The sequence below is a fragment of the Paenibacillus sp. J2TS4 genome (assembly GCF_018403245.1).
Classification (GTDB): domain Bacteria; phylum Bacillota; class Bacilli; order Paenibacillales; family NBRC-103111; genus Paenibacillus_L.
Genome location: NZ_BOSH01000023.1, coordinates 1 through 54,621, shown reverse-complemented (window position 1 = coordinate 54,621; position 54,621 = coordinate 1). Strand labels below are relative to the sequence as shown.

Annotated in this window: 49 protein-coding genes and 1 pseudogene; 18 read left to right on the top strand and 32 right to left on the bottom strand. The window is 47.4% G+C overall.

From position 1 onward, the window contains the following. Window positions 1–325 precede the first annotated feature (325 nt). Together KJS69_RS28110 and KJS69_RS28105 are read left to right on the top strand one after the other, a co-directional pair. Entirely contained in the window at window positions 326–958 is a 633-nt protein-coding gene (locus KJS69_RS28110; protein WP_213587378.1) for a DnaJ family domain-containing protein, read from the top strand. Window positions 959–1,304: 346 nt separating this feature from the next. Further along, window positions 1,305–1,880 carry a histidine phosphatase family protein gene (locus KJS69_RS28105; protein ID WP_213587376.1) on the top strand — a complete coding sequence of 192 codons (576 nt, stop codon included), beginning with the start codon at window positions 1,305–1,307 and terminating at the stop codon, window positions 1,878–1,880. On the opposite strand, the gene KJS69_RS28100 is transcribed toward KJS69_RS28105, so the two are convergent. Next, the gene (locus KJS69_RS28100) at window positions 1,848–2,339 is read right to left on the bottom strand and encodes an SRPBCC family protein (protein ID WP_213587374.1); all 492 of its coding nucleotides are present in this window, start codon (window positions 2,337–2,339) and stop codon (window positions 1,848–1,850) included. The two genes, KJS69_RS28105 and KJS69_RS28100, sit on opposite strands and share 33 nt — an antisense overlap. Before the next feature lie 678 nt (window positions 2,340–3,017). Here KJS69_RS28100 and KJS69_RS28095 point away from each other — a divergent pair. Continuing rightward, on the top strand, window positions 3,018–3,770 hold the full coding sequence (locus tag KJS69_RS28095) for an SDR family NAD(P)-dependent oxidoreductase (protein ID WP_213587372.1): 753 nt from the start codon (window positions 3,018–3,020) through the stop codon (window positions 3,768–3,770). Between the two features lie 169 nt (window positions 3,771–3,939). Beyond that, entirely contained in the window at window positions 3,940–5,400 is a 1,461-nt protein-coding gene (locus KJS69_RS28090) for a serine hydrolase domain-containing protein (protein ID WP_213587370.1), read from the top strand. 63 nt (window positions 5,401–5,463) lie between these two features. Here KJS69_RS28090 and KJS69_RS28085 read toward each other — a convergent pair whose 3' ends face one another. From KJS69_RS28085 to KJS69_RS28070, 4 genes are all read right to left on the bottom strand, one after another. After that, window positions 5,464–6,168, bottom strand: a complete 705-nt coding sequence (locus tag KJS69_RS28085; protein ID WP_213587368.1) for a class I SAM-dependent methyltransferase — start codon at window positions 6,166–6,168, stop codon at window positions 5,464–5,466. A 484-nt stretch (window positions 6,169–6,652) separates the two neighbouring features. Continuing rightward, window positions 6,653–7,321 (bottom strand): GNAT family N-acetyltransferase, encoded by a 669-nt coding sequence (locus KJS69_RS28080; RefSeq protein WP_213587390.1) that lies wholly within the window; start codon window positions 7,319–7,321, stop codon window positions 6,653–6,655. Between the two features lie 28 nt (window positions 7,322–7,349). Then, entirely contained in the window at window positions 7,350–8,024 is a 675-nt protein-coding gene (locus tag KJS69_RS28075; protein ID WP_213587366.1) for a GNAT family N-acetyltransferase, read from the bottom strand. A 79-nt stretch (window positions 8,025–8,103) separates the two neighbouring features. Further along, complete coding sequence (locus tag KJS69_RS28070; RefSeq protein WP_213587364.1) at window positions 8,104–8,964, bottom strand: carbon-nitrogen hydrolase family protein; 861 nt, start codon at window positions 8,962–8,964, stop codon at window positions 8,104–8,106. Window positions 8,965–9,262: 298 nt separating this feature from the next. Here KJS69_RS28070 and KJS69_RS28065 point away from each other — a divergent pair, with 298 nt between their 5' ends. Next, a complete protein-coding gene (locus KJS69_RS28065) occupies window positions 9,263–9,529 on the top strand; it encodes a YqkE family protein (protein WP_213587362.1) in 267 nt (88 codons plus the stop codon). 227 nt (window positions 9,530–9,756) lie between these two features. Here the strand turns inward: KJS69_RS28065 and KJS69_RS28060 are convergent, their stop codons facing one another. The 10 genes from KJS69_RS28060 to KJS69_RS28015 all read right to left on the bottom strand — a co-directional run bounded on the left by KJS69_RS28060 (window position 9,757) and on the right by KJS69_RS28015 (window position 21,710). Beyond that, a complete protein-coding gene (locus KJS69_RS28060) occupies window positions 9,757–10,989 on the bottom strand; it encodes an MFS transporter (protein ID WP_213587360.1) in 1,233 nt (410 codons plus the stop codon). After that, window positions 10,982–12,097: a response regulator transcription factor gene (locus KJS69_RS28055; protein ID WP_213587358.1), complete on the bottom strand. Its 1,116-nt coding sequence runs from the start codon at window positions 12,095–12,097 to the stop codon at window positions 10,982–10,984. Before KJS69_RS28055 ends, KJS69_RS28060 begins: the two co-directional genes overlap by 8 nt. 17 nt (window positions 12,098–12,114) lie before the next feature. After that, on the bottom strand, window positions 12,115–13,899 hold the full coding sequence (locus KJS69_RS28050; protein ID WP_213587357.1) for a cache domain-containing sensor histidine kinase: 1,785 nt from the start codon (window positions 13,897–13,899) through the stop codon (window positions 12,115–12,117). Window positions 13,900–13,966: 67 nt separating this feature from the next. Beyond that, window positions 13,967–15,274 (bottom strand): Gfo/Idh/MocA family oxidoreductase, encoded by a 1,308-nt coding sequence (locus KJS69_RS28045; protein ID WP_213587355.1) that lies wholly within the window; start codon window positions 15,272–15,274, stop codon window positions 13,967–13,969. 43 nt (window positions 15,275–15,317) lie between these two features. After that, complete coding sequence (locus tag KJS69_RS28040; RefSeq protein ID WP_213587388.1) at window positions 15,318–16,211, bottom strand: carbohydrate ABC transporter permease; 894 nt, start codon at window positions 16,209–16,211, stop codon at window positions 15,318–15,320. A 23-nt stretch (window positions 16,212–16,234) separates the two neighbouring features. After that, entirely contained in the window at window positions 16,235–17,149 is a 915-nt protein-coding gene (locus KJS69_RS28035) for an ABC transporter permease (protein ID WP_213587353.1), read from the bottom strand. A 17-nt stretch (window positions 17,150–17,166) separates the two neighbouring features. Next, complete coding sequence (locus KJS69_RS28030) at window positions 17,167–18,828, bottom strand: extracellular solute-binding protein (protein WP_213587351.1); 1,662 nt, start codon at window positions 18,826–18,828, stop codon at window positions 17,167–17,169. Window positions 18,829–19,159: 331 nt separating this feature from the next. Further along, entirely contained in the window at window positions 19,160–19,843 is a 684-nt protein-coding gene (locus tag KJS69_RS28025; protein WP_213587349.1) for a class I SAM-dependent methyltransferase, read from the bottom strand. 465 nt (window positions 19,844–20,308) lie between these two features. Continuing rightward, window positions 20,309–20,746 carry a hypothetical protein gene (locus KJS69_RS28020; protein WP_213587347.1) on the bottom strand — a complete coding sequence of 146 codons (438 nt, stop codon included), beginning with the start codon at window positions 20,744–20,746 and terminating at the stop codon, window positions 20,309–20,311. Between the two features lie 88 nt (window positions 20,747–20,834). Further along, a complete protein-coding gene (locus KJS69_RS28015; RefSeq protein ID WP_213587345.1) occupies window positions 20,835–21,710 on the bottom strand; it encodes a hypothetical protein in 876 nt (291 codons plus the stop codon). A gap of 514 nt (window positions 21,711–22,224) precedes the next feature. On the opposite strand from KJS69_RS28015, the gene KJS69_RS28010 reads away from it, so the two are divergent. From KJS69_RS28010 to KJS69_RS28000, 3 genes are all read left to right on the top strand, one after another. Next, window positions 22,225–23,073, top strand: a complete 849-nt coding sequence (locus KJS69_RS28010) for an HNH endonuclease signature motif containing protein (RefSeq protein WP_213587343.1) — start codon at window positions 22,225–22,227, stop codon at window positions 23,071–23,073. Between the two features lie 12 nt (window positions 23,074–23,085). Beyond that, a complete protein-coding gene (locus tag KJS69_RS28005; RefSeq protein WP_213587341.1) occupies window positions 23,086–23,601 on the top strand; it encodes an SMI1/KNR4 family protein in 516 nt (171 codons plus the stop codon). Between the two features lie 257 nt (window positions 23,602–23,858). After that, the gene (locus KJS69_RS28000) at window positions 23,859–24,119 is read left to right on the top strand and encodes a hypothetical protein (RefSeq protein WP_213587339.1); all 261 of its coding nucleotides are present in this window, start codon (window positions 23,859–23,861) and stop codon (window positions 24,117–24,119) included. Here the strand turns inward: KJS69_RS28000 and KJS69_RS27995 are convergent. Further along, window positions 24,099–25,049: a DNA-3-methyladenine glycosylase family protein gene (locus KJS69_RS27995; RefSeq protein WP_213587337.1), complete on the bottom strand. Its 951-nt coding sequence runs from the start codon at window positions 25,047–25,049 to the stop codon at window positions 24,099–24,101. The two genes, KJS69_RS28000 and KJS69_RS27995, sit on opposite strands and share 21 nt — an antisense overlap. A 605-nt stretch (window positions 25,050–25,654) precedes the next feature. Here KJS69_RS27995 and KJS69_RS27990 point away from each other — a divergent pair. The 5 genes from KJS69_RS27990 to KJS69_RS27970 all read left to right on the top strand — a co-directional run bounded on the left by KJS69_RS27990 (window position 25,655) and on the right by KJS69_RS27970 (window position 29,157). Continuing rightward, window positions 25,655–26,245, top strand: a complete 591-nt coding sequence (locus KJS69_RS27990; RefSeq protein ID WP_213587386.1) for a bifunctional transcriptional activator/DNA repair enzyme AdaA — start codon at window positions 25,655–25,657, stop codon at window positions 26,243–26,245. After that, the gene (locus tag KJS69_RS27985) at window positions 26,235–26,768 is read left to right on the top strand and encodes a methylated-DNA--[protein]-cysteine S-methyltransferase (RefSeq protein WP_213587335.1); all 534 of its coding nucleotides are present in this window, start codon (window positions 26,235–26,237) and stop codon (window positions 26,766–26,768) included. The genes KJS69_RS27990 and KJS69_RS27985 overlap by 11 nt, the downstream gene beginning before the upstream one ends. Before the next feature lie 331 nt (window positions 26,769–27,099). Then, on the top strand, window positions 27,100–27,555 hold the full coding sequence (locus KJS69_RS27980) for a DUF1641 domain-containing protein (RefSeq protein WP_213587333.1): 456 nt from the start codon (window positions 27,100–27,102) through the stop codon (window positions 27,553–27,555). 16 nt (window positions 27,556–27,571) lie between these two features. Then, a complete protein-coding gene (locus tag KJS69_RS27975; protein WP_213587331.1) occupies window positions 27,572–28,750 on the top strand; it encodes an NAD(P)/FAD-dependent oxidoreductase in 1,179 nt (392 codons plus the stop codon). 146 nt (window positions 28,751–28,896) lie between these two features. After that, the gene (locus KJS69_RS27970; protein WP_213587329.1) at window positions 28,897–29,157 is read left to right on the top strand and encodes a hypothetical protein; all 261 of its coding nucleotides are present in this window, start codon (window positions 28,897–28,899) and stop codon (window positions 29,155–29,157) included. A gap of 70 nt (window positions 29,158–29,227) precedes the next feature. On the opposite strand, the gene fumC is transcribed toward KJS69_RS27970, so the two are convergent. The 6 genes from fumC to KJS69_RS27940 form a co-directional block, all read right to left on the bottom strand. Next, window positions 29,228–30,622: a class II fumarate hydratase gene (gene fumC / locus KJS69_RS27965; protein WP_213587327.1), complete on the bottom strand. Its 1,395-nt coding sequence runs from the start codon at window positions 30,620–30,622 to the stop codon at window positions 29,228–29,230. Window positions 30,623–30,895: 273 nt separating this feature from the next. Then, the gene (gene mntR, locus KJS69_RS27960; RefSeq protein WP_213587325.1) at window positions 30,896–31,306 is read right to left on the bottom strand and encodes a transcriptional regulator MntR; all 411 of its coding nucleotides are present in this window, start codon (window positions 31,304–31,306) and stop codon (window positions 30,896–30,898) included. A 65-nt stretch (window positions 31,307–31,371) separates the two neighbouring features. Next, window positions 31,372–32,301, bottom strand: a complete 930-nt coding sequence (locus tag KJS69_RS27955; RefSeq protein WP_213587323.1) for a metal ABC transporter solute-binding protein, Zn/Mn family — start codon at window positions 32,299–32,301, stop codon at window positions 31,372–31,374. 25 nt (window positions 32,302–32,326) lie between these two features. Next, complete coding sequence (locus KJS69_RS27950) at window positions 32,327–33,190, bottom strand: metal ABC transporter permease (RefSeq protein ID WP_213587321.1); 864 nt, start codon at window positions 33,188–33,190, stop codon at window positions 32,327–32,329. Next, the gene (locus KJS69_RS27945; protein WP_213587319.1) at window positions 33,190–33,933 is read right to left on the bottom strand and encodes a metal ABC transporter ATP-binding protein; all 744 of its coding nucleotides are present in this window, start codon (window positions 33,931–33,933) and stop codon (window positions 33,190–33,192) included. The genes KJS69_RS27950 and KJS69_RS27945 overlap by 1 nt, the downstream gene beginning before the upstream one ends. Before the next feature lie 256 nt (window positions 33,934–34,189). Next, window positions 34,190–35,383: a coenzyme F420-0:L-glutamate ligase gene (locus KJS69_RS27940; RefSeq protein ID WP_213587317.1), complete on the bottom strand. Its 1,194-nt coding sequence runs from the start codon at window positions 35,381–35,383 to the stop codon at window positions 34,190–34,192. Window positions 35,384–36,107: 724 nt separating this feature from the next. Between KJS69_RS27940 and KJS69_RS27935 the strand changes: the two genes are divergently transcribed. Next, window positions 36,108–36,530, top strand: coding sequence for a hypothetical protein (locus tag KJS69_RS27935; protein WP_213587315.1), 423 nt, complete (start codon window positions 36,108–36,110; stop codon window positions 36,528–36,530). Between the two features lie 430 nt (window positions 36,531–36,960). On the opposite strand, the gene KJS69_RS27930 is transcribed toward KJS69_RS27935, so the two are convergent. From KJS69_RS27930 to KJS69_RS27885, 10 genes and pseudogenes are all read right to left on the bottom strand, one after another. Further along, window positions 36,961–37,380: a DUF3842 family protein gene (locus KJS69_RS27930; RefSeq protein WP_249730739.1), complete on the bottom strand. Its 420-nt coding sequence runs from the start codon at window positions 37,378–37,380 to the stop codon at window positions 36,961–36,963. A 284-nt stretch (window positions 37,381–37,664) separates the two neighbouring features. Then, window positions 37,665–38,504, bottom strand: coding sequence for an ABC transporter ATP-binding protein (locus KJS69_RS27925; protein ID WP_213587313.1), 840 nt, complete (start codon window positions 38,502–38,504; stop codon window positions 37,665–37,667). After that, on the bottom strand, window positions 38,464–39,297 hold the full coding sequence (locus KJS69_RS27920) for an ABC transporter ATP-binding protein (RefSeq protein WP_213587311.1): 834 nt from the start codon (window positions 39,295–39,297) through the stop codon (window positions 38,464–38,466). The genes KJS69_RS27925 and KJS69_RS27920 overlap by 41 nt, the downstream gene beginning before the upstream one ends. Window positions 39,298–39,332: 35 nt before the next feature. After that, window positions 39,333–40,145, bottom strand: coding sequence for an ABC transporter permease (locus KJS69_RS27915; RefSeq protein WP_249730738.1), 813 nt, complete (start codon window positions 40,143–40,145; stop codon window positions 39,333–39,335). Then, window positions 40,132–41,109, bottom strand: a complete 978-nt coding sequence (locus KJS69_RS27910; protein WP_213587309.1) for an ABC transporter permease — start codon at window positions 41,107–41,109, stop codon at window positions 40,132–40,134. The genes KJS69_RS27915 and KJS69_RS27910 overlap by 14 nt, the downstream gene beginning before the upstream one ends. Continuing rightward, complete coding sequence (locus KJS69_RS27905; protein WP_213587307.1) at window positions 41,102–42,688, bottom strand: ABC transporter substrate-binding protein; 1,587 nt, start codon at window positions 42,686–42,688, stop codon at window positions 41,102–41,104. The genes KJS69_RS27910 and KJS69_RS27905 overlap by 8 nt, the downstream gene beginning before the upstream one ends. A 227-nt stretch (window positions 42,689–42,915) precedes the next feature. Further along, on the bottom strand, window positions 42,916–43,407 hold the full coding sequence (locus tag KJS69_RS27900) for a hypothetical protein (RefSeq protein ID WP_213587305.1): 492 nt from the start codon (window positions 43,405–43,407) through the stop codon (window positions 42,916–42,918). Between the two features lie 149 nt (window positions 43,408–43,556). Beyond that, a complete protein-coding gene (locus tag KJS69_RS27895; protein ID WP_213587303.1) occupies window positions 43,557–44,165 on the bottom strand; it encodes a DUF4309 domain-containing protein in 609 nt (202 codons plus the stop codon). A 1,049-nt stretch (window positions 44,166–45,214) separates the two neighbouring features. Beyond that, window positions 45,215–46,102, bottom strand: a complete 888-nt coding sequence (locus KJS69_RS27890; RefSeq protein WP_213587301.1) for an ABC transporter ATP-binding protein — start codon at window positions 46,100–46,102, stop codon at window positions 45,215–45,217. Between the two features lie 511 nt (window positions 46,103–46,613). After that, window positions 46,614–47,767 (bottom strand): annotated as a pseudogene (locus tag KJS69_RS27885) (IS3 family transposase). Window positions 47,768–48,655: 888 nt separating this feature from the next. On the opposite strand from KJS69_RS27885, the gene KJS69_RS27875 reads away from it, so the two are divergent. The 4 genes from KJS69_RS27875 (at window position 48,656) to KJS69_RS27860 (ending at window position 54,282) form a co-directional block, all read left to right on the top strand. After that, on the top strand, window positions 48,656–49,144 hold the full coding sequence (locus KJS69_RS27875; RefSeq protein ID WP_213587297.1) for a MarR family winged helix-turn-helix transcriptional regulator: 489 nt from the start codon (window positions 48,656–48,658) through the stop codon (window positions 49,142–49,144). Beyond that, window positions 49,141–50,868, top strand: coding sequence for an ABC transporter ATP-binding protein (locus KJS69_RS27870; protein WP_213587296.1), 1,728 nt, complete (start codon window positions 49,141–49,143; stop codon window positions 50,866–50,868). Before KJS69_RS27875 ends, KJS69_RS27870 begins: the two co-directional genes overlap by 4 nt. Further along, window positions 50,865–52,736: an ABC transporter ATP-binding protein gene (locus KJS69_RS27865; protein WP_213587294.1), complete on the top strand. Its 1,872-nt coding sequence runs from the start codon at window positions 50,865–50,867 to the stop codon at window positions 52,734–52,736. The genes KJS69_RS27870 and KJS69_RS27865 overlap by 4 nt, the downstream gene beginning before the upstream one ends. A gap of 628 nt (window positions 52,737–53,364) precedes the next feature. After that, entirely contained in the window at window positions 53,365–54,282 is a 918-nt protein-coding gene (locus tag KJS69_RS27860; protein ID WP_249730737.1) for an alanine racemase, read from the top strand. Window positions 54,283–54,621: the final 339 nt, after the last annotated feature.

The window sequence follows — 54,621 nt, the reverse complement described above, 5'->3', positions numbered from 1 at the left end:
TCCCTTCTTAAAATGTTTGTGTGGTAACTTTCATTTTACAGGAAAAGACGGTTTTTTTGTGTACATTTTTAACATTCAACAAAAACGGGGCGTCCAGTCAGTTTTCACTGGCTTTCTGGACAGCCCCATGAAGTTCCGATTTTCCAAAAACCACCAAATGTTCATTGAATTTTCATAGTCTGCATGTGTGCGGTTTAGTGAATTAAGATAAATTCATAATTAGGAAGTGCAAAATTCCATGACAATCGCGGCTTATGCTTAGTCCCTAATCGCTCTCTGTATTTCCAGATGAATCAGACCAAACTAACCGTTGGTGGTGATAAGGATGTTTTCTTGGTTCAAGAAGAACAGAAAGTCAGGAACGAGTAGCGCCGAAAGTGCGGATTCTAACGTAAATGGGAAAACTGCAGACACAAGGGTGAATCCTGCGGCGGCGGCCGGGAATACGAGCATTCAAGAGCGGCCAGGCAAGACTGGCGACAATGTGGACATCGATACTGCCCCGGCCACGGCAAACTCGGAGAAGGAGAAGGACAACGTATCGGCTGCCGAGTCCGACAATGAGGAGAAGGCGGTCCGCTCAAGACAATTCTGGAATGCCGGTCTTTCCCAGAACGATTGGATCGGCGAGATTTATCGGGAACAGCTGAAGAAAGGCGCATTTGACAATCTTCCCGGCAAAGGCAAGCCCATTTCCATTCCAACAGGCGATCCTTTCAACCATGCACTCAAAAATGCCAACTACTTGCCCGGCTGGCTGGCACTTCAGCATGAAATCAGGGACCAGCTGCACCGTCTGCTCTCTTCCAATTCAGACAACGAAATAGGTGTGGAGCATGAACTCCAAGTCATTAACGAGAAGATAAAGAAATACAATACTATGGTTCCGAGTAACCTGTTACAAAAGCAGAAGATTACGCAGGACAATATCAAGCAGCAGTATGAGCTTTGGGTTTGAGTGATGATCAGCTTGATCCCGGAACCTATCTGATCATAATGGGGAGGGGCTGTTAGCCAAGAGGGGCTAAAAGCTGCTTTGGATGGCCTCTTTGGCCCTGAACAAATGCATCCGACATAGGGTCATATTCTACTGCCATCCCAAGCTGATCAGCGGTATATTTCAGTGCTAGGAATGCCTTGCTGGAGCCGGCTTTTATTTGAGCTGGCTTCAATCTCGTTGATTCCAGCAGGTGAAGCTGTCCTCACTTCCCTCTGTAGTCATCGGAACGCAATAGAAGCTTGGGACGGACTTCTTAATCAGGATGTGGTACGATGTTCCATATAAAGGGAAGGGTTGTGACAGGATGATCCGAATTGGACTGATAAGGCATGGGGAAACGGCATGGAATGCGGAAAGAAGGGCTCAAGGACAGAGCGATATCCCGCTAAATGAACTCGGAAGGCAACAGGCGCGGGCTCTGGCCGTTCGGTTGAGGAAGGAGCCGTGGGATTCCATTTATTCCAGTGATCTATCACGGGCCAAGGAAACGGCGGATATTGTGGCCGGATCGATGGGACTGAAAGTGCAAACCGATCCCCGTCTAAGAGAAATGCATAAGGGCGAAACCGAAGGCACTACGCTGGCCGAACGGATAAATAGATGGGGGGAGCAATGGGAAACATTGCCTCTCGGGATAGAAGAGGATCGGTCCATCATTGGCAGAGGAACTTCATTCCTGTCCGAAATAGTGGAGACTTCACAAGGAAAAAGCATTCTGGTGGTCAGCCATGGAGCATTAATCGGATTAACGGTTAGAAGTCTAGTTCCCCATTTAGATGTTGAAGCACATTTTCATAATACATCCATCACTATTATAAATTACAACGGTTCAGAGTGGGACTGTGAGCTATTCAATTGCGCCAGGCACATCGTTGGCTAGAGCCTCGACATATTTCGGATGCCACTTCTTCCATTCTTCTTCCCGAGAGTCTAAGGTTCGGCCATCGAGCAGGGCTTGGATAACATCCAAACAAACATGCCATCCAGCAAGATCCTTGGACGTATGCGGGGTGATCTTCTGGATTTTTTCTATAAAGATCAATAGGCAGCCTTCCGGGTCAGGGTGCAGCTCGAAACGAACCCTATCTTCGGCCCACGTGTATTCCAAGATGGAATTCATTTTAAGCTCGGTAATCGTCATTTCCTCATAAGTGCCGTCCTGCATGTCAAACTTAATCGTGCCTCCTTCACGGAGATCCTCCACTCGAAGCTCATCAAACCACTGGGCCAGTTTATCGTTCTCCGTCAGCCAGGCCCATACTTTATCCACGGGATGCTTCAATCGACGTTCAAAGCGAGCGATATTACCATCGGAAACTTTTTGAATTACAGCTGGCATCCGTTATCTCTCCTCATCAAAATGTAGTTTAGCTGCCACGCAAGCTCTTGCGCCTATTATCTCCACTTAATTCCAATCCGACTCCTCCATTATTATTGGCCTCAGTGCAGGTACGGCAAAAAAGAAAAAGCGTTCATTCGAAAATCGGTTCATGAAACTTGTTATTCATTTGTACGATTATTCATACAAAAACGGATCTTCGCGACATATACACAGCTGATTGTACCATATTTCGTACAAATACGATCCTTTCTCGGAACTTGCGTCCCCATTTGTGTGATTATTCATACAAAAGCGACCCCTTCGCGGCATACGCAAGTCTGACTGTATGATGTTTCGTACAAAACGCACTCGTTCGCATCCATCTATCGCGCATTTATATCTATTCGGCTTTGCAAGGGGCGGATACAAGCCGCGCAGATGCTTTTTCAACAGTCTGATTTACATTTAATTCACCTCAATGGGCGATAAGTTAGGACACATTACGACACATTAAAACGAAAATATTATTATTATCGATAACGATTTTAAAATTTGATTTAATTCTCCACATGCTTAACGCAATGAATCATTGTTTCCATTATTGGAAGAAAGATGAATGGCTGGACGGAGTTTCGGTTACCCTTAGGTTGATTAAGTATTATTAGGTCAATATCAATAGGTGCTGGAGGTCGAATCATGGCATTGTTAACTGATAAAGTAGCGATAGTAACGGGAGCGGGAAGCGGGATGGGGCGTGAAGAAGCGCTTCTGCTCGCCCGTGAAGGAGCTAAGGTTGTAGCGACCGATATTAACGAAGCAGCCGTGCAAGCGGTCGTGAAGGAGATCGGATCGGCCGGGGGGGAGGCTGCGTATTTCCTGCACAATGTCGCTTCGGAAGAGGATTGGGCCGAGGTGGTGGAGAACACGGTTCAGAAATACGGCCGGATAGATGTACTGGTCAATAACGCCGGCATTTCTCTGGCCACCGGCTTGCTCGAAACGACAATGGAGCAGTGGAATAAGGTCATCAATATCAATCTGACCAGCGTTTTCCTTGGAATGAAGCATGTCATTCCGACGATGCAAGCCCATTCAGGCGGATCGATTATTAATATTTCCTCAATCGCCGGCTTGACCGGCAGCAGCGGCGCCGGAGCCTATACCGCCTCCAAAGGCGGGGTACGGATGCTCTCCAAAGCGGCCGCGGTGGATTTCGGCAAAGACCATATTCGGGTCAACTCGATTCATCCCGGCTTTATCGAGACTCCCATGAGCTCCGAATTTGTTAATGATGAGCGCATGCTGCAGTGGTTCCTGTCCCAGACGGCCTTGCCGCGAGTCGGTCAAGCCTCTGAAGTGGCCACGGCCGTGCTGTTCCTGGCATCCGATTTATCTTCTTACATTACAGGCGTCGAGCTGCCGGTAGACGGCGGAGTTACGGCTAAATAAAATTAAATGATTGCGAAGGGCTGCAGCAGGCTGCCAAGAGTGGCCTGTTGCAGTCTTTTTTTGGGCTGCTAAACCGGCGGTACAAAGAAGGATAAAGCACTCGGGTTGTTGAACTCTTTCATAAAGATCATTGCCTGATGGGTGAATATAAGGAAGAGGTGTCTATCTAATGCTTGAAAAGAAACCGCTGCCGACCGCCATCCCAGAGAAAGTAGGAATTCCATCGTCCGCCATCCTTCAATTTCTTGACAGATTAGAGGACAAGCAATTATGTATGCACAGCTTTATCGTCCTGCGTTTTGGCAAAATAGCTGCGGAAGGGTATTGGAGTCCTTTTCATGCTCATAAGAAGCATCGGATGTACTCCTGCACCAAAAGCTTCGTTTCCGTAGCCATCGGCTTATTGGAAGAGGAGGGACTGCTTTCACTCGAGGATCAAGTGATTCGCTTTTTTCCAGAAAAGCTTCCAGAGGAAGGGGTTCATCCTTATATAACCCAAATGACGATTCGTGACCTGTTAATGATGGCTACTGCACATGAAAAAACAACCTACAAGCAAATTAAGGATGAGGACTGGGTGAGGACGTTCTTTCAGGCTGCTCCGTCGCATCTTCCCGGGACCGTGTTCTTTTACGAGACATCGGCAACCGTTACCCTTACCGCGATTGTAGAGAAATTAAGCGGAATGTCTTTGCTTGAATATATGCGTCCGCGCTTATTGGATCCTATCGGTTTCTCGGAGGATGCTTACTGTCTCCAAACGCCTCTAGGAGTTTCCCATGGGGGCTCGGCTCTGATCTGTACGTCTCGAGACCTTGCCAAGTTTGCACTGGTCTGCATGAATAAGGGCCGATTTAACGGGGAGCAATTGATTCCGGAGGAATATTTACAAGCAGCAACCTCCCGTCAGATCGATACAACGCATACACTGAACACTTTCTATGAGGCTCAGCAGGGATACGGGTACCAGTTCTGGAGGACAAGTCATGGAGGCTTCGCTCTTCGCGGAATGGGGGGGCAACTTGCCATATGTTTACCGGAGGATGATTTGCTGGTTGTGACAACGGCAGATCTTCAGCCCAATCCGGATGGACAACAGCTCGTATTTGATGCTCTGTGGGATACAATCTACAGTAGTCTTGCTGCTCATTCACTGCCCGATGATGAGGAAGCTTACAGCCAACTGCTGCATCGAACAAGCCGGCTTTCCATTATGCTTCCTGATGGGAGTTCGCGTTCATCTAAGATGGCCGAAATAAATGGGGGCGGTTACCGCCTTGCAGATAACCCCATGGGAATCTCTCATATCCATTTTGAGTTTAATGGCGATGAGGGGGTTCTATATTTCCAAAATAATAGGGGGACCCACAGACTGGACTTTGGTTTGGGGAAGACCGTTTCGCAGAAGTTTCCTCTATACGGTTATGACAGCCTGTCTGCAGCGGCCTGGGTAGATTCCAACTCCTTGCTGATCTATTCCTACATCATAGATGACTATTACGGCACAGTGAGGACGAAAGTCCATTTCGGTGCAGATACCGTTACAATCGTTATGCGAAAATATGCGGAAGGCTTCTTGGATGAATATTCCGGCATTGCTAGCGGAGACAGAATTTCAGAAGCCGGCTAGAGGAGACTGAACCTATCTATAGAAAATAAGCCGAGCTCGGTATGAGTTCGGCTATTGTTATTTTCAATATTTCTTTCGAAATAAAGCCGTCCACAGAAAGGATTCACCGAACAGTGAGCTTGGTTGTTCGATTTTTCGCATTCTTCTAAACTCAACAGGCTGATAATCTTGAAAAATCTCCTTCAGTTTTTGTTCAGAATATCCTAGGCCTCCTTTAAGGCTGCGTTGGTTATACACTTCCCAATCTGTCATTTCAGCGCCCATCTCTCCAAGCGCAAAACAAACTAAACCAAAGTGCCCACCCGGTTTCAAGCCTTTGTTTATCATATCCAGGTAGCTAATTCGTCGGTGGGGAAGAATATGATGAAAACAGCCACAATCATAAATAAAATCATATGTTTCTGATTCAAAGCTTACATCAAACATATTTTTACAAAGGAAGTTAACTTGTACATTATTTGATTTGGCTCGATCCTTTCCCCAGTCGATAGCTTCTTGGGATAAATCTATGGCATCGACCTGACATCCTTGCTTAGTCATATAGATTGCATTCCGGCCAGCCCCGCATCCGAGCTCTAGAATCTTACCTGGCTTTACAAGCTTATTTTGAAAGTATTGAACGAGATTTTCATCGGGAGAGTTAACGAAAAAGGGGATCTGTTTATTTCGGTCGGTGTAGAATTTATCCCACCAATTCTTTTCCTCCCTAAAATACGAGTCAAGCATTTTCAAAACATCTTCTACATTATGAATGCTTTCTTTGGCCATTTGGTATTGAACCTCCTAAGAGTGTTGATTAAGTGCGGAAAAGGCGAAAGCTAGGACGCTAGCGAATAAATGTAATGGTCATGAATGACCATTATCCGAGAAATTTAACAATTTCTTGATTCTAACGGTAATGGATGTCCATTGTTCGAGAAAACTTCCTCATTTCGCATCATTTTCGCCGCTTACGGTCATGAATGTCCATTACATTCTCGAAAAGCCCTTATAGGGCGGGTAACGGACATCGATGTCCGTTATCATTCGACGTAGTCACCTCCTGTCTATTGTACATTTTGCAGTAATATTATGAGGTAAAGCAGTTATGATAAAATGAATTATCATAATACGTAATAACATAATTATTATAATGGATAAAAATGTATATGTAAACAACGAATGTTTTATCGGAATAAAAAGAAAAAAGGCCATCCATAAGTGGATAGCCACATGCCACATACATCTATCATTTTCCAGTCTGCGGTTTACCCTAAAAAGGCAGCAAAGCGACCGTTTCCTTCGCCCGGAGGTCTTCGATCATGTCCAGCCACGCTTTGGGCTTATTGGACAGAACGGTGTAATAGCGGGTCAGAAATTTCACGATCAGGTCTGCCGGCAGTTCATTCTGGTCCGCCATAGGCAGGAAGCACAGGTCCAGCCCGGTCACTGCTTCACCATCATTGTTCCAAGACGGATGAACATAGGGGAAGTCCAGACGTTGATAGCCCAAGTGAGACAGAACCTCGCGCCGAACATACGGGTCCATAGGCTTAATGCCGCCGAATTCATAATGTTCTACACGGTAAGGGTCGTAAATTTCGGCGAACATCCCGGATAGCTGCTGCTCATTATGCGCAGCCAAAGAATGCAAATCCTCCATTCTCTTCCGGGCCAGGAAAGGGCCAATTCCCAGTCCCGCCGCCCCGATAATCGTAAAATCGGTCATGGCGACATTGAAATCCTCGTAATAGCGATATTCGGTAGCGCCCACGACCTTGCCCTCGTGAACGGCAACAAAGACGCGGATTCCGGGGTCCTCCAGAGGCTCTTTCCACAAGTCGAACTCGAGCACTTCCTCGGGCGGAAACACGTTCTGCATCAATTGATGCATCTGGCGGAACAAAGGATCTTCAATGTGGGTAATTCTGCGGTATTCCATTCCATAGGCCATCTTGTTCTTCTCCTCATCATGGTTTTGTAATATAAAAAGGATTTCTCCACTCCATCAAGGCTCCATAGTTGCAGGATTCTTCATCCTCCAAATAATTCGCCACTACAGAGACGGGAGTACGGCCGCATCGCAGCAGGAATGAAATCACGGGGTCTTTCCAATCCCCTCGGACGACCGCCTGCAAATACTGCTCCGCCGTCCATTCGTTTGCTTTCTTATGATAGCCCGGCATTCTTCCTCCGCCGACGAGCCTTTCCAGGCCCTGATGAACGACGACTTCATACATGGACTGCATCAGCCATTTTCCCAAGCCAAGCTGGCGATAGGAGGGCCGGACGCTGATATCGACCACATAAAGGGTGTTCCCTTGCGGATTATGATTGCGGATATAGCCGTTGTCGGTCATCTCCGCCCAGGTATGGTCCGCGGAATGGCCGTCATCCTCCACAAGCAGACCGGTCATCGAGCCCGCGATTTCGCCATCGACTTCAATGCACAGAGCCCCTTCCGGAAATAAGGTGACATGATTATGCAATTGCCCGGTATTCCACCACAATTCCGATGGGAAGGGCGGGGGAAAGGTTTCTTGCTGAATACGTATCAACCCGGAAAAGTCCTCCTCACCGTAGCTTCGGATAACAACCGGGACCGGCCGGTTCTCATTATAAACATACATTTCCTTGTAATACATTCCCATCCCTCCGCATTCTCCAGCGGCAACCGCGGGCGGTCGTCCACTCCCATGAAATGATCCGGTTCACAGCCCGTCGCTATTCCTTCCAATCCGGGTACAGATCGGTTCGCCGGTCGCGCCAGGTCGTCACGGAACCGCTCTCGCGAACCTGATACAGCAGCTCTAAATCCAGATCTGCGGTTACGAGCATGTCTTGGTTGATTTCCCCTTGGGCCAGAATTCCTTGAGGAGGAAAGGGGATGTCGTTAGGCGTAATAATCGCTGCCTGGCCGAAATTGGCCCGCATGAAGTCCACCGTGGGCAGGGAACCGACCGTCCCGCTGACGACGACGTACACCTGATTCTCGATCGTTCGGGCATGACTGGTGTAACGGACTCGATGGAAGCCGTGCCGGTCATCCGTGCAGGAGGGGCAAAAAATAACGTCGGCCCCCTTAGCCTTGACCATACGAACGATCTCCGGAAATTCAATGTCGTAGCAGGTCAATATGGCGATCTTGCCCTTATCGGTTTCGAACACCTGCAGGCTCTCACCGGGAGTCATGCTCCACTCCTTCTCTTCGGTGGGGGTCATATGGAGCTTCGGCTGCTCCGCCACGGTTCCGTCCGGATAGAACAGAAAAGCGGTATTATACAACCGATTTTCTTTGCGGATGACATGGGTTCCCCCGATGATGTGCACGTTCATGTGCTTGGCCAGAGAGGTGAACAAATTCAGGTAGCGCTCTGTAAAATCAGGCAAATCTGCAATCGATAAAGCGCGGCCCCGATTATCGCCGATGGACATTAGTTGGGTCGTGAAATATTCGGGAAACAGGATAAATTCGGCATCGTATTCCGCCGCGGTCCTAACATAATGCTCCGCTTGCCGGGCAAATTCCTCGAAGGAGCTGACCGTATGCAGGTGATATTGAACCGACGACACTCTTAATTTCATAGTGGTGCCTCCTTGGATAGGATATTGATTTCTATCTGACCTCTAAAAGCTCTTAGTTTAGTATCAAGGGAACATTCTCATTGTGCTAAAAATATGACTACCTGGCAAGCACCTACCGAAAGGTCCATTCAGGTTTGATTTTTAGGAATGGGATGATCATAGAACAATTCGCATTCCTTCCTCCATTATACAGTAGGATTAAGCTTTCCTGATATAGTATGCTATAAAGAGGGGAGGCGGGTTGGACAGTGGAATGGAAGGACCGGATCAAGCAATAACCAACTTGAGGTGATGACCGATGGCCAATAAGAAATCGACAAGAAGCGGGCACAACCGATCCAAAGCAGATTCCTCCGAAATGGGGACATTAAAGGAGCTTTTGTCCAGCGATATCATCAATCGGTTGAAGGAACAGGCCGACGACTGGAAGGCGGAAGAAGAGAAGCAGAAGCAGGAAAAGAGAAAACAGGCAGAGGAAGCGCGTAAGGCTGAGCGGAAAAAGCTGGAAAACAATTTTGAATACCTGTTGGACAACAGCGATATGGACTGGAAAAAGTATAAATAAAACGGTGGAAAGACCATCCTGAGTGATATGCTCCCCTTGTGGTAGACAGTGGAAATAATAAAACTGTCTACTTGACAGGGAGCAGATCAGAGAGGACGGTCTTTTTCCTTCAGAGCAGAATGAACAATAAAGCAGCTCCAACAGCGAAGAAAGGAGGCCGGCTCATGGGAACCCTATGGAAACATGCGGGCCTCATCGGGACTTTTACTTTAGCGACATCAGATGACTTATTGCCCCACTTCCGCTCTTTGCGGCCAATCCCGATTCTTACTGTCTGACGGAAGCAGAAACCCTAGGATGCCGAATAAGGGCAGGAAAGAACTGCAAAGGATGACCAGCGTCAGGTCGGTCAGATCGATCAACCCGCCAATCGCCACCGCTCCGATAGCCCCCATGCCGAATGCCAGACCGGTAATCAGACCGGAGACGGTTCCTACCTGTCCAGGCACCAACTCCTGTACATAAACAACGGTCACAGAGAAGCTGCTGTGATTAATGAGTCCGAGAATAAACAGCAGCGGATAAGCCCATAGTTCGTTCGCATAGGGCAGCAGGATGGCAAAAGGAGACGCACCCAGCAGGGAGAGCAGAATGACGCTCTTTCTGCCGATCCGGTCGGATAAAGGCCCGCCGAGGAAAGTTCCGGCAATACCGGCGCCTACATATACAAAAATATACCACTGCGCCTCGGGAATCGTAATCCGAAACTGTTCCATCAGATAAAAGACGAAATAATTCGAAAGGCCCGCTCCGTACCAGGATCGCAAGAAGACGATTAGGATAACAATGCCGACGGCGAGCCTCACTTGTTTCCAATGACCCTTGTCTGCTTGCTGTACCACTTTACTTTGGATTTTCTGGGTGGAATCGGATAGATAGCCCCGGTACCAACCGGCCAGCCTTAGCTGAATGACCACTCCAATAGCAGCGACCAGAGTAAACCAGATCGCTCCAAATTGCCCGAACGGATAAAAAATCAACGCCGTCATGATTGGCGCCAGTGCGCTGCCGGTGTTTCCCCCTACTTGAAAAATGGACTGGGCCAAGCCCCTTCGGTTTCCGGCGGCCAGGTAGGCAATGCGAGCCCCTTCCGGGTGAAACATGGCGGAAGCGGCCCCTACTAAAATCACCGATCCGAGAACCGCGATATATCCCGGGGAAATGGCGAGACAGAGCATGCCCAATAAGGCTATAGACATGCCTATAGGGAGCAGCCGGGGCGAGGGCCGTTTGTCCGAATACCATCCGACCACCGGTTGCATGACGGAAGAGGAAAAATACAGGATGAAAGTGATCGTGCCGAGCTGGGTGTAGGATAATCCCAGTGTATCCCGCAATATAGGATAAGAGGCCGGTATGACGGCTTGAAGCGAGTCGTTGATTAAATGGACCAGACTGACAGCCAATAATATAGGGTAAAGGGTCTCCTTCTTGTATCCTGACTTCAGGCGCTCAATCATAACAAAGCTCTTCTTCATCGGCGATCTCGACCATCCGTCTGTACTCCTTGGGTGTTATGCCGTAATACTCTTTGAACAGCTTGGAGAAGTGCTCGCTGTTTTCATAACCTACCCTATTAGCCACCTCATACACCTTCATATTTTGATCCAGCAGCATCATTTTCGCTTTCTTCATCCGCACATTAACCAGGTACTTCCACAGGGTTAATCCGGTGTTCCGCTTGAACAAAGCTGTCAGGTAGGAACGGCTGATCGGAATTAAATCGGCCAGTCTCTCCAAATTCAATTTATCGGCAAAGTGTGCGTCGATATATTGTTTGATGCGGTGAATGATTCTATCGTTGTCACTTGTATGCTCTTTTCTCATCCTGTCAAAAAAGTGAAGGATGCTTCCTTCCATCCGCATGACGGCATTCAGCCGGTAATATTCTCTTATTCTTTGACGGGACAGTACGGTGAAATCCACATTCCATTCACGGAGGGGGAGTACGTTATCCGGGACAGGCGGACGTTTCAGTGCTGCGGCAACCATCTCGATCCATGCGGTCGACAAAGCTTTTAATAAACAGTAGTCTTCGTCAATCCATCCTTCCATCAGGTTCAAAGTATCCACGACAAGCAGGGGGTATTTGTCGGCACGGTTGGTCAAGATGTAGTCCGTCCAGCGCTGCAGCATCTCTTGGTACTGGTCATTGTTATGCAGAAGAAGATGAAGGACTTCATCCATTCTTGTTTTTTCGATAAGGACAGCCGCACTCTCCAACGACTGCTGCAAAGCGGCCCGATCGACAGGCTTCAAAATATAATCAGCGACATTCAATTGGATCGCTTGCTGGGCATAAGCAAATTCATTGTAGCTGGATACGACAATGCTTAGAATCCGAGGATGATTCTGTCTGATGCGTTGGATTAATTCCAATCCGTCCATGATGGGCATGCGTATATCCACAATACAGATGTCCGCGTAATGGGCTTCCAGCCACTTCAAAGCCTCTATTCCATTGGCCGCAAACCCGGACACGACGAATGGACTCCCGAATTGCTCGATCTTCGCGGCAATCCCCGTACGGATGTAGGGCTCATCATCCACTACCAAAATGCGTAACATCGTACGATCCCCCTCGGTCATATATTCGTAGGCAAACCAATGTGTACTTCTGCACCGCCGTTATGACTATTCCCTACCTGGATACGGGTCCTGTGCGAACCATATTGCATCATTAGCCGGTAACGGATATTGAGCAGTCCGATGCGTTGGAAATCCGAATAATGCGAGTTTTCCTTTTGCAGTTTATCATTCAATTCCTTAATTTTGTTCTCCGGAAATCCTGTTCCGCTGTCGGCAAAATAAATTTCTATCTTATTTTCTTCGATCCTTCGAATAGTTACGGACAAATGAAGGGCTCCGCCGGACGTTTCGAAGCCGTGCTTTACAGCATTTTCCGCAAGCGGTTGCAGAATCACTTTGGGACAGACTGCCTTCCAACACGTCTCTTCTACGGATAAGTCGTATGTAAACTTATCGCCGTAACGGGTTTGAATAATATGCAAATACCTTTGCATATGTTCGACCTCGTCCTGGATCGTCGCTTTCGTATCCTTATAATTGGCCGTATAGCGGAACAGGTTGGCCAAGTCCACGGTCATCTGTTCAATATCGGCTGCGCGGATTTGAGACGCCATGGAGTTAATGATCTCCAGCGTGTTATACAGAAAATGCGAATCGATCTGCGATTGCAGCGAGAACAGAACAGCCTGCTGCTCGGCCACCTTGGACTCGGCCAGCCGTTTGATATGCTCCTGCAGATCCTCCAGCATCCGATTGTACGAGTTCGTCAGAGCCGAAATCTCATCCTGCCCCTCTACTTCTACGGGAACATGGATATGACCTAGTCCCGTATGCTTCATAAACCGCTTGAGCTTGCTTAGACGTCTTGTTATAGATGAGGAAACTACAACAATGGAAATCGCCGATACAATCAAGCAAGCGGCAGTAATCCCGAATACAACATTTCGGATCTTATAAATGCTTGCCGCAATATCTTCGTATGGAATGAGGATGACCGATTTCCAATCGGTGCCGGCTATGTTCTCATAGATGGCTATCTCACCCGAATCGTTCCAGACAAACGCCCCGCTTGCCGACTTATCCATCTCCTGCATCATAGAAGCCTCCAATGGGGAAAGAAAGCGATCCTTATCCGGGTGGGCCACGATGATTCCTTCCGAATTGACAAGAAAGCCGACTCCATGGTTGCCGGGATTCATTTCCTTCAATATGCTTTCCAGCAGCGTAGGCTGGATATCGATTCTCAAATAAGTAGACCCATCGAGGCCGAATTTTTTCACCAAAGTGATGACCTGCAGCGATAGGGGATTCAGCGTTGCATCCACATAATTACGGCTCGTTTCCACCCTATAGGTCGTCTGGCCTGCAGGCGAAATCTGCTCCAACCAGGCTTCCCCGCTCATACTGTAATCTAGCTGCAAACCGTATACCGGTGAATAATGCGCTTCATTACCATTCGTGTTGTACAAGGTAAGGGATAACAGCTCGGGATGTGTTCGCGCGAATGGCTGGATATAATCATTGACAATCATGGAGTAAGGAACGATGGACTCCGCTTTGCGCGCACCGGTCAAGCTGGTCCAGGATAGAAGCTCCTGGCTGGAGCTCAACGTAAACATGAATTGTTCGATGTCTCCCAAATACCGGTCCAAATTCAGATTGGCCTGTTTGAGGATGAGCCGGCTTAACTGTATGGAGTCTTTCTCGATAGCCATCGTGACATACCGGCTGACAAAGAAGCCGATGATGATCAGATTGAACATAACAATGACGAGGAAAATAGAAATCAATTTCCACTTTAGAGATGACCTCCATCGGTTGATTACAAGTTTGGCCGGCAAATGAAGTCCCACCTATCCCCTAATAATTCAGCCCTTAAATCATTAAGCCCTTAAATCATTCAGGCCGTTACTTTCCAGCGGACTCCTTTAACACTTCGAAAATAAGGGTCCGGATCGGTTGATCGCTGTTATTTTCCAACCCGTGCTTCCACCAAGGCTTGTTCAGGATGACATCTCCGGCTTTGACCTGCCGCGTCTCGCCGTTGACGGTCATTAATCCGGTCCCTTCCAGGATAATATATACCTCTTCGTCCTCCCGGTGACCGTGATAGCCGATGGAAGCCCCTGGAGGGATTTCCCCGTAGCCGAGGAACATAATCGGCGTATCGAAATCTTCGCGGGAATACAATCTTTTCCCCCGGGTCATTCCTTTCCCGTGATGGCTGACGGATGGCTGACCGAATTCCATATCGTAAAAATTGCGGACAATCATCGGACCATACCCCCAACTCGCTGAAGTGTCGATCGTTTGATTCGTAGTGATGGATTCCCTGCAATAATGTGCGAGCGCCTGGTTTTTCAAGTAATCCTTGGCGCTTGTCTCCGGCTCTCTCTGCTCCTCGAGTGCCTGTAGAAATTCCGTAAACGGTCCTGGAGCAGGGACATCGCTAAAATCGTCAATCAACGTGGTGGTTCCGTCTTTCGTCAGATGAATTTGATTGTCTATCAGTTCAAGACAGCCTTGCTCGCCTTCGATCCGCCAATTGCCGGCCCAATCGGTATGCTTGCCCTTCGATCGGACAGAGCACCGGAAGGTGGCCGTAATGCCTGCTTGCAGTTCCATGACGATATTCAGGCTATGGCGGAATGCTGCGAATACTTTGCCAATCTCCCGCCCCGTCAAGTAGCGGATCAGATCGAAATGATGGACGATCAGCCCTTCCAGAATAGCGGTTTTATCCGGATGAGCCGTTTCGCTGTAACGGTAGAAAACCCCGTCGACCGTAAGGATGCTGCCGATTTCACCGTCCTCGATGAGCTTTCTTAACTTTCGGACAAACGGGAAAGCGCGGTAGTTTTCGGCGATCATGAACGGAATGTTTTCTTTCTCCGCTCTTTCGACCATCGCGATGGCATCCTCGTAGTTGTCCGCAATCGGCTTTTCACAAAAGACGGGAATTCCATGATCAAATGCGATATGGTTGATTTCCTTGTGGATATGCGGCGGAGTGACATTGAGCAGCACATCGGGTCGTTCCTTCTCAATCGCTTCTTGTACTGAGGTATAGAAAGGAATTCCGTCTTCTTCCACCTTAGCCCGCTTGTTTTCATCCGTATCGGCAACCGCCAGCAGCAGCTCACTGTATTGATTGCGAAGCCTCCGGTACCATCCGGAACCAAATCCTCCAATGCCGACCAGTAATGCTTTCATCATTTATCCCTCCATGATTATGGTTTATGTATCCGGGAATGGCGGATTACCCTTTGAGCGATCCGACCATTACACCTTTAACAAAATATTTTTGTACAAAAGGGTACAGCACGATCATCGGCAAGCTGGAAAGAATAATCAGCGAATATTTCAATAATTCGCTTAAGTAGAAATTTTTACTTTCCTCATGCACATTCAGTGTAATATCGCTCGTCGTATTTAACAGCAATATTTCCCGCAAATAGATTTGTAACGGAAATTTGTTCTTGTCGGATAAATAGAGCAGCGCGTCGAAGAAGCTGTTCCAATGCCCAACCGCATAGAAGAGCGTAATAACGGCAATGACCGCACCGGACAGCGGCAGGACGATGCTGAGCAAAAACCGGAAGTTGCTGCATCCGTCCATCTTGGCCGATTCCAGCAATTCAGCAGGAATGTTGCTGCGGAAAAAGCTCATCATCACGACGACATTAAAGATGCTCATGGCGTTCGGAATAAGCAGCGCCCAGCGGGTGTTCAACAGCCCAAGCTCTTTCACGAGCAAATAATTGGGGATGAGCCCTCCCGAAAATATCATCGTAAAGGCAAAGATCAGCATGATCGTTCTTCCGCCGTAAAAATCTTTGCGCGAAAGCGGGTAAGCCGCTGCGATCGTCATGACCACATTGATGACCGTCCCCGCCACAGTGTACAATAAACTGTTGGAATAGCCGATCCAGACGCTTTTGTATTCGAACACGGCTTTATATCCGGCCAGACCGATATCTACGGGAAAAAGCCATACTTTCCCTCCCATAAGTGACTCAGGTGAACTGAACGAGGCGCTGAGCACGAACACAAGAGGGTATATCACCACCAGCAGAAGGATGCTGGCGAACAGGTAGTTGGCAACGGTGAATAGCTTATCCAGCCCCGTTTCTTTGATCAGCCGGTTTTCGATCAAGGCTCATCTCTCCTTCGGGCTTACCATAGGCTTGTGTCGCTTACTTTTCTGGCTAATTTGTTCACCGACACTATAAGAATCAATCCGATCACAGATTTAAACAGCCCTATGGCAGTGGCGTAAGAATAGTTGGGAATTCCCGAGATAATGCCCACTTTATACACGTAAGTGTCAATCACTTCCGAAGCTTCCAGGTTCAATTGATTTTGCAGCAGCAGCACTTTCTGGAAGCCTATGTTCATGATCTGGCCGACTTCCAGAATGAGCAGGACGACGATCGTGGGCATGATTCCCGCAATATCGATATGCCATATGCGCTGAAATTTACTGGCGCCATCCATGACGGCCGCTTCATGCAGATGCGGATCAATTCCCGATAAGGCCGCCAAATAAATAATCGATCCCCAGCCGATTTGCTGCCAGATTCCGGACCAGACGTAGATGGATTTGAAATAGACCGGCTCTCCGAGAAAATTAATGGGCTTACCGGAAATCGCCTCGATCATCTGATTGATAATTCCCGTATGAACCGACAGCAGTTGAACGACAATACCGACCAATACGACGACCGAAATGAAATGGGGAGCGTAGGTAACCATCTGTACCACTTTTTTGAACCGGCGGTTCCTTAAATAATTGAGCGATAGCGCCAGGATGATCGGTGCGGGAAACCCGATCCCCAAATTGTAAAGGCTCAGTGCCAAAGTATTCTTAAGCACAACGACAAAGTCGTAGGAGCCGAAAAATCGTGCAAAATGGGAAAGTCCTGTCCAATCGCTGCCCCATATCCCTTTGGCAAGGCTGTAGTTTTTAAAAGCGATCAGCAATCCGTACATCGGCATGTAATGAAAAACGACAACGTACACAAAGGGCAGAAAGATCAGCACGTAAAGTTGCCAATTGTCCCAAACTTGCTTGCGCCTTACCGCATTCACCCCTCCACCCCCCGAATTTACTCCTTGTTCTTATCGTAAGTTTCCTGCAGAATTTCCAAATACTGCTTCAGTCCGGCATTATTCAGCTCTTGAATGTACTTATCCCAATCTTTATCGATATCGAGATTTCCTGTTACAAATTTAAGCATGAACTGGCGAACGACGCCGACTATATTTTTTTGCAAATCTCCATACTTGGCTAAATCTTCAGGCATGAAATAGAGGAACGGCAGCTTTTTATCCAGCATGGAATACGGTTTGTACAGATCTTTAGTCGTATTATAAAGAATGACCTCGCTGTCCATTTCGGGTGTGACTTCGTAGCGGTACATCGATTTTACCGTGCTGGAGCTGGGAACGGTCTGATTCCAGTAATAATTGCCCGGTGTCCCCGGCTGTACCAAAATCCGGAATTCTGCGGGTGTGACTCCGTCCAAACCGAATTTGCCCGGCTCTATCTTCTCCCAGTGAACGCCTTCTATGCCGTAAGACGGGCTCATGCCGGTCTCCAGCATTTGGGACGAATCGTAAAAAAAATCGATCCAGCGAATGGCCGCTTCCGGATTTTTGGCATTTTTCGTAATGACAAATTCTGCAGGAATGGCGCTTTCCCCTTTATCGAAGCCGTATCGTTTACCATCCGGACCGGCCAGAATAGGTACGGGAACGAAGTCTTTGTCCCGCCCGAGAGGGGAGTTGTTGACCGAGAACTGGGTCCATATCAGGCCCGGCGCCGCACCTAAACGCGAGCCTTCCTGCGCTTCCGATAAAGCGGTCAATGCTTTGCGATCCTGGGTGAAAGATTCCGGCGAAAGCAGTTCCTCTTGGATCAGCTTCCTCAAATACTTAAGCCCTTCCTTATAACCATCGCTATCTCCGGTAAAAACGATCTTGTCATCCTCCACCATGACATAGGTATCCCTGTCGAAGAATAGGAACGATTGCATGATAAAAGATTCGGGCTCGTTATTATCCTGGGTCGCGCCGGCAAAGGGAATCTCGTCAGCTTTGCCGTTTCCATTCGGATCTTGGGTTTTAAACGCTTTCAATACGTTGTAGAATTCTTCCGTCGTTTGCGGCATTTGCAGGCCGAGATTGTCCAGCCACTTCTGATTGATCCATAATTTCTTCGGCATGGACGTGTGGACGTTCTCCGAATACCGGGGCAGCCCGTATATGTTGCCATCCGGCGCATATAGATACTTCCTTGATTCCGGAACCTGCTCCATCATTTTCTCAATGTTAGGGGCATACTGGTCAATCAAGTCGTTAAGCGGAAGGAATAAGCCTTGGCTTCCATAGGCTACCAATTGGCTTGGGGTAAGCCCTGCGGTCATAATCACCTCCGGCAAATCGCCGCCGGCCAACGTCACCTGCAGCTTCTCGGCCAATGCCGACACCGGTACCGTTTGCCAATCGATATGAATGTTGGTCTTCTCTTCATACCATTGGGTGAACTCGTTAGTGGCGTAATCCTCCACTTTCGGGTCCTGCTTCGTGAACAGCTTGATCGTGATTTTCTCATCCACAATCGGAAACGTCCCCGGAGCCGAAACGTTCTTTTTGTCTGCCGCTGTTTTTCCCCCAGGAGGCGGGTTCCCCGTGCAACCGGTCAATACGGCCGTACCGCATAACAGCCAAACCAATGGTTTGGAAACGCATACAGGAAAATTTCTCAACTGTGCTTGCTCTCCTTTCCTTATTGGGATTTAAGCTCACCTCATCTTGTTAACGGCTTTCCTTCTCGATGTTCTCTTCATTATGGATGCTTAGACGGATACGTACAATGTGGTAATATACTAAAATATATAGTGATTTTACGATGTTTGCGGGAGAGGAAATGGATCACGCGAAGAATGAACGAATGCTCCCGGACCGTCCAGGGGATGACAGAATATAGTTGGCCTGATGACCTGCTGATCTGACCCTCCACTGTCAACGCCGCACGCGCACCTGGAGAGGTGCGCGTGCGGATGACGGGAAGAGTCGGTATTAAACGATAGCAGGGGATCAGCGTGCTTTTTTTCCATAGAAAACGGCGAATTCCAGATTTTTGTACATGCAGTCCACCTCGTTAAAGCCGGCTTCCTCCATCCATCGGATTTGCTCCTCTACCGAGGCGTTGATGTCGTGCTTTCTTCTTTCCACCGAGGCGTCGATCATTTCCTGCGCAAGACCGCTCGCGCGAACAGAAGCCATCCAGCGCCGCTTATAGTAGGCATCCGTTTCGGGAGTGGGGCCCCGCGCTTGGTCGGCATTGACGAATACTCCGCCATCCCGCAGTGCATGATACACGTTCGCAAACAATTTTCTTTTGCCGGCATGGGGCAGATGATGAATGGATAGCGAAGAGATTATGAAATCGTAGCATTCAGTAAAAGCATAATCGGAATAGTCGGCTGCAATATACTGAACATTGCTCGCTGAAGGGCTGAATCTCTGGCGGGCTTTATCCAGCATCGGATCGCTGAAATCGATGAGGGTCAGCTGAGCCTGCGGGTACTTCTGCAGAACGAGACCGGATAACAGCCCGGTCCCTGCGCCCAGATCCAGAATACGAGGGGAAGGATCAGCGCTCTCTACCAAAGACAAGGCCGTCCCGTAAAAATCATCATAGCATGGAATCAAATTTTTCCTCTGCCAGTCGTAGTCTTTTGCCCCGGCATCGAACAGTTTTTTAACAGATGGATCCATATCATTAGCCTCCTCGGAGAATAAGGTTGATTTCATTCTAGTCTTCCGGATCTCATTATTGAAATATATAAATCATATTGCGTTTATAGGAAATAACTATAACGTATTTTGTATAAATATGTTGAACTAAAGAATAACTCTCATTCCGTTCCGAAAAACGACATAATGGCAGCTACTATCTTCGATGTTTGCCATGTCTTTAAAAGACATCACAATATCAATTTTGGATTGGAGTAAGGGGAACGAAATTTCATCCCCTTACCTGTCCCCCCCAATTTGAGGGGCAGCTTTATTCCAATTACACCCAATTCCTTTAAGGAACCAGGTTGCAAAATCCTTCGCTTTCTAGCACTCCGTATGCAATGAAGATTCTGCAGGATCCGGAGCCACCAAATCCCGGGCCCAGCCACATGGCCAAGCGGGGAATTACTCCGTATGCGCACATATTGTGTTTTCTCCAAAACTTCAAGAATTTAAACTTTCTTGCAATAAAACGAAAATTTCGTTTAGTATTTTTTGATCAGTGGGGTCAGAAGAAAACTTTTGAATTAGGTTAAGTAGTTCTTCCTTATTCTTTGGTGCCTTTTTGTTATTATGAAGATCTCTTAACATGACATTTATTTCACTGACACGACTAGTGGTATCAGGAGATTTCTTGTGATAAGAAGTTAATTGGGAAAGAGCACTTGCCTTTGAAGCGTGTTCTATTGCTAACAAATAGCCGGTGTAGTCTATATCGTTTACATCTTCTATACCACCGGATATTCTGCCAATTTCTACCTTATAATTTTGATCGATGCTATTTTGATCGTAGGGAGAAGTTGAACATTTAATTAGTTGGTATACGTTAAAAAGAAGTAATAGAATTAACACGGCACTCAAGATCTTAGTTGCATTTTTCATAATTAACTCCTTTTTTTATTCGGGATTTATATCCTAAAATTCTTTTTTAAACAAAAGGCAGGGGGAAATTCTCCCTGCCTTTTAATATTTACCATCTCAATTGAGCGTGTCCTTGTAATATATCAAAATCCTCCTGTGACGAAAGTGTAAGCCCTCCTCCCCAGGGAATCGTTATTGAGGGATCAATACCCCAAACTCTTTCTTGATGAGCATAGTGGCTATAAGCATCGGCAACAGTTGAGCTTGAATTATTTTTAACAATATCATAGCGCATATATCCTTCGTTTGTTCTGTGTGTATTATCCAAATCAAATTTAAAAGCATACCCTCCAACATCACGTTTATGTGCTGTATACCATTCGGTATTTACCCATCCCGTAGTTACCCAATACTTATATATGCCATATTCTGTAGTAGGCACAGGTGACCATCCAGAATTAAGCCCAATAGACATTACGTCAATAAGATTATAGAACGGTTCTTTCAACCATTCCCAACGCATTGAAACCATCCCGGTATCGTCTGTATACTTAGTTATCCATGTCTCCAGCTTTAACCAATCAGGAGTACCTATTACACAGTCATACCCAGGATTGTTTCCACATCCTCTACCATCACTCATTAAAGAAAGCTCTTCCTCCATTATCAGAAATTCTGCATATTCTTGCTTAGTTGCAACTTTCGACGTTGCTTTAGGTTTGTCTGGATCAGAAAAATCATACTCAATTTTTATATACTTTTCATCTTTACTAGATGCGTCAACTCTTTTCAGATTTTCGTGTAATTTCTGCAATTCTCTTTCGGGGAGTAAGTCAATAACTTTCTGATTATACTGATAACCCTCAATAATTTCCTGTTTCTGTTGTTCTGTTAGTGCAACATTATCCGCTTTTGCAATTCCTCCTCCCGTAATTAGTGTCAGACATAACGTAAGACATGCAGCTACCTTTGTAAAGCTCTTCACACTAATCCATCCTTTCATAAATGTATTTGAACACTGTATGAATTATCCAAAATTGAATAAAATTCTCTTTTTATCCAAAAAATGATTCTTTTATACTAATTATTAAAAAATATGTATTATTCTTTAGGAGATAATAACCAATTAAGGGACTCAAATATATAGACAGTTCTACGAGCTAACTTATCACGTTTTTCAAGGGATTATTTGCCAATAATTATATTGAGGGATTAAACAGGATTGGGAAAGTAGCCTCTTAAAAAGAAGAAAAACCGCATCAAATCAAGGTTTCTTTGTCATAAAAAGTTGCTATTTTTTTCGCAAAAGAAACAGGACACCGTGCCCCTCTTGTCAAATGGTTTAAGTGCCAAGAATAACCGTCCTTCAGGGTTCTACTACAATGATTGGCAGTAAATAGTCATGCTAAACTGGGAAGAACCATTTGTATCGATGTCAACGACCTTCAAGCGAAGATTAAGAGGGGCGGTTCAACGATCCAACTCGCTGGATTAGAACCATGAGTATCTCGTATCCGGGTACGAATGATATTGATGAACAAAAGGCAATACAATATAATATTACAGAAGATGATGATACCTTTTTAGAAGAAATTTTTGAACATACTTTTGAGGGTATTGAAGTTATTATCACGGATACTTCAAATCACAAAACACTTTCATTGGAAGAGTATCTTGACTTAGCTTCTCTTGGAGCAGCCCCAGCTGACCTCAACTCAGTAACCATAACATATGAAGTCTATAATAATACTACTTCCATGAATCTTACCTATACTGCAACATATGCATGGTATACTGGAACGAAACCTACCTCTATTTCAATCAACACGTACTTGGCTTCAGGACCATTGAAATATGGAGCGAAAACTAAACGAGGAACGAATAGTCATACACTTAGAAATGTCGGTCAAACCGCTTCAGTTACAGCAGGTGGACGCACCGATTTTTGGCAAGGTGGTTTTGACGCAACAATCAATTATTTAGGTTTGCCAATGTCAAAACATAGTTCTCTTTCTGACCCGTACCTCTATAATAAAAAGGCAGCATTGTACCCAACATGGCAAGACTCGCACTCTAGAATCAGCATGTATGAGCCGGACAGAGCCGATTGGCCGGAAGTTCCAGCTAGCCAAAGAGTTAGTTGGGGTACAAAAGAACGCACTGAATATATAACGTGGTACCATAAAACTTACGGTACACCTCCATATCCGATACATGTCGGTTCTCAGTATGAGATTCATCATATTAAACCAAGAAAATATGGAGGTACTAATATACCTTCTAACCTTATTCCGTTGCCTGTATCATTCCATAGAACAGTAGTAAACAGCTGGTGGACTAATTATTGATTGGAGGTTATCGTGCCATCAATAGAGAAAACTATAAACGCATTAAAAGAACGGCTTACGGATGGAAAACTATTAATCCAGTATGAAGATGGTTTAGTCGAAGAGGTTACATGCACCTTTAATAGTCCTGCATTGAATAAAGATATCTTGCGCTTGTCAGAATTAACAACGAAGAAATTGCCGCAGGAATATCTAGATTTACTGAACTACAGTAATGGATTCAGATTATTTGATGGAAAGTACGGTGGTGGTTACCATTTTTATAGCGTTGATGAGATTTTTGACGATTATAATTTGGTCACTCCTCCCGATTACTGGATACCTATCGGTGCCTATTGTGGCGATATTTTCTATTTAGATACTTCAGCAAAGAAAAACATGTATCTTATTTTTCAAGATCCAACGGAACTTTTTACCAGAGCAACATACAGATTTAACATTAGCTTAAGTGATTGGCTAGAAAAACTCATTATTGCCCAGGGAAGCCATTTTTGGAGATGGCGAGATTTGCTGGTTGATGATGGGTAAACAAATAACCCCGCTTGGCCGTGTGCTAGGTGGGGTTTACTACTGTATGCCCAGCATGGGCAGCAATAGACTTGGGTGGTTGCGGGCAGACAGATGGCGCTCTTATCTGGGAGGCCATTGATTAGAATAATAACGTCCCTGTCTGATACGCTTGAAAATCCACTTCGTTTCTTGGATCCTACGTATTTCCATCGATTTCAATAACTATAATATCTCCTTTAATTGTCCGGGATGATCCGTCGGTTATTATTCTGGTCGTGGCTTTGCTTCCGCTGGCGGAGCAGGCGGGGATTCATCCATGGATTCTGGTTTTCGTCATTTTATTGTCGACCGATCCTTTTTTCTTCTCCTATCAGTCGCCCACCTACTTGACGGCTTATTACAGTGTGGAAGGAAAGGCATTCAGCCATCGGCAGGGACAACTGGTAGCGTTAGGCTATGCCGCAGCCGTCCTGCTCGTCGCGATTCTGTGCGTTCCGTATTGGACCTGGCTCGGTTTAATAAATACTTCTCCATAAGTAGAAGGTGGCATAAGACTCCCAGCCGGCCCACGTGGAGCCCAGCCTTCGGATTTCTTCAAGCGACGGTTTATTATCCAGTCCCATCAGATGCCGGATGGCATTATGCAATCCGACATCGGCAATAGGAAAGGCGGAGGGAAAGCGAAGGCATCTCATTAAGACATAATTAGCGGTCCACGGGCCAATTCCCCGGATGGCGATCAGTTGCTGTTCGGCGGCCTGGCAGCTTTCCGCCTCCAGAAGCTGCTTCTTGGCCAGCTTTCCTTCGGCCATTAATTGGGCCACGCCAAGCAAATATTCAGATTTTTTGGCGGTCAGCTGTAGTTGGGTCAGGTCATCCACCGACAAGTCTGCAATAGCAGCCGGGGAAGGGAAGCTCCAATATTTGACCCCGTTCCGCTCTACATGCTGTCCGAACGATTCCACGAAACGTCGTTTTAACGTGTAGGCAAAGGTTAAATTAATCTGCTGCCCGATAATTCCCCAGCAAAGAGCCTCGAACAGATCGGGGATGCCCACAAGACGAAGGCCGTAAAATCGGCGGATGACCTTGTTCAGTAAGGCATCGTCCGCGGCCATTTCGTAAAAAGGAGCCAGATCCGTATCCAAATCAAACCACTCATGAACATATCGGGCTATCGCGTCTCTGCTTGACTTGGAGGGAACGTTCTCTTCCAAAAATGTAATGACGAGAGAGCCATCCTGCTCTCCGCTGATTTCGATCACAGGGCCGCTCCGTTCGTCTGTTACCGGAATGTGACTGTATAGTTTACCGTTATCGATACGAAACATACACTCGTTAGGCGAACGGGATAAGTAACCTAATGTTTCGGTAAAGCTGAAGGGCTGCGGGACGACTAGCTGTATTTGCCGCTGTGCGGGTGTTGCAGCCGCCTCGGTCCTCCCCGATTCTTCCTCACGCTTCATATGATTATTCCTCCAATTTAAGATGCCTTAGTGACAAGCCATGATGACTCGCCATGATGACTTCTAGGTGCATCACCTTGTTGATGCCACTTGGGAGACCTCTTGCCGGTTCCAAGCCATCCACGGTGATCTTTATTGCCGAAGATCTAACTGTATTTTGTGTAGGTAAATTCAAGCGAATGGCGGAAAGTGACTAAACGAACTGGAAAAAATGCAGCTAGAATCGAGGTTTTTTGTTGATAGCGCCCTTTTTGCACAAAATAGATGGGGATTTCCACTTAGTTCTTCCTATTTCGCCCTAGAGGGGCAAATTAGCTGTATGAAATCCATTTAGACTCCCATGCCGCTGAAGCGGCACCATCAGATGATGACAATGATGGCTAATTTTCAGAGTGGTTTCCATGAATCCCACTACTATAGTTGTACCACAAGCGGCTTCCTGATGGCTTTTGTAATCTTGCTTTTACATTCCATATAGGGTTACTTGATCGGGCGATTAAGGGTATATTGTTGTTGGAGGTGATCTCGTGACAGATAGGAAGGGCGAGACCGATCGGAATGATCGGCCGGATGCATGCACCGGGAGTTCGGCGGAAGTAGCAGGGATAAGCGAAGAAAAATGGAGGGCTATCGTTCAGAATGATTCGTCTTATGACGGGAAATTTTATTATGCCGTGAAGACGACAGGGATCTTCTGCCGCCCCTCCTGCAAATCGAGGGTCCCTAATAAAGATCATGTCAAGATTTTCACATATGCTGAGGAGGCTCTGTCAGAAGGCTTCCGGCCTTGCAAAAGATGTAAGCCGGATGGAATGCGGCTTCCCGATGAAGAATGGGTGGAGCAGATCGCGCAGTGGATAGAGAAGAACTATACCGAAGCTTGGACCCTGGACATGCTTGCGGATAAATTCCATGGCAGTCCTTATCATCTGCAGCGGACCTTCAAGAGGGTCATGAAGATGTCGCCTGCCGAATATATTCAGCAGGTTCGAATAGCGAAAGCGATGGACGATCTGGCTTCCACGAATAAAACGATTACCGAAGTCGCATTGGCGGTCGGGATTCCCAATGCCGCCCATTTTGCGACCCTGTTTCATAAAAGAACCGGCCTAACGCCGACGAATTACCGGCAGCGAACCGCTCTGAACGCCGACATTCAGCAAAGGAGAGAGGATGGGGGAAAAGATGAACGATAAGAACGTATATTGGACTTTATTTCAACATGAGCAATGGCCGATGTATATGGCCGCGACTTCCCAAGGGCTATGTTACGCGGAATCCGCAAGCCGGACATTGGAGGACTTGATCCGGTGGGCGGAGACTCGCATTCCCGGCTCCCGATTGTTGCAGGATGAAGCGGCGCTTAAGCCTTATACGCGGCAATTCGAGGAGTATTTTCAAGGGAGAAGAACCACTTTTACTATGCCTCTGGATCTTTATGGTACTCCCTTTCAAGTCTCGGTTTGGAACGCCCTGACCGAGATTCCATACGGGCAGACGCTTTCGTATTCAGATATTGCCAAGCGGATTGACAGGCCCAGATCGGTACGTGCCGTCGGCGCCGCGAACGGGGCCAACCCGATTCTAATCGTCGTGCCGTGTCATCGGGTCATCGGGAAGAGCGGAGCTTTGACCGGATACCGGGGCGGCTTGGAGATGAAGGAAGCTTTGTTACGGAAGGAACAAGAAAACTGTCCCACGGCGGTGGAGAATCTGTAGGTTAACGGCTCGTAGGACGACCTCAAACGGGCAAACGGAAGAATAGGCAAGCTTATGACAGCAAACGACATTTAAAGCGCTAAAATTAACAAATTGGTGTTAAAAAATGTTTTTGCAGTTTCTTCACAAAAGGATTACAATACAAACATAAGATCCGTTATAGACTATATCCTTTTCTCAAGTTGTGAAATTTATCACAACTATTTCCATAAGTCTCAGTCCCAATCATCAACCAGAGGAAAGTAAGGTAAGCGTCATCACGGATTATCGCACCAGCAAAGCAATAAGCCAAATATTATGGAAGATTTCAAGCAAAGGAGGCCGTTTACTCATGTCTGAAACACCAGCGCAAAATTCGGCAAACGAAACCAATTCGGCGGCTGTACGCGGAGAATTGGATGTGCTCGATCAGTTGATGAAGCCCGAGGTTCAAAAATCGCTCACGGAATTGGTGGAGCAGCTGCCCAAATTGGCAGAGATGGTCACTCTGATGACCAAGGCGTACGACGTCGCTCAATCGGTAGCTACGGACCGTGTGCTTATTGAAGATTTGAAGGGCGGATTAGGCGAGTTTGTGAAGCCTATTCAGGATAAAGCCAAAGGAATCGCATCCGCTGCCATTGAAGCCAGTGACCGGGCCCAGTCGGAGACGACGACCATTGGGCTGTTCGGACTGCTCAAAATGCTTAAAGACCCGCAAGTTCAAAAAACGTTCCGTTTTGCCCAAGCGTTCCTGGAGGTTATGGCTGAGCGCCAAAAAGGTGAATCGGTTACGGAAACAAAATAAGAATGGAGGATGAACCATGGCTAAGCAGGTTTTAATATTAGGCGGCGGATACGGCGGATTGCTTACAGCCCTTACTGCCAGAAAATATATTTCGGCTGAAGAAGCTTCCATTACAGTTGTCAATCGTAATGGTTCCCACCAAATCGTCACAGAGCTTCATCGTCTGGCCGTTGGCGGCTTGAACGAGAAGAACGTGGCGCTGCCTCTGGAGAAGCTTCTCCGCGGCAAAGACGTCGATTTGAGAATCGATATGGTCAATAATATTGATCTGGAGCAAAAAAAGGTTTCCTTAGCCGGCGGCCTTACATTGGACTACGATGCACTTGTTATCGCGCTGGGCAGTGAAACGGCATTCTTCGGCATTCCCGGCCTGCAAGAGAACAGCTTTACGCTCAAATCGGTGGAGGATGCCAACCGGATTCGCGCCCATGTGGAAGCATGCGTGGACGAGTACAGCCGAACGAAGAATCAAGCGGATGCTACCTTCGTTATCGGGGGAGGCGGTCTATCCGGTATCGAGCTTATCGGTGAAATGGTAGACACACTTCCCGAAATGTGTCTCCGCAAAGGCGTCGATTTTAAAGATATTAAGCTCTATTGCGTAGAAGCCGCTCCTTCGATCCTGCCTGGATTTGCACCTGAGCTGGTGGAACGCGCCAAAACCAGCCTGGAGAAGCGCGGAGTGAACATCTTGACCGGCGTTGCGGTGACAGAGGTTCAAGGCAAGAACGTCATCCTGAAGGATGGCACCACGATCGAAACGAATACGATGGTCTGGACAGGCGGAGTGACCGGCAATACGGTTGTGGCCAACTCGGGCATCGAAGTTAACCGCGGCCGGGCTACCGTTAACGACTTCCTGCAATCGACCTCTCATCCGGATGTATTCCTGGCAGGAGACAGTGCAGTGGTCATGGGGCCGGAAGGTCGTCCATATCCGCCAAGCGCTCAGATTGCATGGCAAATGGGGGAAACCGTCGGTTACAACCTATTCGCTTACTTCAAAGAAGCGCCGATGAAGGAATTTCAGCCGGTCTTCTCCGGAACCTTGGCCAGCTTGGGCAGAAAAGACGCGATCGGAACGATCGGCGGCAACCAAACTCGCCTGAAAGGACTTCCGGCTTCGCTGATGAAGGAAGCCAGCAATATTAGATACTTGACTCATATTAACGGAACTTTCTCTCTGGTATACTAGAATTAACAGAAGTCCCTGGCCTTCGGACAGCTAGTTGCCGGCGGGGACCATACTTGCCGCTTTGCCCCTTTAGGGAGGACTGGATCATTAACTCCAGAGTCTTGCTTAGAGGGGTTTTTTCATGAACCAAATGAGGAGGTAGGCCGATGTCCAAGTCTCGGATCGTGATTGCTCTTTTGGCTGTTGTTATAATTGCCGGGGGAGGGGCTTTATTATGGAAAGGCGGGTGGAACCCCGCTGCGGACCCGGCAGCGGAACCAGCTGCGGGGCCAGCCGATACTCCGCAATCCATCCCTGAGGATCCGCAATCAACCGGCCACCGCAAGTCAACAAGAAGCGATCCGTCAGTATGGGCAGGAAACAGGGAAAGCTTACGATTTGTCAAAGCTGACGAAAAGAGAAGCTAACCTCATTCTTATAGAAAAAGAGCGGGCGAACGAGGATTGACACGGAAAGGATCCAGAGAATACCTCCCGGCTAGTCTTCCTCCCGCGGATGAATCATATGCTCCGGCTGCACCATGCGGTCGAACTCTTCCTCTGTCAGCAGCTTGCTGCGCAAGGCCGCTTCTTTAAGCGTCAGCCCTTCCCGATGGGCGAGCTTGGCGATGGAGGCAGCTTTTTCGTATCCGACGTGGGGGTTCAACGCCGTCACCAGCATGAGCGATTTCTCCAAGTGACCTTGGATGACGGTTGGATTAGGCTCTATGCCAACCGCACAACGGTCATTGAAGGATCGCATAGCGTCCGCCAGCAGACGGGCGGACTGCAGGAAGTTGTAGATAATGACCGGCTTGAACACGTTCAGCTCGAAGTTCCCCTGGCTGGCCGCAAATCCGATCGCCGCATCGTTGCCCATCACTTGGCAGACGACCATCGTCAAAGCTTCGCTTTGGGTCGGATTGACCTTGCCGGGCATAATCGAGCTTCCCGGCTCGTTCGCCGGAATGATGATCTCCCCGATTCCGCTTCGCGGACCGCTCGCCAACCAACGGACGTCGTTGGCTATTTTCATCAGGTCGGCCGCCAGTGCCTTCAACGCGCCATGAACATATACGATTTCATCGTGGCTGGTCAGGGCGTGGAATTTGTTGGCTGCGGAGACGAAGCTTGTGCCCGTCAGCCTGCTGATTTCCCGGGCGACTGTCTCCCCGAATTTCGGATGGGCGTTAATTCCGGTGCCGACCGCGGTTCCGCCAATGGCCAGTTCCCTTAGAGATTCCGCACTGGAACGGATCATAGCCGTCGTTTTGTCCAGCATGCGGCACCAGCCGCTGATCTCTTGACCGAGCGTCAATGGGGTGGCATCCTGCAGGTGGGTTCTTCCGATTTTGATAATATCCTGGAACTGCTCGCTTTTGCTCTGCAAGGTGGCCTTTAATTGCTCTGCTGCCGGCAGCACTTGATCCTGGGTAGCGGTTAAAGCCGCCATATGCATAGCGGTCGGGAACGTATCGTTGGAGCTTTGAGAATGGTTGACATCATCGTTGGGATGTACTCTAAGCTCGCTGCCTCCTTGGGACAGCAGCTGATTGGCGCGATTGGCGATGACCTCGTTCACATTCATGTTGGATTGGGTGCCGCTGCCGGTTTGCCAGACGACCAGCGGGAAATGCTCATTCCATTGCCCTTGAATGATTTCCTCGGCTGCGGCGACGATCGCCTTCGCTTTGTCAGCGGCCAGCTTGCCCAGCTGTTCGTTGGCGAGAGCCGCACTTTTTTTGAGAATCGCAAATGCACGAATAAGCTCGATAGGCATCGTTTCCGTGCCGATCCGGAAATTTTCAAAGCTTCGCTGAGTTTGAGCGGCCCACAGCTTATCGGCAGGCACTCGGATCTCGCCGAGAGTATCCTTTTCCACACGGTATTCCATAAGCATTGTCCTCCTCTTATACAGGATGATCTAATATACTCGTACTTTATATGTTTACCCTTTCAGCAACAAAAATCTCCAATTAATTGAAATCTTAACATGATTATTATCAAGATGCATTTGCGACTTGATGTGAGGAAAGCTTGCTAAGGTGCATGTCTGGGAAGAAATTCAAATAAGGGACGCTTCTACTCTCTCTTGATCGTAGAAGCGCCCCGTTTCCCAGATAGGATCATTTCCATATCATTTTAAAGTTTTTGCAAGTTTCTTATGCTAAAGCAATTGTTTCTTACGAAATTCTTTCATGACGGATGGCTGTTCTTCCAGAAAACGGACAAGTCCTTGAATACGGTTGATGGTACTCCAACTGAAGTGATACTCGATCTGTTCCACTTCTGAATGAACCTGATCTTCCGGAACACCAATGAGGTGCAAAAATTCCTCCAATAATTGATGTCTATTATACAATTGCCGGCCCACTCGAAGGCCTTTATCCGTTAACCAAATCCGGCCATACTTCTTATAGAGAATGTATCCGTTTTTTCCTAGCTTCTGTGCCATTTTGGATGCGGAAGAATCATTAATGGACAGGGCTTCAGCTACGTCTGAAACTCTGGTAAAGCCTGTTGCTCTGGATAGCAAATAAATTTGCTCGAGGTGATCCTCCATTGCTGGGGTCCGCATCCCATCACCCCTCTCCTTATTTTCTATCAAAGAAGCTGGTTTACACAAGTACACGGACTAACCGTTCACTTGCTTAATTCACTATAAATCAGGTCAATGTTGTACTTTAAGTATTTAATGTACGTATCCACTTCTTCTCCGGGTTCCCCGATTTCGTCTGAATAAATCGGTTTATCGGCGATAGGAACGCCGGTTTCCTTAGAGACAGTTTCCATGGGGCGAGCGTCCACATTGGACTCAATAAAGAGAACAGGCACCTTATTTTCTTTAATAAATTCTACAAGAGACTTGATCTGCTGCGGTGAACCATTTTCTTCCGTATCTATTTCCCAAATGTACGCTTCCTCCAACCCATAGTGAGAAGTCATATACTGAAAAGCTCGTTCGCTCGTGACCAGAATGCGATTTTCCTTTGGTATAGCATTAATTTTTTCTTCGTATAGTTGATCAATCTCTTTCAATTTGGCAATATATTTTTCAGCTCTTTCTTCATAATTTTCTTTACGATCCGGATCCTTTTTCATGAAAGCATCACGCATATCCTCGGCCATTTTAATGCCGACGGCAGGATCAATAAAGGCGTGAGGATTGATTTCTTCTTCATGTCCGTCTTTTCCGCCTATATACATGGGCTCCACTCGATCTGTCAGGACGAAGATATTGTCTTCTTTTTGCCCGACCGAATCAATCATTTTGAAGAACCAGCCGCTTTTGCCCCCTTCCAGATTCAGACCATTGTAGAAAAGCACATCCGCATCGGTTGTTTTTTTAATGTCGTTAGGCAGCGGCTCATACTCATGCGGGTCTGTTCCTGTCGGTACAAGATTATGGATTTCTACGTCTTCGCCCCCAATTTCCCTTGCCAAATCTTCAATAATAGTGAAAGTGGTGACCACCTTCAACGGACCGTTTTTATCTGATCCGGATTCGCTTTGTCCACAAGCGGTCAGTACAAGGAATACAGCAATGGCGGATAATAAAATTAACTTTCTCATTTTTTCTCTTACTCCCTTTTTCTTTTTATTGTTGCCGAGCAGCGACTCTCTGTCTTTTCATTTTAAGCTTGCGCCGGATAACTCCCTGTTTGGGAGAGAACAGAAAGACAAGAACAAATATGGCGGTAGTGGCCAAAGAGATAACCGGACCCGATGGCAAATCATAGATGAAACTTACATATAGGCCAATAATAGAGGACAGCGCACCAAAGGACGCGGCCAATAGAATCATCGTAGATAGTCTGTTTGTCAACAGATAGGCGCTGGAAGCCGGTGTTATAAGCATCGATACAACAAGAATGACTCCTACCGTTTGTAAGGAGGCTACCGTAACTAGAGTTAGAAGAACCATGATGCCATAGTGGATGAGGCCTGTTTTGAGCCCGTAGGCAGCCGCCATGGTCTCGTCAAAAGTGGATACAAGCAGTTCTTTGTAAAACAAAAGAACTGATAAAATGACGATGCACCCGACAATAAGCGTCAGCCACATATCCGACGAGCGAACGGACAAGACGTTGCCAAATAAAATTTGGGTTAAATCCGTTGCGCTCTTGGCCATCGTAATCAGAATGATTCCTAGAGCAAATGCCGCCGAGAAGACGAGTCCGATGGAAGAATCGCTTTTGACGCGGCTGTTCTGGTTAATCACCCCAATACCAACAGCTGTAAGAACGCCAGAAAGGACAGCTCCGTATAAATAATTAATCCCCAACATATAAGAGAGTGCCACACCTGGCAGAACGGCGTGTGAAATGGCGTCTCCCATTAGCGCCATCCCTCTTAGAACGATGAAACAGCCGATAACCCCGCAAATAATTCCGACCATAATCGAAGTGAAAAAGGCCTTTTGTAAAAATGCATAGGTGAATAAATCTTGAAAAAACTCCATTAGACGCCAACCCCCAGATTTCCCATCATCGTGAATGGTGATTGGTAAGCTTTTTGCATTAATTCAGGCCGAAAGACGTGATGGACAGGCCCCGAACCAATTAATTCTTTGTTAATTAATATCAGGTTGTCAAAGTAACTCTCTACTTTACTCAGGTCATGGTGTACGACGAATACGGTTTTCCCATCGCTGCGCAGGTCCTTAAGAATATGGATGATCACTTCTTCACTGGATACATCTATCCCGACAAAAGGCTCATCCAGAAAAAAGTACTCCGCCTTCTGTGCCAGAGCGCGCGCCAGAAAAACACGCTGCTGCTGCCCGCCGGACAGCTCGCCGATTTGATTATTTTGAAATGCTTCCATGCCGACTTTTTGGAGACATTCCAAAGCCCATTCTTTATCTTCTTTATTAGGGCGGCGAAACAGACCCATATTGGGATAGGTACCCAGCAATACAGTATCCTTGACGAGGATAGGAAAATCCCAATCGATATTGGATCGTTGTGGAACATAAGCAATGTTTTTCCTGACAAGCTTAAGCGGTTGATCTGCAAAGTTGATTTCCCCTGTATCCCGCGGGATTAGACTGAGCATGGCTTTCATTAAGGTAGACTTGCCCGCGCCATTAGGACCGAGGATTCCGATCAGCTTGCCAGTTTGAAAGGAGAAGCTGACATCCTTCAGGACCTCCTTCCCGTAATATGAAATAGACAGGTTAGTAACGTCTATTGTTGTCCGCAAAAGTTTCCCTCCTCCATAAAATATTGTTTAAACTAAAATTGTTTACCTACAGAAACTATTTACCATGTTAGTGCAATTTTTATTAAAAGTAAAGTGATTTTCCCAAAAAGATGGCCATGATTTAATTGGTTTGTTGTCTGAATGAAACAAAATAGCCCTCATCCATGTATAAAGATGAGGGCCGGGGTAAGCTATGAAGCCAGTCGAATCAACATAAATAAGGGTTTGAACGGGATAAAAAACAGAGCAGCCTAAGCTACTCTGTGGCGTAATTATCGAAGTATCGCTGCACCAGCACAATCGGTGTTCCTTTATCTCCGCTTCCGCTAGTTAAATCGCACAAGCTTCCGAGCAGATCGGTAATCTGCCGCGGAGTCGTTCCCAGGGAAGACTCTTCCGGGCCGCCGGCTTTCTGATCCTTGTCTTTAATTTTTTGGCGAATGGCTTCTGCCATGGCGCTCCCTTCGAGATTGACCAGCTCGTTGTCCGCAATGTATTTCAGCTTGATCTCGTTCGGGGTGCCCTGCAGCCCATCCGTGTAGCCGGGAGAGACGACGGGATCCGCGAGCTCCCATATTTTCCCCTTCGGGTCTTTAAAGGCTCCGTCTCCGTAGACCATGACTTCGATCTTTTTACCGGATTTCTCCAACAGTTGTTGCTGAATTTCCCGTACAAGCGCCGGGCAATCTCTTGGGAACAGCTTCAGAGTACGGTCCGTGGCCGTGTTGGAGCCCAGCAGGCCGTATTCCGGGTTATAGCCGCTTCCATTAATCGGCTGAGTCAGCAGGTCATCCAGTCCGTAGATTTGCTCGGCGCCGGCTTTTTTCAATAGCTTCTTAGTCCGATGACGGTCGTGAATATTAGCGGCCAGAATCTGCTTAGTATACTTTAACGCCACTTTAGGGTCGTTAGCCAAATAAATTTGAATGTTATCGTTAATCGCGAGCTGCTTATACATAGCGACATAGTCGATTCCGGTAAAAGGATGGGAGACATGATCGCCGAACAGCTCACGGTATTTGTCCTCGGTCAGCACATCGGTGAAAGGCGAGATTTCGAGTTCGTCCATCCGCTCCACATCCATCAAATGGTTACCCATTTCGTCAGAAGGGTAGTTCAAGAACAGATGGATGTTCTTGCCGCTCATGGCGATTCCTTTAAGAATCAGCGAGAACCGGTTGCGGCTTAGGATAGGGAATAGAACGGCTAGCTCATCCCCGGGATATAACGCTTTGATTTGCTCGGCAATATGGTCCACCGTAATGTAATTCCCCTGGGTTCTGGCGACCAATGATTCCGTAATTCCGATCACATCCCGGTCATACAGCGGAAAATTCTCGGCCTGCGCAGATTGCAGAACGGAATCGACCACGATCTGAACGAGATCGTCCCCCTCCTTCACGATGGGAGCGCGAATTCCTCTTACAATAGTACCTACTGTTCTTGCCACAAGTATTGCCTCCTCCAGCCCTATACAATAATAAGCCAAGGCTTGTTTGGGATATAACACGTCAAAAAACCAATAAGGAGACCCATTAATAATCTAGATGGGCCATACAAAGGTTCTTCCTTATTGTTATCTTATCTTTGTGTTCCACAATTGATTATACCATTATCGCCTGCGGATGGATATCGGTTTTGCGTTCATCATTGAGGGAGACAAACATTTTACGATTCTGACGAATGTCCTTTACAGAAAAAGGTGAGGAATCAGCATTGACGAAATGCGATTTCGGATACTTAAGAAGGGGATAAATATGTCGCCTTAATGCAGAGGCTATTTAACGTAATACTTGGATGCAGTTTATTGGAAAATATTTATATTTACGGATCGTAACGAAACTCCATATCGTTAAATCGCCATTTTTGCCCTGTTTTAAATCCTAACGAAACTGTGTATCGTTATCTTCACTTTTTCACCTCTTTTTATCGATTTTTTCGGTAATAGCGTTACCCAGTTTCGTTACAATCCCGCCGTGCCTGTTTTTGCACAAATAAGGTTACCCAGTTTCGTTAGGCCCCCGAGGCGCCCCCGTCCTCCGGCAAGTGCGCCGGGTCGCCAGAGACAGTTGACTCCAGAACAGGAATAACATACGATTATAAACAAAACGCCTGCGGGTATGCTGTCCCTTGGAAAAATCTTCATTTATAATGAGGAGAAAAATATAAATTATATGGGAACCAATGCTAAAAAAATCACTTCTATTTTGCTCGTTGCAACCGTGCTATTATCTGCATATTGGTTGTATAACTACATGTCAAATCCACATGCTAAACATAATACTGCAATAAAAAATATACTGGATAAGTTTTACGATGCCTTTGTCAGGGAAGATTATCAAACAATTTCCGGATTAATAGATAACAAAAATCCCCAAATGGTCATAAATGTAAGACATTGGTATGGAGAAGTACAAAAATATGAAATATTAAGTATTCAAAGTGATGGAAAGTTCGAAAAGAAGGCAAAGGTGAGAGTCACCAGCCGCTTCAATAACGAAGAAAGAAACAATATAGATCGAATTTCATTGATTAAGCAACAAGATGAATGGTTTATTCAATCCTATAATTCCGACTTAGATTATACATTGCCTTAAAACCATATTAGATAGTAAAAATCCTCCTTCACCTATATAGACGAATAAAGAAGCGTAAATATCACGTTTTTTTGAAAATGTTTCTAAAAACCCGCGATCGTCGAGGATGATCGTATTATGACTCCGTCTTGCAGTCAGGGCTTGACGCCCAATCTCCTTCTAGCCAAATGGAGGGGGATTGAAGTGCAAAAATGCCTCTTAAATCCAACCTTTTTCACGAAATGGGCATTGAAGTGCGAAAGTACCCCCTAATTTAGGGAAATCGTCGTTTTTTTAAAAATTGCGAAAAATAGAGCGCACTTTTACACCCTAATCGAAAAAATGGCTAAATTGGCAGAATTGGGGTGTATAATTACACCTTATTTTTTATCCTACCATTTTTTAACAATTTCAAGGAATCAAAAAAGACGAGCCCTAAGATCCTCCGATCTTATGACTCGCCAGCACAGTATTGCTTGATCCACTCAACCGCTTCCTCCACCAGCTCCGGCAGCGAAATCGGCTTGACTCCTACGACCTGCAGGTGGCAGCGGTTGAAGGGGATAAGCACTTTATGGGCGGGGCTTTCCGAGATCGCCTTCGCCATTAATGGCGTCAACTCCCCAAGCATGGAGTTCGCTCCGATGATCCCTATGCTTCCGGCAATAATCCCGACTTTGGGCGCATTGAACACGATCGCGTTCTCGCCCGAAGCGCCTTCATTCGCCCCGGCCCTAAGCATGAGGGAGGTGGCCAGCGCATTGGTGCCCAAAGCGATAATGCGGATGTCCGGAATTTCTTGTCTAAGCTTCTCGACAAGGGCTCTGCCGATTCCGCCCCCTTGTCCATCTACAACAGCTATCCTCATCATTTACATCCTATTCCTGTTCTATAGATGTGGCAATTTATTGAGCTTCCATTCCGTTCCGAAAGAAAGTGCCTCCGAAGCTCAAACATCTAAACTATCTCCCCAAAAAGTGAAGATGGGCTTCGAAGCGATTCCAGGTACTTTTCGGGGACCCCGAAACAACAGATTCCTTATTTATTGAATAGGCCTTCGGATGGAAGGAATACAAAGCCAAAACTCGCCCTGAAGACATCTTTCTATGCTCCACTCCATGGACTGTTCATCTTTATTGCCGACAATTAATTCAACTAGAATTCCATTATATCAGAACGGACCGGGGACGTCATACGATGTTTCGGATGGCGTACAGGCAGCGAAGAGAAGAGCCGCAGCGAGCAAGGATGCTCGTACTTCATCCCGTCCTTCTTATCGATCACTTCGACGATCGTTCCGTGATCCATGACCAGAATCCGATCACACAGCTTGCGGACCGTATCGAGATCATGAGAGATAAACAGCAAGGCGAGCCCTGTTTCCCGATTCAGGCGTTCCAGCAATTGAAGAAGCGAGGACTGGGTTGAGACGTCAAGGCTTGAGGCGATTTCGTCGCAAATGAGCAGTTTGGGCTCGAGCAGCAGGGAACGGCAGATATTGATCCTTTGCTTCTCTCCCCCGCTAAGCGAGCGGGGATAATGGTTGAGTAGTTGGGGATCCAGGTCAAGCCTTTCCAGTAACCGGATTACCCTCTGCTGCTTCTCCTCTGCGCTGTAGCGATAGTAATTATCCATCGGCTCATAGAGTATGCTTCTGATGGACAGAGAAGGATTTAAGGAAGAGGTGGTGTCTTGAAAAATAAGCTGGCATTTTTGCCGAAAAGCTTTCAGGCGGGCCCCCTTCCAATGAAGGACAGACTGCCCTTCAAACTGGATAGTGCCGCTCGTTGGAGCTTCCAGGCCAACCAAATGACGGCTCAAGGTCGATTTGCCGCAGCCGCTTTCTCCGACCAGTCCTACCTTCTCCCCGGGTCTGATGAAGAAACTCACATGATCCAAAACCGTCTTCTTGCTCTGTATCTTGTCCGAACGAAAAAGGGAAAGCGTCAAATCGCTACGATAAACTTTGGTTAAATTCGTCACTTCCATCAGCATGGAGATCTGCCTCCTTCCCATAGGCCGCTTCAAGCAGCGAGCGCGTGTAAGGGTGCCGGGGGTGATCGAAAATATCGAAGACGCTGCCTTGGTCTACGATGGACCCCTTTTGTAGGACAAGCACGTGATCGGCTAGCTCCGCCACTACACCGAAATGATGGGTAATTAAAAGTATGCCCGTTCCATATGTATCCCGGATCGATCGAAACTGCTGCAAAATTTCCTTTTGAACGCCCGGATCCAGAGCGGTGGTAGGTTCGTCCGCAATTATCAGGTCGGGTCGAGTCCAGACTGCGAGCCCAATGAGCATCCTCTGCAGCATTCCGCCGCTTAATTGAAAAGGGTACTGCTTCAATCGCAAGGCCGGCTCCGGCACATTCAACCGTTCCAATATCCCGATCATCTCGGACATAAAGGCGGCTTTGTGAACAGGGGAGTAGCTGCGGGCGAAGTCATATAATTGTTTTCCGATCAGAATAGAGGGGTTAAAGGAATTCATCGGATTTTGAAAAATAGTGAATATCCGCTTTCCTCTAATGGCTGCCAAGCGATGGGCGGGCAAACGGAGCAGATTTTCCCCGTCGAACCGAACTTCGCCCGTCACGTTGCCCGGAGGAGGAACTTGGTTAACGAGCGATAACGAAGTCATCGTCTTCCCGCTGCCGCTTCGTCCGATCAAAGCGACGATTTGCCCCGCTTCGACATCGAACTGAAGCTGGTTCAAGACGGCCGTCTGTTTCTCTCCGTCCCGGAACATTACCGATATATCTTTAACTTGTAAAATGGCGCTCATCCTCGGCTTCCCTCCAGACCCGATTATCATTCGCTTCATCCGCCCTTGTATCCAAATTTCCGCTTCAGGGACTCCCCGATAAAGTTGATGGAGAGCAAGGTGAGGATAATCATCATTCCAGGGAACAAGGCCGTCCACCAGGCTCCCAGCAAAATATCGTTCTGCGCATTGTTCAGCATATTTCCCCAGGAAGGCATCTCCGGAGGAATTCCAATTCCGAGGAAGCTAAGGGAAACTTCGGTGAAGATTGCGCTGGCGCATTGAAATATAGTGATGACAAAAAGTGCAGACAAGCTGTTCCTGAGCAAATGGACGATAAAAATTTTCCAGGCGGGTGTTCCGACCAGTTGGGCTGCTTTAACGAAGGTCTGCTCCTTTAGCTCCAGTATTTGTGAACGAATAATTCTGGCAACGGGCATCCAGCCCGTCAATCCAATAATAAGGATGAGGCTGAGCAGACCGCCTTGAACAAAAGCTTGCAGCGCCAAAATAATGACCAGAGTAGGGATGGCCAATAAAGCATCCAGCAACCGCATCATGATTTGATCCAGCCAGCCGCCAAAGTATCCGCTTATCCCGCCATAGACGGTTCCTACGAAAGTGGAGAGGAGGACGGACAGGAGGGCAACGGTCAAGGAAACTCTTCCCCCATAGAGCAATCTCGAGAAGATATCTCTGCCCATATGGTCGGTGCCCAGCAAGTAAGTGCTGTCTGGAGGGGTGAACACGGAAGGCAAGTTAACCTCCACGGGATCATAAGGAGCCAGAAGCGGAGCTAACAAGGACAGCATAAGGACAATTACGAAGAGACTTCTCCAGATGAATAGGGCGCGGCTATTGTACATCATTCGTCCCAAACCTCCTGAGTCTCGGGTTCAGATAATAAGATATGAGGTCCGTGACCATAATACTCAACAACACTATGATGCCGATCAGCATAATGGAGCCCATGAGGAGGGGGTAATCCCGGGTTGCAGCGGATTTGGCCAATAACGCTCCCAGGCCGGGCCAGGCGAATACGGATTCAATAAGGATGGAGCCGCCAAAAAAAGAAGGAATCGTCAGCCCCAAATAATGAAGATAGGGGGCCATAGCGTTCTTGATCAGACCCCGCACGATATAGATTTCCCGCATCCCGTTGGCTCGGGCGGCCCGGACGTAAGGACGGTTATTTTCCTCTATTATCTTCTCCTGCAAAAACCGGGCATACAGCCCGGTATGAGTAATCGTCATGACCGTTACAGGAAGGATAAGATGCTTCAACCGGTCTACGAAGCCGCCCCCCCCTTGCAGGCTGGTCATGCCGGAAGAGGGGAGAAGGCCCAAATAGACGGAGAAAATATAAATTCCAACGATGCCTAACCAGAAGGCCGGAATGGAGGCGAAGAATACGCCTGCCGTTGACAGCCCTTTGTCCCATAATGAATTATCGCGAAGACCGCCCATCGTCCCCCATAGGATGGATAACAGAATAATGAGGGGCATAGCCAAGGAGAACAATAATAACGTGTTGGGAAAACGTTCCGCCAGAATGACGGATACATCGCGCCCCTCGCGGTATGATTTTCCGAGATCTCCCTTCATCATTTGAGAGAGCCATTGCGTATACCGTTCGAGTAACGGCCGATCCATTCCGAAGGTGCGGTTGATCCGCTCTCTTTCGTCGGGAGTCAGCTTCTGGGCCTGGTTCCCGTACAAAGCGAGAGCGGGGTCGCCGGGGATCGAGTCCATAATGAAGAAAGCGACGACGCTTACTAATAACAAGACCAGCACCCCTTGCACCAGACGACCCAGAATAAACCGATTAATCATGGATGGTCCATTCCTCAAGATTCCACAGGAAGCCGGCTCCGTGATGACCTAACGTTTTGATTTTGATTCCATCGACCTTCTTGTTGACGCCATACAGCGCCTGCTGGTAAGTGATGAAATTGTAAGGCGGGTTGTCGGCGAGTACTTGCTGAAATTGCTTGTACAGCTCCTGACGTTTCGCGGAGTCCGTCGTCGTCCGCGCTTCTTCGAGCAGCCGGTCTGCGTCAGGATCGGAATAAAAGCCGTAATTCGTTCCGGAGCCGATTTCGCTGGAATGGAACAGCTTGTAAGTATGGTCGTCCGCATCAAAAGGACTGCCCCAGCCAAGCATGAAAGCTTCCGTCTCCGCTATATCGATGACGCTCCAATCCAACGCGGCTACCTTTACGTCCGCTCCAACTTTTTTGAGCTGGGAGGAGAGGTACGTCGCCAGGCTGACCCGGACCGGATCGGAAGAAGGGGCGGTGATCGTAAAGGCGAGACGGGTTCCGTCTTTAGTGCGAATTTGGTCCTTGCCCGGGATCCAACCGGCTTCCGTCAGCAATTCATCGGCTTTATCCAGATTGAAGTCATATTTTTCCACTTGATCGTTATGATATTTATTCATTTGCAGCGGAGAATAAGCCGGCTCGCCATAGCCAAGCAGAATTCCATCCACAATAGCCGATCGGTCAATCGCGTAGTTTAACGCCTTGCGAACGTTAACATCCTTCCACAGATCGAAATTCATGTTATACATCATCGCGCGGTAATCCGCGGACGGAGCTTCGTAGATGTTGAGCTTGTCGCTTTGGGACATCTTTTCCACAGCGTTCGGTTCAAGGTAAGCCATATCCACTTCGCCGGTCTCCAATTGCAGCATCCGCACGCTGCTGTCCGGAATAAATTTCACGATGACTTGATCAATTGCTGCTTGTTTGGCGTAATAATCCGGGAAAGCTTTAAGGGTTACGCTTTGCCCTCTATCCCACTTATCGAACAGGTACGGACCACTGCCGATCGGATGCTGGTTGAAATCAGCGGTGTTAATATCCTGGCCGTCCAGAGCATGTTTCGGAACGATCCCGATCGTCAGCTTATCCAGAAGAGGCGGGAAGGGCTGTTTCAAAGTGATTTTCACTTCGTAGTCGCTGACCGCTTCCACCGATTCGATTTCCGTGAATTCGGAACGAACGACGGATTGGACCTGATCATCCAGAATACTGCTTATCGTGAAGACGACATCTTCGGCGGTCAGGTCCTCGCCGTCATGGAATTTAATTCCCTGCTTAAGCTTGAATTGGTAGACCAGGCCGTCAGACGACACTTCGTAGCTGTCTGCGATATCTTTCTGCGGCTCATTATTTTCGTCAAAACGCATCAATCCCCGGAAGATCAGATTATCGATATCCGTCGTCTCCTCCAGAATCGGATTGATCCGGTCAAATTCCGTTTCTGCCGCGTAAATTAACGTTGTTGTGTCGATTTCTGTATGGTTCGCAGAATCGGGATCCGGATTAGCCTCATTCTTGCCGCATCCCTGCATCAGGAGCGAGGCGGTTATTAACGCAATAAATAACGACAACATCCATTTTTTCACGAAATTCTTACTCCCCTTTACAATTCTGACAATAAAAAGCCACGAATGGCCGACCCCCCGCTTCTGCGGCTGTCTCAACCTTCGTGGTATCGTTAACAAGTCATGGCAATTCCAATAAAAACCCTTGCCTTCATGGCAAGATTATATTGCTATTATAGAGGAAGCGGGACGGGATGTCTAGAAATTTTACAGGCCGGTTTGACGGAGATCGTCTGTTGGAATTTACGCTAAGTTGATGTGATTATTAATGCAATAGAAGTATTTATACTCTCGGCGAGAGTATAAATATCTGATAAATCTGTTGTTTGAAGCACAATACCGTCATTGTCCAAGATGATGATGGTAGGTGTTTCTTTTATATCAAATACTTTAGCATAGTTAACCTTTTGGTTTGTATCTCCCAAACTTATAGGTCGTATGATTGAAAAATTCATTTTTTCCCTAATTTCTTCATCATTGATAACCTCTAACAATTGAAGCTGGGACTCTGGGGTGTTCTTTTCTTCCCCCCAAAACACATAGATGCTGTAAGTACCTGGTTCAGATGCGGTCATATCCTTGATAACTTTATCTTTGTTCGTGCAGCCCAAAAGAACAGTTAAGGCGATAAGTAAAGGGAATAATTTTTCGTAGTTCCACCATCTTTGGGAATTATTGGAGAGGCCCCCTTGGAACCCCTCTGAAGAACCTCTGAGCTCTCTATCGGTAGTCGGATACATTTCTCCTTTTGGACCGTTACCAACGTGGTATCGTTAACAAGACATGGCAATTCTATAATAGTAAAGGAAGCGGGATGGGGTGTTGAGAAATTTTGCGGGCAGGTGTTATATGCGGTTAGGCCCTTCGGGAAGCTTTTCTTCAAAATAATTCAGTTAGAACTTACAATATTGATTTGGTAGACCTCTTTGGCAGGAGAATTCTCGTCGGTTATAAATTCCAGTTGGTACTCTCCTAAATTATAAATAAGAAAATAGCCCCCGTAAGATTCCCTCCAATAATCTTCATCCGGTTCTCCCAGAGTTTCCTTGATATCCTTTTCGGTAACCTGGATATGATACAGATCCGGGGAGACGGAAATTTTATTGAGTATCGCGTCAGGCTGCAATCGATTGATTTCATCAGCACTAGAGCAGGAATCATGATTATAATAGAAAAATATGTCCATGCTAGTGTGGCCAAACGAATACGTCCAGCATTCCTCATTACCGATTTCTTCTTGCTCGCCATATCTCTCCACAACCTCATGAAAGGTTGAGCCGAGCGGAATCTCCACATCTTTCATTTGCCCGACCGCGGCTTCATCTTTAATTGCCGCCAGTACTTCGGTAGCGGATGTATCCGTAATACCCGGTTTGCCGTCATCCGGCACTGATTCGGTATCCGCCGGAGGTTGCCCTTCCGATAATTCGGGAGTAGTACAGGCGGCCAGAAGGCCTGCGATCGTCACAACGACGAACAAAGCTTGTATGATTCGCATAGTATCCTCCCATGCTTTCCTTTTAAAGAGTCTAATTCATCCATCAGAGAAGCTGTTGATAAACATAGTACTCGCCGTTCGGAATCTACATCCATTCTCTATTTTCTTCATCTTCTGTATTGATTTTATAAAGTCTGTCCCCCGAATCGATTATATTAAGAACATTTGTAACAACTAACAATATAGTAAATCCGATTATTCTCCCATAATTAGTACTACCATCTCCTACAGGGCCAATTCTTGGTTTATTCATTACATAATACAGTCCAATTAGAGTTATTAGTATGATGAACACAGACAGGATAATTCGAATGATGTAGATTTTTCGATTCCTCATATCTTCTCCCTTATATCTGTAGTCGGGGCTGGAAAACAACATTTAAGGCGCAAATCTGCACCCCAATTCTACCGTTTTAGCCATTTCTGCGATTAAAGTGTAAAAATGCGCTCTATTTCTATGTTTTATAAAAAAACGACGATTTCACCAAAATTGGGGTGTACTTTTGCACTTTAATACCCAATTCAGGAAAAAGGTTGGATTTAAGAGGTATTATTGCACTTCAATCCCTCCTATTAAGCAACTGCTGAGTTTAGGAGTACAATCGTCAAGCTAAGTGGTCTGAAATGGCTGGGGTACCTGCATAAAATCCATTAAGTTAGGAGGAGCTCGGGCCTCAAGCATTGATTTTAAGATTGAGCCATAATTTCTTATATAATAGACACTTCGACAACCCGTTTTATCACGATTTTTCTATACAAAAAAATAATTCTTACTTGTGTCCCTTTTCGAAAAATCCCCAAAGGCAAATTCCAGTACCTTTTCGAATCCCCAGTACAGATGCAAAAAGGCGAGTTCTGCGTCACTACGCATACCCGCCCAAAATCATCAAAAGAACACACTTAACCTAAATATGGAGACCATAAAATTAAAAGTTGCCACCTATAACAGTACGTTCCCGTTCCTTAGATGCAAAGATTTTCAGAATACCAATGCGATGCAGAGGCAGACGGGTGAGGTCGGTATTTGCTTACACAGAGGAATTCTTCACTCAATATTTGCCCGCAGCAACAGGTTCCCGGTCTCGATCTGCGGCTTCGTGAGCAGCTTTCGTCGCGGATAAGCTGTCGGCGCTGCTCTTCTGTCCACGGGAATCGTCCGCCAGCGAATAAGGCAGGCACAACGGAACTCCGGTACGCGGATCGGGAATAATGTCGGCTTCTATTCCGAATACTTCGTCCAGCATTTGGTGGGTCATGACCTCGGCGGGAGTTCCGACGTGGATCGCTTTTCCACGTTTAATGGCGACCATATGATGGGCGTAGCGGGATGCATGATTCAAGTCGTGTACGACCATGACGATTGTCCGCTGCTCTTCCTCATTGAGCTTCTGCAGCAGGGTGAGCACTTCCAACTGGTGGGCCATATCCAGAAACGTCGTCGGTTCGTCCAGGAACAGGATTTCCGTTCCTTGCGCAAGAGCCATGGCGATCCAGGCCCGCTGTCGCTGGCCTCCGGATAACTGATCGACCGGACGATCTGCAAAATCGGCCATCCCCGTCACTTCGATCGCCCAGCTTACCGCTTCCTTGTCTTCCTTGGTCAGCGAGCCGAACCCTTTTTGATGGGGGAAGCGTCCATAGGAAACCAGCTCGGACACGGTCAGTCCTTCGGGAGCCGACGGATTCTGCGGCAGAATGGCAAGCTGCTTGGCGACCTCCTTGGTGGACTGCTGGTGAATCGATTTGCCATCGAGAAAGACGCTTCCTTTATTCGGCTTCATAATTCTTGCCATCGTCTTCAGGATCGTCGACTTGCCCGAACCGTTGGCACCCACCAATGCCGTAATTTTGGAAGTCGGAATCCGGATGCTCAGATTTTCGACAATTCTAAGCTCGCCGTACGAGATATCTAGCTGATTTGAGTATAAACGCTCCATAATCCACCCACTCCTTTATAAATCATCCGTATACGACGGACATCCATTGTATGTAATCATTAGCATGACAAAGGAAACGACAAAGAGTTCAAAACTAAATGAGAATGAGAATGGTTATCAATTAGATGCCTACCGCCATTATATCTTTCCGTCTGCAGCTTTTCAATATCAAATGTGTTTCCTTCAAAAGGATATCCTCGTTATGTTCCTACTCGCACTAGTCACCCTCCCACGCCAGGCTAAACTAACCCAGGTCGCGCCAGGCCGGGCTACGCTACGCCAAACTAATCCAGGTCATGCCCAGGCTGGGCTACGCTACGCCAAACTAACCCAGGTCACGCCAAGGCTGGGCTACGCTACGCCAAACTAACCCAGGTCATGCCCAGGCTGGGCTACGCTACGCCAAACTAACCCAGGTCATGTCCAGGCTGGGCTATGCTACGCCAAACTAACCCAGGCCATGCCCAGGCTGGGCTACGCTTGGACTTCTGTCAAGAAAGTAGACACAAAGTTAGGCGACCTGGTGTTGCTCGTAATATCTTTTTTCGCATAAATGCGGGGTTAAGTAACCGATGGAAGAATGAATACGAATGCGGTTGTAATCGAGTTCAATATACGAGTTAATCGCATTGTACGCTTCCTGACGGGTCTTAAATTTAGTCAAGTAAATGAGCTCTTTCTTGATCACGCTATGAAAGGATTCGATGCAGGCATTGTCGTAACAGTTCCCTTTGCGACTCATACTCCCGATCATCTCATGGCTCGCTAAACGCTCACGGTATTCGGTTGAAGCATACTGCGAGCCCCGGTCGGAGTGATGAACGAGACCCGGCTCTGGCTGCTGGCGCTTGCAGGCCATATCAAACGCCTCTAACACAAGTTCTTTGGTCATCCGGCTACCTAGCGCCCAGCCTACGATTTTGCGTGAAAACAGGTCCATGACGCTCGCCAAATAAACCCAGCCCTGTGACGTGGAAACATACGTAATGTCCGTCACCCAGGCGCGGTTTGGGGCTTCAACCTTGAACTGGCGATTCAGTACGTTGTCATACACCGGTTGATTATGCTTAGAATTAGTGGTGGCTTTATACTTCTTTACGGTTCGTGAGCGCAGGCCCATCTCTTTCATCAGGCGCGCGACCGTCTTCGTCGATACGATGATGCCTTCATCACGGAGTTTAGCCGTAATCTTAGGACTGCCGTAACGCTGCTTAAAACCATCGAAATGATGCTGAATTCGTTTCATCAGCTTCTTCCGGCGCTTTTCCCGCTCACTGGGTTTACGGTTCACCCACTTGTAATAGCCGCTTCGGGACACTTGCATAACTTGGCACATCTTCTCAACACGAAACTGGAAGCGGTGTTTGTGAATAAACGGATAAATCAGTCTCGGTTTTTGGTGAAGAAGTGCATCGCCTTTTTTAAGATCTCGTTCTCCTCTTGAAGCTCACGATTTTGTCGCTCGAGCTGCTTGAGGCGTTCCATATCGACAAACAGCTGTGTTTTGTCCCCAACTTCGCCATATTGCTTTTTCCAAGTCCGTATACTGCTGACGGGGACTTCCATCTCTTTAGAAATTTCCATAGGCGTCTTGCCTGTCTCCATCATGTGCTTTACGGTTTGACGCTTAAATTCTTCATCAAAATGCTGACGGCTATTTCCCATGATACACCTCAACCTTTTTAGTTGTTTATTATTGTATCAGGTTGCAGTTACGGCGTGTCTACTTTTTAGTCTAGCATCAGCTACACCAATCCAACTGGATTTTATACAGCTAAATAAGCGAAATTTGCCGATTTTTGCAATCTAATTGGAAATCATACAGTTAGATCGAACGAAATCTCGCCAATTCATCCCAATCCCCGTTTCTACCTGCAGGTATTCCATTTAGTTCGGCTATTTCGCAGTAAAAGCGAAAACCAACTGGATAAATTCCATTTAGTCGCGCAAGGACTGCGAGAATCTGTCTGGATGGGGTTAGGGCGGAATCCCAGTTGTATTTAGAAGCATGCCAGTGGTTACCCACATGCACCACGGTGGAAGAAAGAGGTGGAGCATCAACCTTCCGGTAATCCTACTGGCAGAATTATTGGCCTATAACAAACAAAAGCGTATACGGATGGTTACCAAGCAGAGTGGTTTTAAGAAACAATCGATTCTATTTGTAATTATCTGGATAATATCACTTTGAAGAGTATTCTCGAATGGGGAAACCGTGTGCTTCAGTTCATATTCAGTTCATATTAAAAAGGTATCTTCTTTTCATCAGGCAACAATGACAGCTGATACGCCGACAGCAACTGATACGCCGACTCTGTTATTCTGCGGGCGGACTAAACTGCAGATCAAAAAATGTTTGACAACAACTCGGGCCAAAAAATATAATTAGGCTACCTATTAAATTAGTAATCAAACTATTTAATGAATAAACTAATTAGTGAGGTTGTATCTTTGCCGACAGGATTCTCAGGCTACCCCTAATTCTTGTGCTGGACACAAGCGGGCAGGCTGTGATCCTTGCTGGCTACACCCTTGCAAATGGGAGGCGAGCCTATGGAATCCGGGGATCAGACTACGGAGAGAAAGCTGTTAAGAGCTTTCATGCAATTTAAAAAAGCAGACTGGCATGAGCGGTCCATCTCTGGCTATAAACCGAGTGAAGTCAAGTTGCTGTTCTGTCTGAGACACGGCAGGAACGAGGGAATGGAGGAGATGAAAGTATCGGAGATCAGCAGGCGCCTTCATGTAACCTCTCCTACGGTTACTCAATTAATCAACGCTTTGGAGGCTGAAGGTCTGGTCGAGAGGAACATCGATTCCGTGGACCGGAGGGTTGTCCAGGTCCGATTGACCGAGAAGGGGGATAAGGTCACACGAAAAGCTAAGGAAGTCTTTGCTGCTTCTTTTCGCGGTCTGGTGGATTACTTGGGGGAAGAAGACAGCGAGAAGCTGGCGGAGCTGCTGTCTAAAGTCTTTGTATACTATAACGAGAAACAAAGTCTGATTAATTTATCCCCAAAGATGGGAAGTGATGAACGATGATGAGGCTATTCAAATTATTGAAGCCGTACCGTATTTCGGTAGTATTTGTCCTACTGCTTATCTTTATACAAACTTTAGCTGAACTGTTTCTTCCCACACTTATGGCGGACATCGTTGATATTGGGATTGTCCAGGGAGATATTCCTTATATATTAAAAATCGGCGGATTCATGCTGCTGGTCGCCGCTTTCGGTGTCATTTGTTCCGTAATTGCCGGATATTTGTCCTCCAAAGTTTCGGCAGGCTTCGGACGCCGGCTGCGGGGCAAGATTTTTACCCATGTAGAAAGGTTCTCCTTGAATGAATTCGATAAGATTGGAACCGCCTCGCTTATTACGAGGACGACCAACGATATTAACCAGGTACAGCAAGTATTGACCATGATGCTGCGGATGATGATTATGGCTCCTATGATGTGTATTGGGGGCATAATTATGGCTGTGTCCAAGGATGCTCATCTATCTTTGGTCCTTGTCTTTGTGATTCCAATTCTCGTAGCGGCCATCGTTACGATAGCCGTTAAAGGAATGCCGCTATTTAAAGCGATGCAGGTTAAGCTGGATAAATTAAATCTGGTCCTCCGCGAAGGTCTGACCGGAATTCGCGTCATTCGTTCCTTCAACAGGATCAACCACGAGACGGAACGCTTTGACGAAGCCAACCTGGATCTTACCCAGACCGCGGTTAAAGTCAATCGACTGATGGCTTCCCTAATGCCTATCATGATGCTGGTGCTTAATTTCTCTACGATCGCTATTATTTGGTTCGGTGGAATCCGAATTGGCAACGGGGATATGCAGGTGGGGTCGTTGATGGCTTTCATCCAGTACGCGATGCAAATCATGTTCTCCCTTCTTATGGTTTCCATGATGTTCGTCATGATTCCCCGTGCTTCCGCCTCTGCGACCCGGATTAACGAGGTGTTGGAGACGAAGCCGGAGATTAAAGACCCGGAGGAGCCCAAATCTGGCCATGGACAACAAGGAGTTATCGAGTTCAAAGATGTCACCTTCCGGTATCCTGGGGCGGAAAAACCGGCGCTTTCCAATATCTCCTTTCAGGCTAAGCCCGGAGAAGTCACAGCCATTATCGGTGGAACCGGATCGGGCAAATCGACTCTCATTAACCTGATCCCCCGTTTCTATGATATAGACAGCGGGCAAATTCTGGTCGATGGGACCGATGTCCGCGAAATGTCTCAAGAGAGCCTCCGGGAGAAAATCGGGCTCGTACCGCAGAAGGCGCTGCTGTTCTCCGGCTCTATTGCTGATAATATTCGCTACGGCCGGCAGGCGGCGACGGAGGAAGAAATCCGTCATGCAGCGGAGATCGCTCAAGCGGCAGAGTTCATATCCGGAATGAAGGACGGCTTCGATTCCGTTATTGCGCAGGGAGGAGCGAATGTGTCCGGCGGGCAGAAGCAGCGCCTGTCCATCGCTCGGGCTCTGGTGCGGAGGCCGCAGATTTATGCCTTTGACGACAGCTTCTCGGCACTGGATTTCAGAACGGACGCCAGGCTCAGAGCCGCCCTCAAGGAGGAAACGACGAATTCGACCGTCCTTCTTGTAGCCCAGAGAGTCAGTACAGTCATGGACGCGGATCGGATTATCGTGCTGGAGGAAGGGAAAATCGCAGGCATTGGAAATCATCGCGAGCTGATGGATACATGCAAGGTGTATCGGGAGATCGTCTCTTCTCAGCTGTCAGAGGAGGAAATCGCATGAGCAGGGAACGCAGAGGACCCGGCCCGGGAGGACCTGGACCGCACGGAGGTCCTGGGGGCCCCCGAATTGGAATGCCGGTGGAGAAAGCTAAAGATTTCAAAGGCACATTAAAGAGATTGATCGGTTACTTAAAACCGCATAAATATAGATTGATGATCGTACTTGCCGCGGCTGTACTCAGTACAGTCTTCAGCATAGTCAGTCCTAAATTTTTGGGAAAAGCGACCACCGCGCTGTTTGAAGGAATCATGGTGCCGGGAGCTAAAATTGATTTCGATTATATATTGCAGATTCTTATTTTCCTTGGAGGACTCTATCTGATCAGTTCTTTGTTCGCTTACATTCAGCAGTATATTATGGCTGGTGTGGCACAGAGAACCGTGTACGATTTGCGTAAGCAGGTCAATGCGAAGCTTGGACGGCTTCCGCTCAAGTTTTTTGATTCCCGTACGAACGGGGAAATTCTAAGTCGCGCTGTTAACGATGTAGATAACATCAGCAGTACTATGCAGCAAAGTCTGACACAGCTGATAACGTCGGTAGTTACCTTCGTGGGTGTCATTGTCATGATGCTGACGATCAGCCCTTTGATGACCCTTATCGTTTTTCTCACGCTGCCACTGAGCTTTCTGGTCACCAAGTCAATCGCCAAGCGTTCGCAAACTTACTTCAAGGATCAGCAGAAGTCTCTTGGGGAGCTGAATGGCCATGTGGAAGAAATGTATACGGGGCACCAGATTGTTAAAGCGTTCGGACACGAGGACAGGTCGGTAGAGAAATTCGAGGAAATTAACGGCAAGCTCTACGAATCGGGCTGGAAAGCACAGTTTATATCGGGAATTATTATGCCGCTTATGAGCTTTATTGGAAATATCGGGTACGTGCTCGTCAGTGTAATTGGCGGTGTGCTGGTAACGAAAAGAGCGATCGAAATCGGGGATATTCAGGCATTCATCCAATATTCAAGACAATTCGCTCAGCCCATTACCCAGTTGGCTAATATCGCTAACGTGATTCAGTCCACCATTGCATCGGCAGAACGGGTATTCGAGCTTCTGGATGAAGAAGAGGAAGTGCCGGAAGCGACGGAGACGGAGGCCAAATCCATCGCGGCTCCGAAGGGAGAGGTACACTTCAGCAACGTCAAGTTCGGGTATAAGGAGGACACTTCGTTAATAAACAATATGAATATTGATGTCAAATCGGGGCAGACCATAGCAATTGTAGGACCAACGGGTGCGGGCAAAACTACGTTAATCAATTTGTTGATGCGATTCTATGAGCTGAACGACGGAAAAATAACGATCGACGGAGTCGATATTACCGATTTACAACGGAGCCATTTACGCAGCCTATTCGGAATGGTGCTGCAGGACACGTGGCTGTTTAACGGCACCATTAAGGACAATATCGGTTACGGCCGGGAAGGAGCTACGGACGAAGAGATAGTGGCAGCGGCCGTGGCCGCTCATGCGGATCACTTCATTCGGACCCTTCCGGACGGATATGACACCGTTCTGAATGAGGAGGCCTCGAATATTTCGCAGGGGCAGAAGCAGCTGTTGACTATTGCCCGGGCGATCTTGTCCGATCCGGCCATCCTTATTCTGGATGAAGCGACAAGCAGCGTCGATACGAGAACGGAGGTTTACATTCAGAAGGCGATGAACGAGCTGATGAAAGGAAGAACAAGTTTCGTTATCGCGCACCGGCTGTCCACCATTCGCGACGCAGACACTATTCTTGTGATGAACGAAGGCAACGTAATTGAGCAAGGCAGCCACCACGAGCTGCTTGAGCAGGGTGGCTTCTACGCTGATTTGTATAACAGCCAGTTTACTGGCGGAGGAAAGAAGGCGGCGGTATAGCCGGGACGTTGCAATGCTGGGCAACCGGCGGTCGGCTTCAGAACCATAGGCTTCATCGCAAAAGTATCGATTACCCGCAAAAGTGCATGTCTTTTGGACGATTTCGAATGGAGATCAGCTAAGACATGCAAATATGCAGGTCAATTTAACCTTCTGGACGATTTTTGGCTTTTGTTGGGGAATGACGTGTATTTTTGCACGTCTTCCTCGTTATTTATCGGATCTCGCCAAATGACATGCACTCCTGCATGTCATTTGGTCTTTTTTCAAGCGACAAGGGAAAAGAGGAATAGCGGAGGGAACCGGATTGTGCGGAAGCGGCAATTTGCCTATACGCGCTCGCTTCTTCGATGATCTCTAATAGAAGTTTTTTTAATTACTTTCGGAACCTTTTCAGCGAAAAATGCGGTAAGATGGTATGAGAAGGCTTACATTTTCATTCGAGGAGCGGTTGTTGTGGCAGAAACACCATATATCGTTATTGATCCCGACATCATGATGCGCAATATTCAAAAAATGCAGGAGATGGCTGACCGTCATCAGGTCCAATTGCGCCCCCACATTAAAACTCATAAAAATTCCCCGGTTGGCCAAACACCAGTTGGCGGCAGGAGCCTCTGGAATAACTGTGGCCAAGGTGGGAGAAGCGGAAGTGATGGCGGAGCATGGGATTACGGATATTTTTATTGCTTATCCGATTGTTGTGCCGTCCAAGATTGAACGAGCCATACGGCTGTCCCGCGATATTCGACTGTCGCTTGGTGTGGACAGTTGGGAGGGGGCCAAGCTCCTGTCCGGGATGGCCGCTAAACATAACGTTGAACTGACGGTCCTGCTGGAACTGGATACCGGCTTAAGAAGAACGGGCGTGGCGGTGGAACGTGCCGTAGATCTGGCCGTGGAAATAGCTAAGCTGCCGCATTTGAAGCTGGAGGGCATCTTCACTTTCAAGGGTGCTGTTTATCAGGGGCAGTCGACCCTGGATTTGCGTGCGGCCGGGTTGGAGGAAGGACGCCAAATGGTCGATGCGGCCGAGAGGATGCGCGAGCGCGGATTATCGATCGAGAGGGTAAGCGTCGGCTCGACCCCGACGGCTCCGTACGCGGCGCAAGTGGAAGGGGTCACCGAAATTCGCCCGGGCACTTACATATTCTATGATCGTATGCAAACCCGTCTGCAGGTTTGCTCCCCCGAGGATTGGGCAGCATCCGTGATCGTCACCGTCGTCAGCATTCCCTCCCCGGATCTGGTCGTGATCGATGGCGGGAGCAAAACCTTCGCCACGGACGTTCAACCGAACCAGCCGCCTCTGAATCTGCAGGGCTTCGGTACCGTGATGGGTTATCCGGATGCGGTACTCGAAAGAATGAACGAGGAGCACGGAATGATTCGGATGAACGGGCCGCATTCCCTGGCGATTGGAGATACTTTGGCGATTGTACCCAATCATATATGCAGTACGATCAATCTGCATGATACGGTTTATTTAAAGGACGGCGATCAATTGGAGGCGGTCGATGTGCTTGCACGTGGAAAGGTACGATAGTAGCGGGCGAGCCTTGGAAGCCTAGTTGGTGCGATCTCCAGATGCGTTTCGGCTTTTTCTTAGAATGGGCGGGAAACCGCGGTTGCCTAAAGGGGAAACGGACGCGATATATTTGGGAACTAAGAGGTAATCGACTTTAATTGGGAGGATCTGCAGCCAGGACAGACACTTCATCTCATATACTCCCAGAACAGAAATCATTCTGCAACAATAAAGGGGCTGTCCAATAAGTCCCTAAAATAAAAAGTTGGGCGGAAAACAGGCACGTTTTCCGTCCAACTTTTTTTCGCCTTTGTTTCTGTAAGAAAGCGGCGAGGCGGATGCCTGCTACTTTCAGTA

Coding starts and splice junctions, on each gene's coding strand:
- KJS69_RS28060 (WP_213587360.1), bottom strand. CDS start 10,989: ATGATTGAGCGCCTGAAGTCAGGATACAAGAAGGAGACCCTTTACCCT.
- KJS69_RS27925 (WP_213587313.1), bottom strand. CDS start 38,504: ATGCTGATGGAAGTGACGAATTTAACCAAAGTTTATCGTAGCGATTTG.
- KJS69_RS28085 (WP_213587368.1), bottom strand. CDS start 6,168: ATGGCCAAAGAAAGCATTCATAATGTAGAAGATGTTTTGAAAATGCTT.
- KJS69_RS28080 (WP_213587390.1), bottom strand. CDS start 7,321: ATGGAATACCGCAGAATTACCCACATTGAAGATCCTTTGTTCCGCCAG.
- KJS69_RS28070 (WP_213587364.1), bottom strand. CDS start 8,964: ATGAAATTAAGAGTGTCGTCGGTTCAATATCACCTGCATACGGTCAGC.
- KJS69_RS28105 (WP_213587376.1), top strand. CDS start 1,305: ATGATCCGAATTGGACTGATAAGGCATGGGGAAACGGCATGGAATGCG.
- KJS69_RS27915 (WP_249730738.1), bottom strand. CDS start 40,145: ATGATGTACAATAGCCGCGCCCTATTCATCTGGAGAAGTCTCTTCGTA.
- KJS69_RS27985 (WP_213587335.1), top strand. CDS start 26,235: ATGAACGATAAGAACGTATATTGGACTTTATTTCAACATGAGCAATGG.
- KJS69_RS27890 (WP_213587301.1), bottom strand. CDS start 46,102: ATGGAGCGTTTATACTCAAATCAGCTAGATATCTCGTACGGCGAGCTT.
- KJS69_RS28045 (WP_213587355.1), bottom strand. CDS start 15,274: ATGATGAAAGCATTACTGGTCGGCATTGGAGGATTTGGTTCCGGATGG.
- KJS69_RS27870 (WP_213587296.1), top strand. CDS start 49,141: ATGATGAGGCTATTCAAATTATTGAAGCCGTACCGTATTTCGGTAGTA.
- KJS69_RS27895 (WP_213587303.1), bottom strand. CDS start 44,165: ATGCGAATCATACAAGCTTTGTTCGTCGTTGTGACGATCGCAGGCCTT.
- KJS69_RS28075 (WP_213587366.1), bottom strand. CDS start 8,024: ATGTATTACAAGGAAATGTATGTTTATAATGAGAACCGGCCGGTCCCG.
- KJS69_RS27900 (WP_213587305.1), bottom strand. CDS start 43,407: ATGTATCCGACTACCGATAGAGAGCTCAGAGGTTCTTCAGAGGGGTTC.
- KJS69_RS27910 (WP_213587309.1), bottom strand. CDS start 41,109: ATGATTAATCGGTTTATTCTGGGTCGTCTGGTGCAAGGGGTGCTGGTC.
- KJS69_RS27935 (WP_213587315.1), top strand. CDS start 36,108: ATGGGAACCAATGCTAAAAAAATCACTTCTATTTTGCTCGTTGCAACC.
- KJS69_RS27865 (WP_213587294.1), top strand. CDS start 50,865: ATGAGCAGGGAACGCAGAGGACCCGGCCCGGGAGGACCTGGACCGCAC.
- fumC (WP_213587327.1), bottom strand. CDS start 30,622: ATGGAATACCGTGTGGAAAAGGATACTCTCGGCGAGATCCGAGTGCCT.
- KJS69_RS28090 (WP_213587370.1), top strand. CDS start 3,940: ATGCTTGAAAAGAAACCGCTGCCGACCGCCATCCCAGAGAAAGTAGGA.
- mntR (WP_213587325.1), bottom strand. CDS start 31,306: ATGCGGACCCCAGCAATGGAGGATCACCTCGAGCAAATTTATTTGCTA.
- KJS69_RS28055 (WP_213587358.1), bottom strand. CDS start 12,097: ATGTTACGCATTTTGGTAGTGGATGATGAGCCCTACATCCGTACGGGG.
- KJS69_RS27975 (WP_213587331.1), top strand. CDS start 27,572: ATGGCTAAGCAGGTTTTAATATTAGGCGGCGGATACGGCGGATTGCTT.
- KJS69_RS28020 (WP_213587347.1), bottom strand. CDS start 20,746: ATGAAAAATGCAACTAAGATCTTGAGTGCCGTGTTAATTCTATTACTT.
- KJS69_RS27875 (WP_213587297.1), top strand. CDS start 48,656: ATGGAATCCGGGGATCAGACTACGGAGAGAAAGCTGTTAAGAGCTTTC.
- KJS69_RS28100 (WP_213587374.1), bottom strand. CDS start 2,339: ATGCCAGCTGTAATTCAAAAAGTTTCCGATGGTAATATCGCTCGCTTT.
- KJS69_RS27980 (WP_213587333.1), top strand. CDS start 27,100: ATGTCTGAAACACCAGCGCAAAATTCGGCAAACGAAACCAATTCGGCG.
- KJS69_RS27995 (WP_213587337.1), bottom strand. CDS start 25,049: ATGAAGCGTGAGGAAGAATCGGGGAGGACCGAGGCGGCTGCAACACCC.
- KJS69_RS28025 (WP_213587349.1), bottom strand. CDS start 19,843: ATGGATCCATCTGTTAAAAAACTGTTCGATGCCGGGGCAAAAGACTAC.
- KJS69_RS27930 (WP_249730739.1), bottom strand. CDS start 37,380: ATGATGAGGATAGCTGTTGTAGATGGACAAGGGGGCGGAATCGGCAGA.
- KJS69_RS27920 (WP_213587311.1), bottom strand. CDS start 39,297: ATGAGCGCCATTTTACAAGTTAAAGATATATCGGTAATGTTCCGGGAC.
- KJS69_RS28065 (WP_213587362.1), top strand. CDS start 9,263: ATGGCCAATAAGAAATCGACAAGAAGCGGGCACAACCGATCCAAAGCA.
- KJS69_RS28095 (WP_213587372.1), top strand. CDS start 3,018: ATGGCATTGTTAACTGATAAAGTAGCGATAGTAACGGGAGCGGGAAGC.
- KJS69_RS28010 (WP_213587343.1), top strand. CDS start 22,225: ATGAGTATCTCGTATCCGGGTACGAATGATATTGATGAACAAAAGGCA.
- KJS69_RS27955 (WP_213587323.1), bottom strand. CDS start 32,301: ATGAGAAAGTTAATTTTATTATCCGCCATTGCTGTATTCCTTGTACTG.
- KJS69_RS27970 (WP_213587329.1), top strand. CDS start 28,897: ATGTCCAAGTCTCGGATCGTGATTGCTCTTTTGGCTGTTGTTATAATT.
- KJS69_RS27950 (WP_213587321.1), bottom strand. CDS start 33,190: ATGGAGTTTTTTCAAGATTTATTCACCTATGCATTTTTACAAAAGGCC.
- KJS69_RS28110 (WP_213587378.1), top strand. CDS start 326: ATGTTTTCTTGGTTCAAGAAGAACAGAAAGTCAGGAACGAGTAGCGCC.